50 protein-coding genes and 1 tRNA gene are annotated in these 57,671 nt (G+C 73.0%); 34 read left to right on the top strand and 17 right to left on the bottom strand.

Annotated features, from left to right (window positions below; translation table 11 throughout):
- Positions 1-131 precede the first annotated feature (131 nt).
- Complete coding sequence (locus tag AB0G14_RS18585) at positions 132-794, bottom strand: response regulator transcription factor (RefSeq protein WP_357698873.1); 663 nt, start codon at positions 792-794, stop codon at positions 132-134.
- Entirely contained in the window at positions 791-2,038 is a 1,248-nt protein-coding gene (locus AB0G14_RS18580; protein WP_357698871.1) for a histidine kinase, read from the bottom strand. Before AB0G14_RS18580 ends, AB0G14_RS18585 begins: the two co-directional genes overlap by 4 nt.
- Positions 2,039-2,282: 244 nt before the next feature.
- Between AB0G14_RS18580 and AB0G14_RS18575 the strand changes: the two genes are divergently transcribed.
- Together AB0G14_RS18575 and AB0G14_RS18570 are read left to right on the top strand one after the other, a co-directional pair.
- On the top strand, positions 2,283-2,786 hold the full coding sequence (locus AB0G14_RS18575; protein WP_357698869.1) for a DUF1772 domain-containing protein: 504 nt from the start codon (positions 2,283-2,285) through the stop codon (positions 2,784-2,786).
- A 370-nt stretch (positions 2,787-3,156) separates the two neighbouring features.
- Positions 3,157-3,675, top strand: coding sequence for a hypothetical protein (locus AB0G14_RS18570; protein ID WP_357698866.1), 519 nt, complete (start codon positions 3,157-3,159; stop codon positions 3,673-3,675).
- 407 nt (positions 3,676-4,082) lie between these two features.
- Here AB0G14_RS18570 and AB0G14_RS18565 read toward each other — a convergent pair.
- The 4 genes from AB0G14_RS18565 to AB0G14_RS18550 all read right to left on the bottom strand — a co-directional run bounded on the left by AB0G14_RS18565 (position 4,083) and on the right by AB0G14_RS18550 (position 6,725).
- Positions 4,083-4,157: transfer RNA gene (locus AB0G14_RS18565), tRNA-Arg, on the bottom strand.
- A gap of 155 nt (positions 4,158-4,312) precedes the next feature.
- A complete protein-coding gene (locus tag AB0G14_RS18560; RefSeq protein WP_357698925.1) occupies positions 4,313-5,005 on the bottom strand; it encodes a winged helix-turn-helix domain-containing protein in 693 nt (230 codons plus the stop codon).
- A 209-nt stretch (positions 5,006-5,214) separates the two neighbouring features.
- Positions 5,215-5,880 (bottom strand): DUF305 domain-containing protein, encoded by a 666-nt coding sequence (locus AB0G14_RS18555; RefSeq protein ID WP_357698864.1) that lies wholly within the window; start codon positions 5,878-5,880, stop codon positions 5,215-5,217.
- A gap of 8 nt (positions 5,881-5,888) precedes the next feature.
- Positions 5,889-6,725 (bottom strand): DUF3105 domain-containing protein, encoded by an 837-nt coding sequence (locus AB0G14_RS18550; RefSeq protein ID WP_357698861.1) that lies wholly within the window; start codon positions 6,723-6,725, stop codon positions 5,889-5,891.
- A gap of 100 nt (positions 6,726-6,825) precedes the next feature.
- Between AB0G14_RS18550 and argS the strand changes: the two genes are divergently transcribed.
- The 6 genes from argS (at position 6,826) to AB0G14_RS18520 (ending at position 17,132) form a co-directional block, all read left to right on the top strand.
- On the top strand, positions 6,826-8,490 hold the full coding sequence (gene argS / locus AB0G14_RS18545) for an arginine--tRNA ligase (protein ID WP_357698859.1): 1,665 nt from the start codon (positions 6,826-6,828) through the stop codon (positions 8,488-8,490).
- A 1-nt stretch (position 8,491) separates the two neighbouring features.
- Complete coding sequence (gene lysA / locus AB0G14_RS18540) at positions 8,492-9,877, top strand: diaminopimelate decarboxylase (protein WP_357698856.1); 1,386 nt, start codon at positions 8,492-8,494, stop codon at positions 9,875-9,877.
- An 8-nt stretch (positions 9,878-9,885) separates the two neighbouring features.
- The gene (locus AB0G14_RS18535; protein ID WP_357698923.1) at positions 9,886-11,199 is read left to right on the top strand and encodes a homoserine dehydrogenase; all 1,314 of its coding nucleotides are present in this window, start codon (positions 9,886-9,888) and stop codon (positions 11,197-11,199) included.
- A gap of 121 nt (positions 11,200-11,320) precedes the next feature.
- Positions 11,321-12,370, top strand: coding sequence for a threonine synthase (gene thrC / locus AB0G14_RS18530; RefSeq protein WP_357698853.1), 1,050 nt, complete (start codon positions 11,321-11,323; stop codon positions 12,368-12,370).
- 125 nt (positions 12,371-12,495) lie between these two features.
- Positions 12,496-15,771: an efflux RND transporter permease subunit gene (locus AB0G14_RS18525; protein ID WP_357698851.1), complete on the top strand. Its 3,276-nt coding sequence runs from the start codon at positions 12,496-12,498 to the stop codon at positions 15,769-15,771.
- A gap of 116 nt (positions 15,772-15,887) precedes the next feature.
- Complete coding sequence (locus AB0G14_RS18520) at positions 15,888-17,132, top strand: MFS transporter (protein WP_350703628.1); 1,245 nt, start codon at positions 15,888-15,890, stop codon at positions 17,130-17,132.
- A 12-nt stretch (positions 17,133-17,144) separates the two neighbouring features.
- On the opposite strand, the gene AB0G14_RS18515 is transcribed toward AB0G14_RS18520, so the two are convergent.
- Positions 17,145-17,696: a hypothetical protein gene (locus AB0G14_RS18515; RefSeq protein WP_357698848.1), complete on the bottom strand. Its 552-nt coding sequence runs from the start codon at positions 17,694-17,696 to the stop codon at positions 17,145-17,147.
- 139 nt (positions 17,697-17,835) lie between these two features.
- On the opposite strand from AB0G14_RS18515, the gene thrB reads away from it, so the two are divergent.
- From thrB to AB0G14_RS18500, 3 genes are all read left to right on the top strand, one after another.
- Entirely contained in the window at positions 17,836-18,780 is a 945-nt protein-coding gene (thrB, locus tag AB0G14_RS18510; protein ID WP_357698846.1) for a homoserine kinase, read from the top strand.
- Positions 18,781-19,073: 293 nt separating this feature from the next.
- Complete coding sequence (rho, locus tag AB0G14_RS18505) at positions 19,074-21,101, top strand: transcription termination factor Rho (protein WP_357698843.1); 2,028 nt, start codon at positions 19,074-19,076, stop codon at positions 21,099-21,101.
- A 383-nt stretch (positions 21,102-21,484) separates the two neighbouring features.
- On the top strand, positions 21,485-24,928 hold the full coding sequence (locus AB0G14_RS18500; RefSeq protein ID WP_357698840.1) for a phosphodiester glycosidase family protein: 3,444 nt from the start codon (positions 21,485-21,487) through the stop codon (positions 24,926-24,928).
- A 93-nt stretch (positions 24,929-25,021) separates the two neighbouring features.
- Here the strand turns inward: AB0G14_RS18500 and AB0G14_RS18495 are convergent, their stop codons facing one another.
- The gene (locus AB0G14_RS18495) at positions 25,022-25,918 is read right to left on the bottom strand and encodes an AAA family ATPase (RefSeq protein ID WP_357698838.1); all 897 of its coding nucleotides are present in this window, start codon (positions 25,916-25,918) and stop codon (positions 25,022-25,024) included.
- 299 nt (positions 25,919-26,217) lie between these two features.
- Here AB0G14_RS18495 and rpmE point away from each other — a divergent pair, with 299 nt between their 5' ends.
- Positions 26,218-26,442, top strand: coding sequence for a 50S ribosomal protein L31 (rpmE, locus tag AB0G14_RS18490; RefSeq protein ID WP_350686436.1), 225 nt, complete (start codon positions 26,218-26,220; stop codon positions 26,440-26,442).
- Between the two features lie 114 nt (positions 26,443-26,556).
- Positions 26,557-27,645: a peptide chain release factor 1 gene (gene prfA / locus AB0G14_RS18485; RefSeq protein ID WP_357698835.1), complete on the top strand. Its 1,089-nt coding sequence runs from the start codon at positions 26,557-26,559 to the stop codon at positions 27,643-27,645.
- A 29-nt stretch (positions 27,646-27,674) separates the two neighbouring features.
- On the opposite strand, the gene AB0G14_RS18480 is transcribed toward prfA, so the two are convergent.
- On the bottom strand, positions 27,675-29,225 hold the full coding sequence (locus tag AB0G14_RS18480; protein ID WP_357698832.1) for a GGDEF domain-containing protein: 1,551 nt from the start codon (positions 29,223-29,225) through the stop codon (positions 27,675-27,677).
- Positions 29,226-29,298: 73 nt separating this feature from the next.
- Here AB0G14_RS18480 and prmC point away from each other — a divergent pair, with 73 nt between their 5' ends.
- The 4 genes from prmC to AB0G14_RS18460 all read left to right on the top strand — a co-directional run bounded on the left by prmC (position 29,299) and on the right by AB0G14_RS18460 (position 33,798).
- A complete protein-coding gene (gene prmC / locus AB0G14_RS18475; RefSeq protein ID WP_357698829.1) occupies positions 29,299-30,246 on the top strand; it encodes a peptide chain release factor N(5)-glutamine methyltransferase in 948 nt (315 codons plus the stop codon).
- Positions 30,246-30,890: an L-threonylcarbamoyladenylate synthase gene (locus tag AB0G14_RS18470; RefSeq protein ID WP_350704136.1), complete on the top strand. Its 645-nt coding sequence runs from the start codon at positions 30,246-30,248 to the stop codon at positions 30,888-30,890. The genes prmC and AB0G14_RS18470 overlap by 1 nt, the downstream gene beginning before the upstream one ends.
- Positions 30,891-31,502 (top strand): phosphotyrosine protein phosphatase, encoded by a 612-nt coding sequence (locus AB0G14_RS18465; protein WP_357698827.1) that lies wholly within the window; start codon positions 30,891-30,893, stop codon positions 31,500-31,502.
- Between the two features lie 184 nt (positions 31,503-31,686).
- Entirely contained in the window at positions 31,687-33,798 is a 2,112-nt protein-coding gene (locus AB0G14_RS18460) for a transglycosylase domain-containing protein (RefSeq protein WP_357698825.1), read from the top strand.
- 137 nt (positions 33,799-33,935) lie between these two features.
- Here AB0G14_RS18460 and AB0G14_RS18455 read toward each other — a convergent pair whose 3' ends face one another.
- A complete protein-coding gene (locus AB0G14_RS18455) occupies positions 33,936-35,399 on the bottom strand; it encodes an SDR family oxidoreductase (protein ID WP_357698823.1) in 1,464 nt (487 codons plus the stop codon).
- 35 nt (positions 35,400-35,434) lie between these two features.
- On the opposite strand from AB0G14_RS18455, the gene glyA reads away from it, so the two are divergent.
- The 13 genes from glyA (at position 35,435) to AB0G14_RS18390 (ending at position 46,413) form a co-directional block, all read left to right on the top strand.
- On the top strand, positions 35,435-36,724 hold the full coding sequence (gene glyA / locus AB0G14_RS18450; protein WP_350703606.1) for a serine hydroxymethyltransferase: 1,290 nt from the start codon (positions 35,435-35,437) through the stop codon (positions 36,722-36,724).
- Complete coding sequence (locus AB0G14_RS18445) at positions 36,717-37,151, top strand: hypothetical protein (protein WP_357698821.1); 435 nt, start codon at positions 36,717-36,719, stop codon at positions 37,149-37,151. The genes glyA and AB0G14_RS18445 overlap by 8 nt, the downstream gene beginning before the upstream one ends.
- 200 nt (positions 37,152-37,351) lie before the next feature.
- Entirely contained in the window at positions 37,352-37,588 is a 237-nt protein-coding gene (locus AB0G14_RS18440) for an AtpZ/AtpI family protein (RefSeq protein ID WP_350703604.1), read from the top strand.
- An 11-nt stretch (positions 37,589-37,599) separates the two neighbouring features.
- Positions 37,600-38,397, top strand: a complete 798-nt coding sequence (atpB, locus tag AB0G14_RS18435) for a F0F1 ATP synthase subunit A (RefSeq protein ID WP_350703602.1) — start codon at positions 37,600-37,602, stop codon at positions 38,395-38,397.
- Between the two features lie 67 nt (positions 38,398-38,464).
- Positions 38,465-38,701 carry an ATP synthase F0 subunit C gene (locus AB0G14_RS18430; protein ID WP_357698819.1) on the top strand — a complete coding sequence of 79 codons (237 nt, stop codon included), beginning with the start codon at positions 38,465-38,467 and terminating at the stop codon, positions 38,699-38,701.
- 30 nt (positions 38,702-38,731) lie between these two features.
- Positions 38,732-39,271 carry a F0F1 ATP synthase subunit B gene (locus AB0G14_RS18425; RefSeq protein WP_350684039.1) on the top strand — a complete coding sequence of 180 codons (540 nt, stop codon included), beginning with the start codon at positions 38,732-38,734 and terminating at the stop codon, positions 39,269-39,271.
- Positions 39,271-40,092: a F0F1 ATP synthase subunit delta gene (locus tag AB0G14_RS18420; RefSeq protein ID WP_357698817.1), complete on the top strand. Its 822-nt coding sequence runs from the start codon at positions 39,271-39,273 to the stop codon at positions 40,090-40,092. The genes AB0G14_RS18425 and AB0G14_RS18420 overlap by 1 nt, the downstream gene beginning before the upstream one ends.
- A 92-nt stretch (positions 40,093-40,184) precedes the next feature.
- Complete coding sequence (gene atpA, locus AB0G14_RS18415) at positions 40,185-41,840, top strand: F0F1 ATP synthase subunit alpha (RefSeq protein WP_357698815.1); 1,656 nt, start codon at positions 40,185-40,187, stop codon at positions 41,838-41,840.
- Between the two features lie 10 nt (positions 41,841-41,850).
- Positions 41,851-42,780 (top strand): F0F1 ATP synthase subunit gamma, encoded by a 930-nt coding sequence (locus AB0G14_RS18410; RefSeq protein WP_357698813.1) that lies wholly within the window; start codon positions 41,851-41,853, stop codon positions 42,778-42,780.
- On the top strand, positions 42,780-44,216 hold the full coding sequence (gene atpD, locus AB0G14_RS18405; RefSeq protein WP_357698810.1) for a F0F1 ATP synthase subunit beta: 1,437 nt from the start codon (positions 42,780-42,782) through the stop codon (positions 44,214-44,216). Before AB0G14_RS18410 ends, atpD begins: the two co-directional genes overlap by 1 nt.
- Positions 44,217-44,431: 215 nt before the next feature.
- A complete protein-coding gene (locus AB0G14_RS18400; RefSeq protein WP_357698807.1) occupies positions 44,432-45,571 on the top strand; it encodes an LCP family protein in 1,140 nt (379 codons plus the stop codon).
- Positions 45,572-45,660: 89 nt separating this feature from the next.
- Complete coding sequence (locus tag AB0G14_RS18395) at positions 45,661-45,945, top strand: F0F1 ATP synthase subunit epsilon (protein ID WP_350684044.1); 285 nt, start codon at positions 45,661-45,663, stop codon at positions 45,943-45,945.
- Positions 45,946-45,957: 12 nt separating this feature from the next.
- On the top strand, positions 45,958-46,413 hold the full coding sequence (locus tag AB0G14_RS18390; RefSeq protein ID WP_357698804.1) for a DUF2550 domain-containing protein: 456 nt from the start codon (positions 45,958-45,960) through the stop codon (positions 46,411-46,413).
- Positions 46,414-46,551: 138 nt separating this feature from the next.
- Here AB0G14_RS18390 and AB0G14_RS18385 read toward each other — a convergent pair whose 3' ends face one another.
- A complete protein-coding gene (locus tag AB0G14_RS18385) occupies positions 46,552-46,947 on the bottom strand; it encodes a VOC family protein (RefSeq protein WP_357698801.1) in 396 nt (131 codons plus the stop codon).
- A gap of 32 nt (positions 46,948-46,979) precedes the next feature.
- Positions 46,980-47,552, bottom strand: coding sequence for a cob(I)yrinic acid a,c-diamide adenosyltransferase (locus AB0G14_RS18380; protein ID WP_357698798.1), 573 nt, complete (start codon positions 47,550-47,552; stop codon positions 46,980-46,982).
- On the opposite strand from AB0G14_RS18380, the gene murA reads away from it, so the two are divergent.
- Positions 47,551-48,987, top strand: coding sequence for a UDP-N-acetylglucosamine 1-carboxyvinyltransferase (gene murA / locus AB0G14_RS18375; protein ID WP_357698796.1), 1,437 nt, complete (start codon positions 47,551-47,553; stop codon positions 48,985-48,987). The genes AB0G14_RS18380 and murA overlap by 2 nt on opposite strands.
- Positions 48,988-49,093: 106 nt before the next feature.
- Entirely contained in the window at positions 49,094-49,942 is an 849-nt protein-coding gene (locus AB0G14_RS18370) for a 3-hydroxyacyl-CoA dehydrogenase family protein (protein WP_357698793.1), read from the top strand.
- A 105-nt stretch (positions 49,943-50,047) separates the two neighbouring features.
- Here AB0G14_RS18370 and AB0G14_RS18365 read toward each other — a convergent pair whose 3' ends face one another.
- Entirely contained in the window at positions 50,048-51,244 is a 1,197-nt protein-coding gene (locus AB0G14_RS18365) for an MFS transporter (protein WP_357698791.1), read from the bottom strand.
- Positions 51,245-51,302: 58 nt separating this feature from the next.
- Between AB0G14_RS18365 and AB0G14_RS18360 the strand changes: the two genes are divergently transcribed.
- Complete coding sequence (locus tag AB0G14_RS18360) at positions 51,303-52,256, top strand: helix-turn-helix domain-containing protein (protein ID WP_357698788.1); 954 nt, start codon at positions 51,303-51,305, stop codon at positions 52,254-52,256.
- 42 nt (positions 52,257-52,298) lie between these two features.
- Here the strand turns inward: AB0G14_RS18360 and AB0G14_RS18355 are convergent, their stop codons facing one another.
- Both AB0G14_RS18355 and AB0G14_RS18350 read right to left on the bottom strand, forming a co-directional pair.
- A complete protein-coding gene (locus AB0G14_RS18355) occupies positions 52,299-53,144 on the bottom strand; it encodes an ABC transporter permease (protein WP_357698786.1) in 846 nt (281 codons plus the stop codon).
- Positions 53,141-53,989, bottom strand: coding sequence for an ABC transporter ATP-binding protein (locus tag AB0G14_RS18350; protein ID WP_357698784.1), 849 nt, complete (start codon positions 53,987-53,989; stop codon positions 53,141-53,143). The genes AB0G14_RS18355 and AB0G14_RS18350 overlap by 4 nt, the downstream gene beginning before the upstream one ends.
- 151 nt (positions 53,990-54,140) lie before the next feature.
- Here AB0G14_RS18350 and AB0G14_RS18345 point away from each other — a divergent pair, with 151 nt between their 5' ends.
- Positions 54,141-56,147: a protein meaA gene (locus AB0G14_RS18345; RefSeq protein ID WP_357698782.1), complete on the top strand. Its 2,007-nt coding sequence runs from the start codon at positions 54,141-54,143 to the stop codon at positions 56,145-56,147.
- 12 nt (positions 56,148-56,159) lie between these two features.
- Here AB0G14_RS18345 and AB0G14_RS18340 read toward each other — a convergent pair whose 3' ends face one another.
- Both AB0G14_RS18340 and AB0G14_RS18335 read right to left on the bottom strand, forming a co-directional pair.
- Positions 56,160-56,459, bottom strand: a complete 300-nt coding sequence (locus tag AB0G14_RS18340; RefSeq protein WP_357698780.1) for a DUF1540 domain-containing protein — start codon at positions 56,457-56,459, stop codon at positions 56,160-56,162.
- Between the two features lie 61 nt (positions 56,460-56,520).
- Complete coding sequence (locus AB0G14_RS18335) at positions 56,521-57,456, bottom strand: polysaccharide deacetylase family protein (protein WP_357698777.1); 936 nt, start codon at positions 57,454-57,456, stop codon at positions 56,521-56,523.
- Positions 57,457-57,671: the final 215 nt, after the last annotated feature.

Raw genomic sequence — 57,671 nt, 5'->3', positions numbered from 1 at the left:
TACGCGCCGCACCGCCGCTGACCGGCGGTCGGCCCGCCGGAGGTCCGTCGTCGGCCGGAGCCCGGCGGTCGGCCGGAGGTTCGCCGTCGGCCGGAGCCCGGCGGCCGGCCGGAGGTGTCGTCCGCGTGGCGCTACCGCTCGCCGGGTCGGACGAGCCCGCTCTCGTAGGCGATCACGACGAGCTGGGACCGGTCGCGGGCGTGCAGCTTGGCGAGCAGGCGACTGACGTAGGTGCGGGCGGTGTCCGGGCTGAGGTGCAGGGCGGCGCCGATCTCCGCATTGGACCGCCCGGCGCCGACCTGGGCGAGGACGTCGCGTTCCCGCTCGGTGAGCCCGACGAGCCGGGTGCCGTCGGGCACGGGGGAGCGGGCGGCGGCGGCGAGGACCCGGCGGGTGACGGCGGGCGACAGCAGCGCGTCCCCGCCCGCCACGGTGCGCACGGCGGCGCGCAGGGCGTCGGGCGCGGTGTCCTTGAGCAGGAACCCGGCCGCCCCGGCGCGGATGGCGTCGAAGAGGTACTCGTCGTCGTCGAAGGTGGTCAGCATGACCACCTGTACGTCGGCGAGGCCGGGGTCGGCCAGGATGCGCCGGGTGGCCTCGATGCCGTCGGTGCCCGGCATGCGGACGTCCATGAGGACGACGTCCGGCCGGTGGGCCCGGACGGCGGCCAGGCCGGTGGCGCCGTCGGCGGCCTCGGCGACGACGGCGATGTCCGGGTCGCGTTCGAGCAGCGCCCGGAGCCCGGCGCGGATGAGGTGCTGGTCGTCGACGAGGACGACGCGGAGGGGCGTCACGGCCGGGGCCCGGACAACGGCAGTCGGACGGACACCCGGAAGCCGCCCGTCCCGGCGGTGCCGGTGTGGACGGTCCCGCCGAGCAGGGCGACCCGCTCGGACATCCCGCGCAGCCCCTGGCTTCCGCCGCCCTGCTGGCTCAGGCCGTCCGGTGCCTGGCCCCCGCCGCACAGCCCTTGGCTGCCACCGCTCCGCACCGGGCCCCCGCCGCCCGGTGCCTGGCTCCCGCCGTCCTCCCCGGGCGGCGCGGCGGCGCCCCGGCCGTCGTCGACGACCTCCAGCGCCAGGTGGGAGCCGGTCGCCCGGACGGTGACGTCGACCCTCGTGGCTCGCGCGTGTCGCAGCGCGTTGGTCAACGCCTCCTGCACGACCCGGTAGGCGGTCGTGCCCACGACCGCCGGCAGCGCGCCGACGTCGCCGTCGACGCGCAGGTCGACGGCGAGGCCGCTGCGACGGACGCCCTCCGCCAGGGCGGCGAGCTGGTCGACCCCCGGCGGTGGCCGGCGGACGCCGGTGTCGCCGCGCAGGGTGCCCAGCGTCGCGCGCAGTTCGGCCATGGCGCTGCCGCCCGCCGACCGGATCGCCGCCAGCGCCGCGTCCACCCGCTCCGGTGCCCGGTCGGCGAGCGCCTCCTGCGCCACCGCCGACTGGAGTGTGACCACGGACATCGTGTGCCCGAGGGTGTCGTGCACCTCCCTGGCGATGCGCAGGCGCTCGGCCTCGACCTGCCGGGCGGCCTCCCGCCGCCGCTCCTCGGCGGCCGCGACCACCTGCCGGGCCAGCTCGGCCCGCAGCGAGCGCCGGTGACGGACGGCGTCCCCCAGCGCGACGACGGCCAGCATCAGCGCCGCCTCGGACCCGAGGCCGAAGCCCAGGACGATGCCGGCGTCGTCGCCCTCGGCCAGGCGCGACGCCACCGACGCCGCCAGCAACGCCCCGCCGACCACCGCCGCCCACAGCGCCCGGCCCCGCTCCGCCGCCGTGTACAGGACGGCGGCGGCCGGCGCGGCCAGGCCGATCGGCGGCAGGTCCAGCGTGTAGTACGCCGTGATGCCGAGCGCGGTCGCCAGCAGCGCCGGCACGGGCCAGGCCCGGGCGGCGAGCAGCAGAGCCCCGAAGCCGACCGCGAATCCGTACGCCGTCGGGGCACTCGGGGCGTCGCCGGTGGCCACGGCCGCCGCGACCAGGCAGAAGGTGGCCAGGCCGAGCAGGGCGTCGGTGCGGGTGGGGCGGGATACCGGCACGCCACGAGCGTAGGACCAACCCGGGCGCCGGCGCTGTCGCCCAGGCGCGTCCGCCGGCGGCTGTCGGCTACGTCCGGAAGCGACCTCGACCGCGCGGGCGGGCGACCGGGCGGCGTCGGCACACGTCCGGAAGCGACCCGGGTTCGCGCTTCTGGGCGGCAGACCGGCGACGGCGGCCGGCCTAGCGTCGACGACGACCAGGCGTACGGCGTCGGAACGGCGCGACGGATCGGCAGGAGGACTCATGACCCGCAACAGGCTGACCTGGGCGGTGCTCGTCGCTCTCGTGTGGACGGCGATGATGTCGTTCGGCGGCGTCGCCGCCGAGACCGTGATGCTCTACCCGAACATCTTCGCCGACCCGCCGGCGTCGCTGGACCGGGCCCGCGAGTTCCTGGTGGCGGGCGGCCCGAGTGACTACTTCCCGCCACTCGGCGCCACCGTCGTCCTCACGTCCCTCGCCGCGACGGTGCTCACCTGGCGTGACCGCCGGCTGCGCTGGTGGATCGTCGGCGCGGCAGCGGTGTTCGTCGCCTGCGAGTTCCTGTTCTCCGTGTTCTTCTTCTGGCCGCGCAACGAGATCATGTTCGTCGACCCGGTCGGCACGCACTCCCCGGAGTACCTGCGCCAGGTCGCCGCGGAGTTCGTCGCCGGGCACCGGGTGCGTCTGTTGGGCGGTGCGGTGACCGCCGTGCTGGCGTTCACCGCGCTGCTGCGCTGGGCCCGGTCCACCGCGCCACGGACCTGACGGAGACGGACAGCGGGCGGACGCGGACGCGTCCGCCCCGTGCGTGTTCGGTGTGTCTTCGGGCAGGATTCGAACCGGCGCCCCGCCTCGGGGAGACGCGCTGCCCTGTGGCGACGATGGTCCGATGGGTAGTCTCTCGCTCATGGTCGCGCTGCCCCACGCCTCGCGTTCATGGCGACGCCGCGCCGCAGCCGCCTTCGCCGTCGCGTCATGCGTCGCGGTCGCCCTTCGATGAGCCGCCGTGCGGACGGTTGAGGCGGCCCGGGGCGTCGCCGCGTGGACGCGCCGCGCTTTGTGGACCCCGTTGACCTTGCCCGCTGTGCTGCGGCCGATCGGTTCAACGGGGACGGATGCAACTTGAGAGGGTTTAGTGATTAAGGCTGGTTCGAAGGTCCTGGCTCTGATTGTTGGTGCGCTCGTCATTCCGTTGAGCCTGATCGGATGCACGAAGAGCGAAGGATCCGGTGGGCGGACGGAGATTGTCGAAATCGAGAACACCGCGCAGGTCTTCGGCGGGAAGGGCGAGGCGGTGACCGTCAAGAGGCACTACATGATCCTGAACCCACCGGAAGATCTCCTGGAGTTGAAAGAACTGGTCGAGGGCTACAGCAAGGCTCACCCGATCGAAGGAGAGGTCGAGGCGACAGCAGGTCGGAACAGGGTGTTCGACGTGTCCTTCTACAGGGAGAGTGAGGATCTGCCGAGAGGCTGGCAGCCCGATGAAGGCTACCTGAACACAGATCGGCTGGAACATCACAAGAACGACCTGGTTGCATCCGTCTCCTGGTCGGATGCCGACCCGAAAAAGAATTACGATGTCTATGACAAGAGCAAAGAGGGCAAGATCGTGAAGCGGATGCGTTTCATCGAGGATCAGCCTGTCGAGTGACACGGGAATCTGCGGCAGGCGTGCGGCCGGTCACGCCGAAGCGGACCGGCCGGCGGGTCAGCGGCATCGCCAACGTCGCGCGAGGCGCAGAACGAGTGGCCCGGCGTCGGGATGGCGCGCGGCGGGGCGCCTCCGGTGCGAGTCGCCCCGACCCGCACCTTGTCCAGCGCCCCGCGCGTGCGTCTCGCACGGCGTTGCTGAGGATCCACGCCAAGTGTCTCGACGGCGGTGACGCAGCTTTCAGGCAGTGCATCGGGAGAGCCGCTCGGCTGATGGCTGGGCGGCGCGCCGAGACTTCGGCACCGATTCGGCACAGGTGCCCGCCGCTGGTCGCTGACGGCCGGGCACACTACTAAGGCCGCTGACCCGGTTGCCCTGGTCGGCGGCCTTTTCGTGGTGCTCATCGATGGTGCCCCCGGCAGGATTCGAACCTGCGCCCCCGCCTCCGGAGGGCGGTGCTCTATCCCCTGAGCTACGGGGGCTCAGCGACTTGAGAAGACTAGCAAACGCCTCCCCGGAACGCCGAATCGGTATCGGATGATCGAGCCCGTGTCGCCAAGCCCAGGCTGCGGGCGGGCCCGGGACCCCTGGTCGGCCCGGTCAGGCTGGTCGGCCCGGTCGAGCCGGCCGCGCCCGCTCAGGCGGCGACGGCGCGGCCGCAACTGGGCAGCGGGTGCAGCACGATGCGGCGGGGCAGCCGGCGGGGCCACTCGTTGCGGGGCCAGGAGCCGTCGACGATCAGGTGCACCGTCCGCTGCTCCTCGCCGCTGAGCCGCAGCACGAAGTCGCGGGGGAGCGGCGGGTCGACCGACGGCGTGGTGATCATGAAGCGCACCCGGCCGCGGGACGAGACGGCGGAGATGACGTCCGCCGCCGGCATGGTGCCGCGCAGGCGTACCCGGCCGATCCAGTAGACCTCGGCGAGGTGTTCCTGCGCGGCCCGGGTGATGGCCGGGTACTCGCTGCGCACCCAGCGCTCCACCGCGCCCACGCAGAGCCCGCAGGCCCGCTCCCGGGGCTCCCGCGGGCCCAACCCCCAGGCCCGCAGGTACGCCCCGACCGCGCCGGCGTCCATCGGCAGCTCGAAGCGGCGCTGGATGAGGGTGTGCAGGCTCTGCCGCGTCCACAGCTCCTCGTCCAGGCCCAGCGCGTCGGGGTAGACGCCCCGCAGGACGTCGATCAGTTCGAGTTCCTGTTCGCGGCTGAGCGTTCCCGGCTCGCCCTGCCGCTGTCCGCGACGGACGGCTGCCACCGCCCCGTCACCGCCGATGGTGTGGCGTCGGCACCAGCTGGTGACCGAACGCCGTGCGTCTCTCAGTGCAACCCCCACGTCCTGCGCAACGAGCCCGAATCGCAACTGGTCACGATATGTGTGGAGAAAACTCCCTTAGTGAGGCAATCGGTCAGATCGAACACTACTTCGCTTATACTGGCAAACCGGGCGCATGCCCCGGCGGGAACGGCGAGAGGTCCGGGTCGGCCGGGGTGAACCGGCGCGACGCGGACCTCTCGACGGATGAGCGGTGCGGCGGGGGCGGGTCAGCCGCCCAGGCGCTTCAGCGCGTTCTGCAGGTTGGTCAGGTCCTTGCGCTGGGTGTTCTTCATCGTCTGGGCCGTCCGGACCACGTCGGGCTCGTCGCTGGCGTCGAGCACGCCGTCGATCATGTGGATGCCGCCCAGGTGGTGCTTGATCATCATTTGCAGGAACAGGACGTCCAGTTCCCGGCCGTCGGCCGCGCGCAGCTTGGCCATCTCCTCGGGGGTGGCCATGCCCGGCATCAGCCCGTTCTTGACCAGGCCGGCGCCGTCGGACATCCAGGACATCGGCGGCTCGCTGCCCGCCGGGTCGAGCCCCCACGAGCGCAGCCACGCCTGCATGATGCCGAGCTCGCCCTGCTGGGCGGTGGCGATGTCGCCGCCGATGCTGCGGACCTCCGGGTCCGTGCCCCGGTCGAAGGCGATCAGGCCCATCTCCACCGCCTGCGCGTGGTGGGTCGTCATGTCCCGGGCGAAGCCCGCCTCCGCCGAGGTCTCGCCCGGCCGGGTCAGCCGGGGCGTCAGCAGGCCGCCGGCGTACCCGAGGAGTAGCCCGACCACGACGGCGAGAGCCAGCGCGGCGGTGCCCCAGCGGCGCGCGGACGGCCGCCGCTCCTCCGGAGCGGGGCTGGCCGGCTCGGCGGTATCGATCATGGTCGGGGTGCTCATCGCTCTCCTCAGCCCATCTGGTTGCCGTCGCGCGGCGTGGTGCCGGTGGCGGTGATGCCCTGGCTGCACAGCGCGGTCGGGCCCTCGACCGAGGCGTTGACCCGCAGCGCCTTGATGAAGTCGTCGATCCGGCTGTCGCCGGCGTTGTCGACCTTGAGCTGGTAACCCCAGGCCTGCAGGGAGATCGGCTTGTCCAGCCCCTCGAACGGGCTGAGCATCATCTTCTCCTTGCCCTGCACCTTCTCGGTCAGCTTCGCCACCTGGTCGGCGGGCAGGCCGGGACGGTAGGTGATCCAGATCGTGCCGTGCTCCAGGCTGTGCACCGCGTGCTCGTTGGCGACCGGGGCGTCGTAGACGTCACCCATGCAGTTCTGCCAGGCCGCGTTGTGCGGGCCGGCCACCGGCGGCAGGATCGAGTAGGTGATCGGGCCGGTCTGGTGGTTGCCGCCCGTGACGAGGTCCTTGTCCTTCTCGCGGAAGTTGACGATGCCCGCGATGTCGGCCGCCCGGTCCTCCCAGGGCTTGGAGCCCTGGAACGACGCCCAGGCGCCGTAGCCGATGATCGACACGGCGAGCACGCCCACGGCGACGAAGAGCGCGATGGGGCCCCAGGAGCGGCCCTGACTCACCTTCACCGGGGTGACCGGCTTGCGGCCCTTGCCCCCGGCGCCCGGGCGGGGACCCGTCGGCTTGCCGGACCCGGCCTTGTTGCCGGACCCGGTCTTGGCGCTGCCGGACCCGGCCTTGTCGGCGCCCGCGGCCGGCCGGCCCGCCGCCGGCTTCTTGCCGGTGCTGACCACGGTCGGACGGCGCTCGGGGCCGCCACCAGGTGTGCTGATGCTCATCGTGCCTCGTCAGGTCGGTCGGTCAGGGGATCCGGCGGGCCGGTTTCACACTCTGGGTCGCCGCCGCGGGTGCCGAGTCTACCCCCGATAACATGGATCGGTGACTCCCGCAGAACTCGCCGAGGTCGTCCTCTCCGCAGCCCACGCCGTCTTCACCGAGCGGGGCCTGGACCGCTCCGCCCTGCCGGACTCCACGGCGGTGGAGCGACCTCGCAACCCCGAGCACGGCGACTACGCCTCGACGCTGGCGCTCCAGCTCAGCAAGAAGGTGGGCGTCCCGCCGCGCGAGCTGGCCACCGGCCTCGCCGAGCAGCTCGGGCGGGCCCCGGGGGTCAAGTCGGTGGAGATCGCCGGCCCGGGCTTCCTCAACATCCGGCTCGACGCGGCCGCCGCCGGCCAGCTCGCCCGGACGATCGTCGAGGCCGGCGAGGAGTACGGCCGCAGCGAGCGGCTCGCCGGCCAGCGGATCAACCTGGAGTTCGTCTCGGCGAACCCGACCGGCCCGGTGCACATCGGCGGCGTCCGCTGGGCGGCCGTCGGCGACGCGCTCAGCCGGCTGCTGCGCGCCACCGGCGCCGACGTCGGCACGGAATACTATTTCAACGACGCCGGCTCCCAGATCGACCGGTTCGCCCGTTCCCTGCTCGCCGCCGCAAAGGGCGAGCCGGCCCCCGAGGACGGCTACGCCGGGGCGTACATCACCGAGATCGCCGACGCGGTCCGGGGCACCCGTCCGGACGTGCTGGAGCTGGACGACGCCGCCGCCCAGGAGGTCTTCCGGGTCGAGGGCGTCGCGCTGATGTTCGAGGAGATCAAGTCGTCGCTGCGCGGCTTCGGGGTGGAGTTCGACACCTACTTCAACGAGAAGGACCTGCACGACCGGGGCGAGCTGGACCTCGCCCTCGAGCGGCTGCGCGCGCAGGGCCGGGTGTTCGAGTCCGAGGGCGCGACCTGGCTGCGCACCACCGACTTCGGCGACGACAAGGACCGGGTGCTGCGCAAGTCCAACGGTGAGTGGACGTACTTCGCCGCCGACTGCGCCTACTACCTGGACAAGCGCGAGCGCGGCTTCGAGCGGGTCGTGATCATGCTGGGCGCCGACCACCACGGCTACATCGGCCGGATGAAGGCGATGGCCGCGTGCTTCGGCGACGACCCGGAGCGCAACCTGGAGATCCTGATCGGCCAGCTGGTCAACCTGGTCCGCGACGGCGCCCCGGTCCGGATGAGCAAGCGGGCCGGCACCGTGGTCACCCTGGAGGACCTGGTGGACGCGATCGGCGTGGACGCCTCCCGCTACGCGCTGGCCCGCTACTCCAGCGACTCCCCGATCGACATCGACGTCGAGCTGTGGACCCGGGCCACCCGCGACAACCCGGTCTACTACGTCCAGTACGTGGCGGCCCGGACGGCCAGCGTGGGCCGCAACGCGGCCGAGGTGGGGCTGACCCGGGGCGACGCCGAGGCCTTCCGCCCCGAGCTGCTCGGGCACGAGAAGGAGAACGAGCTGCTCAAGGCGCTCGCCGAGTTCCCCGCCGTGGTCGCCACGGCGGCCGAGCTGCGGGGGCCGCACCGGGTGGCGCGCTACCTGGAGGAGCTGGCCGGGGCCTACCACCGGTTCTACGACGAGTGCCGGATCCTGCCGCGCGGCGACGAGGAGGCCACCGACCTGCACCGCGCCCGGCTCTGGCTGAACGACGCCACCCGCACCGTGATCGCCAACGGGCTGCGCCTGCTGGGCGTCTCCGCCCCCGAGAGGATGTGACATGCGCGCACATGAGGCCGGTGCCCTGCACGGGGACATCGGCAGCCGGGGACCGGCGTGGCTGCGTACGCCGGCCGACGTCAACGCGCTGGTGCCGGCGCTCTGGCCGCGCAACGTGACGCGCGGCGGCGACGGGGTGCTCACCGTGGCCGGGATCGGCGTCGGCGACCTCGCGGCCGAGTTCGGCACGGCGGTGTACGTGCTCGACGAGGACGACCTGCGCTCGCGTTGCCGCGACTTCCGCACAGCCTTCGACGGCGTCGACGTCTACTACGCGGGTAAGGCGTTCCTCTGCCGCGCCGTGGTCCGGATGATCGCCGAGGAGGGCCTGCACCTCGACGTGTGCACCGGTGGTGAGCTGGCCACCGCGCTGTCGGCCGGGATGCCGCCCGAGCGGATCGGCTTCCACGGCAACAACAAGTCGGTCGGCGAGCTGACCCGGGCGCTGGACGCCGGGGTCGGGCGGATCATCCTCGACTCGTTCCACGAGATCGACCGGCTCACCGCGCTGGCCCGGGAGCGGGGCGTCCGGCCGAAGGTGATGATCCGCGTCACCGTCGGCGTCGAGGCGCACACCCACGAGTTCATCGCCACCGCGCACGAGGACCAGAAGTTCGGCTTCTCCCTCGCGGGCGGGGCGGCGGCCGAGGCGGCATTCCGCGTGCTCGACGAGGGCGTGCTGGAGCTGCGTGGCCTGCACTCGCACATCGGCTCGCAGATCTTCGACGCCAGCGGCTTCGAGGTCTCCGCCCGCCGGGTGCTCGGCCTCCAGGCGCAGATCCGCGACGCACGCGGGGTGGAACTGCCCGAGCTGGACCTCGGCGGCGGCTTCGGCATCGCGTACACGACGCAGGACGACCCGGCCGCGCCGCAGGACCTGGCGAAGCGGATGCGCCGGATCGTCGAGTCCGAGTGCGCCGCCGAGCGGCTGGCGGTGCCGCACCTGTCGATCGAGCCGGGCCGGGCGATCGTCGGGCCGGCCGTGTTCACCCTCTACGAGGTCGGCACGGTCAAGGACGTGGACGGGATCCGGACGTACGTGAGCGTGGACGGGGGGATGAGCGACAACATCCGCACCGCGCTCTACGACGCGTCCTACTCCGCCACGCTGGCCTCCCGGGCGTCGGCCGCCGAGCCGATGCTCGCCCGCGTGGTGGGAAAGCATTGTGAGTCCGGGGACATCGTGGTGAAGGATGAATTCCTGCCCGCCGACGTGCAGCCCGGAGATCTTGTCGCGGTGCCCGGCACCGGCGCCTACTGCCGGAGCATGGCCAGCAACTACAACCACGTGCCCCGGCCCCCCGTGGTCGCGGTGCGGGCCGGCCAGGCGCGTCTGATCGTCCGGCGGGAAACCGAAGAGGACCTGCTCGCATTGGATGTGGGATGACGTCACCTGTGCGCCTGGCGCTGCTCGGCTGCGGCACGGTCGGTAGCGAGGTGGTCCGGCTGCTGCACGAGCAGTCGGCCGACCTCGCCGCCCGGATCGGCGCCCCGCTGGAGATCGCCGGCATCGCCGTACGCCGTCTCGGCCGCGACCGGGGCGACCTCCCGGTCGACCCGGCGCTGTTCACCACCGACCCGCTCGGGCTGATCAAGCGCGACGACGTCGACGTGGTGGTCGAGGTGGTCGGCGGCATCGAACCGGCGCGGAGCTGGCTCGTCGAGGCGCTGCGGGCCGGCAAGAGCGTGGTCACCGCCAACAAGGCGCTGCTCGCGGAGGACGGCGCGGCCCTGCACGACGCGGCGGCCGAGGGCGGCGGCGACCTCTACTACGAGGCGTCCGTCGCCGGGGCGATCCCGCTGCTGCGCCCGCTGCGGGAGTCGCTGCACGGGGACCGGATCAACCGGGTCACCGGCATCGTCAACGGCACCACCAACTTCATCCTCTCCGCCATGGACGCCACCGGCGCCGGCTTCGCGGAGGCGCTGGAGGAGGCCACCGAGCTGGGGTACGCCGAGGCCGACCCGACCGCCGACGTGGAGGGCTTCGACGCCGCGGCCAAGGCGGCCATCCTCGCCTCGCTGGCGTTCCACACCCGGGTGGGCGCGGCCGACGTGCACCGGGAGGGCATCACCGAGGTCACCGCCGCCGACGTGGCCAGCGCCAAGGCGATGGGCTGCACCATCAAGCTGCTCTGCATCGCCGCCCGGGGCGTCGACGCCGCCGGCCGGGAGACGGTCAGCGTGCGGGTGCACCCGGCGATGATCCCGCTGACCCATCCGCTGGCCGGCGTCGGCGACGCGTTCAACGCGGTCTTCGTCGAGGCCGAGGCGGCCGGGCAGCTGATGTTCTACGGGCGGGGCGCCGGTGGGGCGCCGACCGCCAGCGCGGTCCTCGGCGACGTGGTGGCGGTCTCCCGCAACCGGCTCGCCGGGGTGCGCTCGGCCAGCGAGTCCGCGTACGCCGACCTGCCGGTGCGGCCGATGGGGGAGGCGCTCACCCGCTACCACATCAGCCTGGACGTGGCGGACCGGCCGGGCGTGCTGGAGGCGGTGGCCGGCGTCTTCGCCCGGCACGACGTCTCGATCGCCACCGTGCGGCAGGGCCCGGCGGGCGGCGACGCGGCCGGCCGGGGCGAGGACGCGGACCTGGTCATCGTCACCCATGTGGCCCCGGACGCGGCGCTCGCCGCCACCGTCGGCGAGCTGCGCGGGCTGGAGATCGTCCGGTCGGTGGCGAGCGTGCTGCGGGTCGAGGGCGGGGCGTGACGTGACGGCGTTCGCGTCTCGCCAGGTGGTTAACGACGGGTGCGCCGCGGGCGGGCCGGGCAGGCTGGTCCACGCTGACGGTGCCCCCGACCCAGCGGGGCGATAGAGCGAGGAGAGCGACATGTGGCGGGGTCTGATCGACGCGTACCGGGACCGGCTGCCGGTCACCGACGCCACGCCCGTCGTGACCCTGCACGAGGGGAACACCCCGCTGCTGCCCGCGCCGGTGCTCTCCGCCCGGCTCGGCTGCGACGTCCACCTGAAGGTGGAGGGGGCCAACCCCACCGGCTCGTTCAAGGACCGGGGCATGACGCTCGCGGTCTCCAAGGCGGTCGAGGCCGGCAACAAGGCGATCATCTGCGCCTCCACCGGCAACACCAGCGCGTCCGCGGCGGCGTACGCGGCCCGCGCCGGCCTCACCTGCGCGGTGCTCGTGCCGCAGGGCAAGATCGCGCTGGGCAAGCTGGCCCAGGCGCTGGTGCACGGCGCGAAGCTGCTCCAGGTGCAGGGCAACTTCGACGACTGCCTGTCGCTGGCGGCGAAGCTCGCCCAGGACTACCCGGTGGCCCTGGTCAACTCGGTGAACATCGACCGGCTGCACGGCCAGAAGACGGCCGCGTTCGAGATCGTCGAGGCGCTCGGCGACGCGCCCGACATCCACTGCCTGCCGGTGGGCAACGCCGGCAACATCTCCGCCTACTGGATGGGCTACTCGGAGGAGCTGCGGGACGGCAACGCCACCCGCGCCCCGAAGATGTACGGCTTCCAGGCGGCCGGCGCGGCGCCGATCGTCACCGGCCAGGTGGTCCGCGAGCCGTCCACGATCGCCACCGCCATCCGGATCGGCAACCCGGCGAGCTGGACCAGGGCGCTGGACGCCCGGGACTCCTCCGGCGGCCTGATCGCCGCCGTCAGCGACCGGGAGATCCTGGCCGCGTACCGGCTGCTGGCCCGCGAGGTCGGGGTCTTCGTCGAGCTGGGCAGCGCGGCCAGCGTGGCCGGCCTGCTCCAGCAGGCCGCCGCCGGCAGGACCCCGGCCGGCTCGACGGTCGTCTGCACGGTCACCGGGCACGGCCTGAAGGACCCGGAGTGGGCCATCTCCACCGCTCCCGCTCCGATCACCATCGCCAACGACCCGCTGGCCGCCGCCCGCTCGCTCGACCTGGCCTGAACCACGCCTGGTCCGCCCGTCCTGTGGGCGGGACCGGGAGCGGGGGCGGCCGGTGCGCGTCGCAGCGGGTGCGGGAGACTTCTCCCGCCCCGCAACCGTCCTCTCTCCAGGAGTGAGCCACGCCGATGTCGGTGCTCGCCAGATTCAGCCTCGCCAATCGAGGGCTGATCGCCCTCATCGCGGTGGTGACCACGGCGTTCGGAGCGTTCGCCGTGCCGTCGCTGAAGCAGCAACTCCTGCCGTCGCTGGAGTTCCCGGCCGCGTTCATCGTGGCGGCGTACCCGGGCGCCGGCCCGGAGGTCGTCGAGTCGCAGGTCACCGAGCCGATCGAGAACAGCCTCCAGGGCATCCCCGGCCTGGACAGGGTCACCTCGACCTCGCGCGAGGGTTCGACGACCGTCCAGGTGCAGTACGAGTTCGGCACCGACCTGGACGACGTGGTCAACAAGATGGAGACCGCGCTCAACCGGATCGACACGCAGCTGCCGGAGGGGGTCGACCCGCAGGTCATCGCCGGCAGCACGGACGACCTGCCCGCCGTGGTGCTCGCCGCGTCCGGCGGCGCCGACCAGCGCGCCCTCGCGGAGAAGCTGCGTGGCGCGGTCGTGCCGGAGCTGGAGGCGATCGAGGGGGTCCGGTCGGTCGACGTGACCGGCGCCCGGGACGACGTCGTGGTGGTCACCCCGAATCTGGCGAAGCTGGCCGCGACGAAGCTCCAGCCGGCCGCGATCGGCGCCGCGCTGAAGACCAACGGCGTGACGGTGCCGGCCGGCGCGGTGGCCGACGGCACCCGGGCGCTGCCGGTGCAGGTGGGGACCCCGCTCGCCACGCTGGACGACCTGCGCGGCATCGTCGTCGCGCCGTCGGCGGGGAAGGCCGCCCCGGTCCGCCTCGGCGACGTGGCCACCGTCGAACAGCAGCTCGCCCCGGCCACCGCGCTCACCCGGACCAACGGCAGGGACAGCCTCGGCATCGCCGTCACCGCGGCCCCCGACGGCAACGCGGTGGAGATCTCCCACGAGATCCGGGACCGGCTGGCCGAGCTGCGGGAGGCCTCCGGCGCCGAGCTGACCGTGGTCTTCGACCAGGCGCCGTTCGTCGAGAAGTCCATCGAGAGCCTGACCACCGAGGGCCTGCTGGGCCTGGTCATGGCCGTCATCGTCATCCTGGTCTTCCTGCTGTCGATCCGCTCCACCGTGGTCACCGCGGTCTCCATCCCGCTCTCGGTGGTGGTCGCCCTGATCGCGCTCTGGATCGGCGACTACTCGCTGAACCTGCTCACCCTCGGCGCGCTCACCATCGCGGTCGGCCGGGTGGTCGACGACTCGATCGTCGTGCTGGAGAACATCAAGCGGCACCTGGAGTACGGCGAGCCGAAGCGCGAGGCGATCCTCGCCGCCGTCCGCGAGGTGGCCGGCGCGGTGACCGCGTCCACCCTCACCACGGTGGCCGTCTTCGCGCCGATCGCGTTGGTGGGCGGCTTCGTCGGGCAGCTGTTCGCGCCGTTCGCGATCACCGTCACCGTGGCCCTGCTCGCCTCGCTGCTGGTCTCGCTGACCGTCATCCCGGTGCTCGCGTACTGGTTCCTCAAGCCCTCCGGCGGCACGGTGGACGACGCCGCGGTGCGCCGGGCGGCGGAGGAGAAGGAGCTGCGCAGCCCCTTGCAGCGGGCGTACCTGCCGGTGATCGGGTTCGCCACCCGCAGGCGGGCCACCCGCTGGATCACCCTGGGGCTCGGCGTGCTCGTGCTGTTCGGCACGTTCGGCCTGTCCCGTCAGCTGGAGACCAACTTCATCGACGACTCCGGCCAGGACACGCTGAGCATGACGCAGGAGCTGCCGGCGGGCACCGGGCTGGCCGGCACCGACGCGGCGGCCCGCCAGATCGAGGCGGTGCTGGAGCGGACCGACGGCATCGAGACGTACCAGGTGACGGCGGGCGGCGGGGACAACCCGTTCGCGGGCGGCGGCAACAACGTCGCCACCTGGTCGTTGGCCCTCGGCGGCGAGACCGACGCCACGGAGATGCGGGAGGTCCTGCGCCGGGAGATCGACGCGCTCGGCGCGGCCGTCGGCGAGGTCAGCTTCGGGGCCGGACAGGGCGGTGCCGCCGCCAACCAGTTGGAGGTGGTCGTCCAGGCCACCGACCCGGAGGCGCTGAACCGGGCAGCCGAGGAGGTCCGGGCGGCGATGGCCGGGGTGGCGGGCGTGGCGGACGTCTCCACCAGCCTCGCCACCCGGGTGCCGCGCGTCGACGTCACCGTCGACCGGGTCGCCGCCGGCCGGGCCGGGCTCACCGAGGCCGCCGTCGGCCAGCTGGTGGCGCAGGCGTTCCGGGGCGCGCCGCTGGGCCAGGTGACCCTGGACGGCGGGCCGCGGGACGTGGTGCTGCGGTTCGCGGGCAAGGTGCCGGTCTCCGTCGAGGAGCTGCGCGCGCTGCCGGTGGGGCCGGTGAGGCTGGACGACATCGCCGACGTCACCGTGGCCGAGGGGCCGCAGCAGGTGACCCGGATCGAGGGTGAGCGCAGCGTCTCGGTGACCGGTACGGCCACCGGCTCCAACCTCGGCGCCACCACCCAGGAGCTGCAGAAGAAGCTGGACGCCATCGATGTTCCGGGGGCGACCTTCGCCATCGGCGGCGTCAGCGCCGACCAGGAGGAGGCGTTCGCCGACCTGGGCCTGGCCGTGCTCGCGGCCATCGCGATCGTCTTCCTGATCATGGTGGCGACGTTCCGCAGCCTGACCCAGGCGCTGATCCTGCTGATTTCCATCCCGTTCGCGGCGACCGGCGCGATCGGCCTGCTGCTGGCCACCGGCACCCCGCTGGGCGTGCCGGCGCTGATCGGCGTGCTCATGCTGGTCGGCATCGTGGTGACCAACGCGATCGTGCTGCTCGACCTGATCAACCAGTACCGGGCGCAGGGCATGGGGGTCCGGGAGGCGGTGGTCGAGGGCGGCCGGCGCCGGCTGCGGCCGATCCTGATGACCGCGGTCGCCACCATCTTCGCGCTGCTGCCGATGGCGTTCGGCCTCACCGGGGAGGGCGGCTTCATCTCCAAGCCGCTGGCGATCGTGGTGATCGGCGGTCTGCTCAGCTCGACGCTGCTCACCCTGATCCTGGTGCCGACGCTCTACACGATGGCGGAGCACGCCAAGGAGAGCATCCGCTCCTGGCGGGCGAGCCGGTCCGGCGGCGCGACTCCGGCGGCCCCCGCCGCCGGCGTCCGGGACGCCGGGACGGAGCGGGCCGGCGGGCCGGTCCCGGTGCCCGCGGCGCCGTCGGCCGGCGCGGAGGGGGCCGCCCGGCCGGCGCCGTCGGCCGCGCTGGTGGACGGCACGGACCAGTTCGAGGTTCTGCGGCTGCCGAAGAGCCGCAGGTCGCCGCTGCCACCGGCCGAGTAGCGCCCGTACGCCCGTGGACGCCTCCCGGCCGGTCCCGCCCGCCGGGGGCGTCCGCGTTCGGTCAGGTACCCGCCGGACGCCGTGGCGCGCCGGCCACCGCCCGGTAGGGTCCGGACGTGCCGTCCACCTTCTCGGTCCTCGCCCGCAACCGGAACTTCCGCAACCTCGTCCTGGCCGAGCTGGTGGTCTTCGGCGCCGACTGGTTCGTCATGGTGCCGCTGCTGGTGCTCCTGCCGGACCTGACCGGCAGCGGCGTGTGGGGGGCCCTGGTGCTCGCCGTGGACACCGGCATCGTGGCGTTGCTGCTGCCCTACACGGGCACGGTCGCCGACCGGTTCGACCGGCGCAAGATCATGATCGCGGCCAACGTCGCGGCCCTGTTCGGCGTGCTCCTGCTGCTCGGGGTGCGCAGCGCCGGCACGGCCTGGCTGGCGATGGTCGGGATCGGCGTGGTGGCGGTGGCCAAGGCGTTCTACTCCCCGGCGGCGCAGGCCGCCCTGCCCAACGTCCTCGATCCCGACGAGCTGGCCGCGGGCAACGCCGTCGCCGGGTCAGCCTGGGGCACGATGACCATCGTCGGCGCCTCGCTCGGTGGCGTGCTCAGCGCCGCCGTCGGACCGTACGCCTGCTTCTGGGTGGGGGTGGTCGGCCTGGCGGCCGCGGCGGGCCTGGCCACGCTGATCCGCCGGCCGTTGCAGGCCCCGCGCGACGCCGGGCGACCGGCGCAGCAGACCTGGGCGGCGATCCGCGAGGCGCTGGGGTACATCGGGCACCGGCCGAGGGTGCTGGGGCTGGTCACCGTGAAGAGCGCGGTCGGCCTGGGCAACGGGGTGCTGACGGTCTTCCCGCTGCTCGCCGCGGTGTACGGCGTGGGGCCGGTCGGCACCGGGCTGCTCTTCGCGGTCCGCGGGGCGGGTGCGCTGGTCGGGCCGATCCTGATGCGTCGGGTGCTGAACAACCGGGCCTGGCTGCTGTCCGGGCTGGCGCTGTCCATGTCCCTCTACGGCCTGGCCTACCTCGGCATCTCGGTCGTCGACTGGTTCCCGCTGGTGCTGGCCCTGGTCTTCGTCGCCCACTTCGCCGGCGGCAGCAACTGGGTGATGTCGAACTTCGCCCTTCAGGGCGAGGTGCCCGACCGGTTGCGGGGCCGGGTCTTCGCCACCGACATGATGCTGGCGACCCTGGCCATCTCGGTCAGCCAGCTCGTGGTGGCGGCCGTAGTGGACACGGTGGACGAGCGGGTGGTGCTGGCCGGCTGCGGCCTGGTCACGCTGGTCTACGCGGTCGGTTGGCGGATCGCCACCCGCCGGCTCTCGCTCACCGACCCCGTCGCGGAGCCGGACCCGACCCCGGCCCGCTGACCCGCCCGCCGGTCAGCGCTGTCCTGCCCCGCCCGTGGGCGCGTCCGGCCGGGTCAGGCCGTCCCACTGTGTCGGCGCGTGACCGGGGACCGCCGTGGGCCACCCCGGCGCGGGCTGCCCGGCTGCGGTCGGCGCGGGCCCGGGGGTCGGCGCGGGCCCGGGGGTCGGCGCGGGCCCGGCGGGCGGCCATCCGCCCGCGGGGGCGGCCGCCGGGCCGGTCGCCCGCCGCCCGGTGAGCACCGCCGCGATCACCAGGCCCAGCCCGAGGGGGTACGCCAGGGCCATCACCGCGCTGTACGCCGTGTTCACCAGCTGGAACTCGCGCCACCCGAAGTCCTCGCCGTCGGAAGACCCGAAGCTGCCGTCGATCAGGCGGGGAGCCAGCAGGACCCAGGCGAGGGTGAGCACCGAGCTGACGAGCAGCACGCCGAGGCCGAACAGGGCCAGCAGCCGGGGCCGTCGGGGCAGCCGACGCCCCGCCGTCACGGTCAGCACGAGGCCGACCAGCAACACCAGCACCGTGGGCGCCTGCGTGGCCAGCGCCGTCGCCAGATGTCCGAGCACGCTGCCTCCCGTCGTCGTCGGTCGGGTCAGGCTAGCGGAACGGCGCCGGGCCGGATCACCCGCGCGGTGCCGGCGGCGGCCCCGTCCCACCCGGCGGGCGGACGGCCGCGACGTCGGTGCGGAGCCCTAGCATGAGCCGGTGCCGACGACATTCGCCTCCGGTCCGGTCCGGGTCCGGGTTCCCGCCACCAGCGCCAACCTGGGGCCGGGCTTCGACGCCCTGGGGCTCGCCCTGGCCCTCTACGACGACGTGGCCGCCGAGGTGACGGCGGGGGGCGTCACGGTGGCCGTGACGGGGCAGGGCGCCGGGGAGCTGCCGACCGACGACCGGCACCTCGTGGTGCGCGCCATGCGGGCGACCTTCGAGGCACTGGGCGGCCAGCCGGCGGGCCTGGCGGTGGAGTGTGTCAACCGCATCCCGCAGGCCCGGGGGCTGGGCTCCTCGTCGGCCGCGATCGTCGCCGGCGTGCTGCTCGCCCGGGCGCTGGTGACCGAAGGGGAGGCCCGGCTGGACGACGCCGCCGCGCTGCGGCTCGCCGCCGGGATCGAGGGCCATCCGGACAATGTGGCGCCCTGCCTGCTCGGCGGCTTCACGCTGGCCTGGACGGAGCCGTCCGGGGCCCGGGCGGTGTCGCTGCCGGTCGCCGCCGGCGTACGGCCGACGGTCTTCGTGCCTCAGGAGCGCGGCCTGACGGCGACGGCGCGGGCCGCGCTGCCGGCCACCGTGCCGCACGGGGACGCGGCGCTGAACGCCGGACGTGCCGCGCTGCTGGTGCACGCGATGACCGCCGAGCCGGCGCTGCTGCTGCCGGCCACCGTCGACCGGCTGCACCAGGACTACCGCGCGGAGGGGATGCCGGGCAGCGCCGCCCTGGTCAGGGCGTTGCGTGAGGTCGGTGTGGCGGCTGTGATCAGTGGGGCCGGGCCGACCGTCCTGGCCCTGGACGGGTTGCCGGAAGGCTATGATCCGGGAACAGACTGGCAGGTCTGGCGGTTGGACCCGGACGGGCACGGAGCACGGGTTGCCCGGGGTAGACTCGGACACGCGGAGCGGGACCCTGTTGCCGCAGGTCGGAAGAGTTGATTACGCTCTAGACTTAGCACAGCCGCGAAGCATGCGATCTTCCTGCGGGTCGGCGCACCCCGAAGCTTTCGGCGGTCAGCCCGTCACCCCTGCTTAGGCCCACGCCGCACCGCAGTCTTCACAGGTCGCCGCAGACGGCGAGACCTGCTCACCGACGTCGGTGAGCAGGGAAACCGACCGGCTGCTGTGTCACAGACTCCCGCGACGCGTCCATGCGAGGCGGGTGCACCGAGGCCGCCCGGCCACCTTGTTTCGACCCCGGGCAGTCCCGGCCTATCGAGGGAAGGAATCCATTGAGCGACACCACCGACGTGACGTCGGATGTTTCCAACGTCGCTGGCGATGCCACCACCGCCGCCGCCCCCGCCCGTCGTCGGCGCAGCGGCACCGGCCTGTCGGCGATGCTGCTGCCGGAGCTGCAGAGCCTGGCTGCGTCGCTCGGCATCTCGGGCACGGCTCGGATGCGCAAGGGCGAGCTGATCAGCGCGATCTCCGAGCGGCAGGGCGGTGCCACCGCCGGGACCCCTCGACCGCGGGCCGAGGTCGCGGCCGCTGCCGCTCCCGCCCGTGAAGAGGTCCACGCCGAGGTCCGCGAGACCACCGAGCGGCCCGAGGCCGAGCGGCGGGCCGCGGAGCCGGCCCCGGCGGAGCCGGCGCCGGTCGAGACCGAGGGCCGTCCCCGGACCCGGCGCAGCCGGGCCGCCGTCGCCGAGGCGCGGGCCGCCGAGGCCCGTCCCGCGGAGACCCGCACGGAGGAGGCCGAGGCCGGCGAGCGTGCCGACCGGAGCGAGGGCCGTGGCCGCGAGCGTGCCGAGCGCGTTGAGCGTGCGGAGCGCGGCGAGCGGGCCGACCGTGCCGAGCGCGGCGACCGTGCCGAGCGGGCCGACCGTGCGGAGCGCGGCGACCGTGCCGAGCGTGGCGACCGTGCGGAGCGTGGCGACCGTGCCGAGCGCGGCGAGCGGGCCGAGCGTGGCGACCGCAACGAGCGGGCCGAGCGGGCCGAACGGGGCGACCGCAACGAGCGGGGCGACCGGGGTCAGCGCGCCGAGCGCGACGCCGACGGTGACGACGACGGCGAGGGTGGCGGCCGGCGCGGCCGGCGCAGCCGGTTCCGGGACCGTCGCCGCGGCCGTGGCGAGCGGGCCGAGGGCGGCGGCGACGGCGGGCGTGAGCCGCAGGTCGGCGAGGACGACGTGCTCGTCCCGGTGGCCGGCATCATCGACGTGCTCGACAACTACGCCTTCGTGCGGACCACCGGCTACCTGGCCGGCCCGAACGACGTCTACGTCTCGATGTCCCAGATCAAGAAGTACGGTCTGCGGCGCGGTGACGCCATCACCGGTGCGGTGCGCGCCTCGCGCGACGGCGAGCAGCGGCGGGACAAGTACAACCCGCTGGTGCGGCTGGACACCATCAACGGGATGGAGCCGGACGAGGCGAAGCGCCGGCCGGAGTTCTACAAGCTCACCCCGCTCTACCCGCAGGAGCGGCTGCGGCTGGAGACCGAGCCGCACATCCTCACCACCCGGGTGATCGACCTGGTCATGCCGCTCGGCAAGGGCCAGCGTGCGCTGATCGTGTCGCCGCCGAAGGCGGGCAAGACGATGGTGCTGCAGGCCATCGCGAACGCGATCACGCACAACAACCCGGAGTGCCACCTGATGGTGGTGCTGGTGGACGAGCGCCCCGAAGAGGTCACCGACATGCAGCGGTCGGTGAAGGGCGAGGTCATCGCGGCGACGTTCGACCGTCCGCCGCAGGACCACACCACGGTGGCGGAGCTGGCGATCGAGCGGGCGAAGCGCCTGGTCGAGCTGGGCCACGACGTGGTCGTGCTGCTCGACTCGGTGACCCGGCTCGGTCGGTCGTACAACCTGGCGGCGCCGGCCAGCGGCCGGATCATGTCGGGTGGTATCGACTCCACCGCGCTCTACCCGCCGAAGCGCTTCCTGGGTGCGGCCCGCAACATCGAGAACGGCGGCTCGCTGACCATCCTCGCCACCGCGCTGGTGGAGACCGGGTCCATGGCGGACACGGTCATCTTCGAGGAGTTCAAGGGCACCGGCAACGCGGAGCTGAAGCTGGACCGGAAGATCGCCGACAAGCGCACCTTCCCGGCCATCGACATCCACCCGTCCGGCACGCGTAAGGAGGAGATCCTGCTCGCGCCGGAGGAACTGGCCATCATCCACAAGCTCCGCAAGGTGCTGCACTCGCTGGACTCGCAGGCGGCGCTGGACCTGCTGCTCGACAAGCTCAAGCAGACCCGCACCAACATCGAGTTCCTGATGCAGATCGCCAAGTCGACGCCGGGGGAGTGACCTCACCCGGGTGAGACCGACGAGAAGGGCACGGCCACCGCGGCCGTGCCCTTCTCGCGTTCCCGGGCACCCCCTGCCGTTCGCCCGCCCGCCGTCTGTCTGCCCACGACAGTCGCATTCGGTCACCACGCCCGTCGCGTGCTCTGTCTGGCGGTGTCGAGCCTGGGCCTGGCGGCAGCGCGCGCCGTCGAGCTGCCCTCGCAGACGGGGCGGGGAGCGGCTCAGGTTGGTCGCACGGACGGGGCAGCTCGACAGCGCGTTCCACCACCCCACCGACGCCGGCTGCGCGGTTGCTTCGGACCGGGCGACGAGGGGTGGAGTTTTCCTTCGGTTTGGTTGACAGGTATTGAAACTTCTATTCACAGTCCGGTTGACTGTGGCCCATGCGTACCCGCAGACGATCTGCCCGTCTTGCCGGCGTCCTGCTGTTGACGCCGCTGCTCACCATGGCCGGCACCGTGCCGGCGACCGCCGGTGCGCCAGATCCGGCCACCGACCCCTCCGCCACCGCGGCTGAGGACGCGCCCCGCGCATCCTCGTACCCCGCCGACTCCGTCACGCTCTCCGGCGGCATCGAGCCAGCCGGCGGCCTGGAGACCGCCAAGACCACCCGCCCGGTCGCCCCGGGCCTCCAACTCACCTCCTTCGACCGGTACGACGCCGACGGCTGGCTGCGCGCCGACGCGCTCACGGCCGACCTCACCGGCGGCGTCACCGTCGACTACGTGAACTCCGGCGCGGTCAGCCGGGCCGAGCCGCTGCGCCGCGCCGTGGACGCCTCCCGCGCGGTCGCCGCGGTCAACGGCGACTTCTTCGACATCAACAACTCGGGCGCCGCCCAAGGCGTCGGCATCCGCGACGGTGAACTGGTCCAGTCCGCGGTCGGCGGGCATCGCAACGCCGTCGCGATCACCACCGAGGGGCTCGGCCGGGTGATCGAGGTCAACTTCGACGGCACCGCGACGCTGCCCACCGGCCCGGTGACGCTGACCCAGTTCAACAACATGATCCAGGCGAACGGGATCGGCGTGTTCACCGCGCTCTGGGGGTCGTACACCCGGGAACGCGCGGTCCCCGGCGCCGCCCGCGTCACGGAGGTCACGGTGGTCGACGGCCGCGTCGCCACCGTCGGCACGACGGCCGGCAGCGGGCCGATCCCGGCCGGCACCACCGTGCTGCTCGGCCGCGACACCGGCGCGGACGTCCTCGCCGGGCTGCGTCCCGGCGACCCGGTGACGGTCGCCTGGCAGCCCAAGCCCGCCGACGGCAGCACCCTCCACGCGGCGGTCGGCGGCGGCAACGTGCTGGTCCGGGACGGCGTGGTGCAGAACATCGCCGACGCGTCGCTGGCCCCGCGCACGTCGGTCGGCTTTTCCGCCGACGGCCGGCGCATGATCCTGCTGACCGTGGACGGCCGCCAGGTCGACAGCCGTGGCGTCACCCAGACCGAGATGGGCCGGATGATGGCCGAGCTCGGCGCCCACCACGCGCTCAACCTCGACGGCGGCGGCTCGTCCACGCTGCTCGCCCGGGAGCCGGGCGCGGCGGCCGTGCAGGTGGAGAACAGCCCCTCCGACGGCACGGAGCGCGCGGTGCCCAACGGCCTGGCCCTCTACGCGCCCCAGGGCAGCGGCCGGCTCACCGGGTACTGGCTGGAGACCGCCAGCGACCCGACCAGCGCACCCGGCGTCGCGCCGGTGCGCGGCGGTCGCCCCGACCGGGTCTTCCCCGGCCTCACCCGCCGGCTCACCGCCGCCGGCCACGACGAGACGTACGGCCCGGCGGCCGGCGCGCCGAAGTGGCGGGCCAACCCGGCGGCGCACGGCACCGTCGACCGCGAGGGCACCTTCCGGGCCGGCCTGCCCGGCCGTACCACCGTCACCGCCTGGCGGGACGAGGCCAGCGGCACCCTCGACCTCACCGTCCTCGGCCCGCTGGCCCGGATCGACTCCACCGTGGACCGGGTCGGCCTGGACGGGGCGGAGGGCAGCGCGCTGTTCGGCGTGGTCGGTTACGACGCCGAGGGCAACACCGCCCCGATCGAGCCCGCCGACCTGAAGCTCGACTACGACCGGGACCTTCTCAAGATCACCCCGACCGCCGACGGCAACCTCGCCGTCACCGCGCTGCGGGACACCGGCTCGGCGCTGGTCACCGTGCGTGTGGGCGGCAGCAGCACCGTGCTGCCCGTCACCGTCGGGCTCACCGACGTCCCGGTGGCCACGTTCGACGACGCGGCGGCCTGGAAGTTCAGCCAGGCCCGGGCCAGCGGTGCCGTCGCCCCGGCGCCGGGGCGCACCGGCACCGGCCTGAAGATGACGTACGACTTCAGTCAGTCCACCGGCACCCGGGCCGCGTACGCCGACCCGCCGGCCTGGATCGACGTGGCCGGCCAGCCGCAGGCGTTCGGCATGTGGATCCACGGCAACGGCACCGGGGAATGGCCCAGCCTGCACCTGCACGACGCGCAGAACACCCAGCACGTCCTGCGCGGGCCACTGATCACCTGGAAGGGCTGGAAGTACGTCGAGTTCGCCGTGCCCGCCGGGGTGCAGTACCCGGTGCGGATCCGCCGGTTCTACGTGGCCGAGACCAACGCCGCCGCCCAGTACCGCAGTGAGGTGGTCATCGACGACCTGGTGGCGAAGGTGCCGCCGACGGTCGACGCCCCGGCCGAGGCGCCGCGCACCGACCGGGTGGTGCTCCGCGACGGCACGGTCGACGTCGCGCCCTGGCGCTTCGCGGTCATGTCCGACGCGCAGTTCGTCGCGGCGGACCCGGACAGCGACCTGGTCGCCCAGGCCCGCCGTACGCTCCGCGAGGTCAAGGCCGCGAAGCCGGACTTCCTCGTGATCAACGGCGACTTCGTGGACACCGCGTACCCGGCCGACTTCGCGCTGGCGAAGCGGGTGCTGGACGAGGAACTCGGCGGGGAACTGCCGTACTACTACGTGCCCGGCAACCACGAGATCATGGGCGCACCGATCGCCAACTTCCGGGCCGCGTTCGGCGACCCCCAGCGGGTCTTCGACCACAAGGGCACCCGGTTCGTCACGCTGAACTCGTCGACCGGCTCGCTGCGCGGCGGCGGCTTCGACCAGGTGCGGATGCTGCGCGAGGCGCTCGACTCGGCGGCCGGCGACCCCGCCGTCGGCTCGGTGGCGGTGCTGCACCACCACCCGCCGCGCGACCCGAGCCCGGCCAAGGCCAGCCAGCTCGGCGACCGGAAGGAGGCCGCGCTGCTGGAGCAGTGGCTGGCCGACTTCCAGCACCGCACCGGCAAGGGGGCGGTCTTCGTCGGCGGGCACGTCGGCACGTTCCACGCCGACCGGGTCGACGGGGTGCCGTACCTGATCAACGGCAACTCGGGCAAGAACCCGTCCACCCCGGCCGACCAGGGCGGATTCACCGGGTGGACCGAGTTCGGGGTGGACCCGGTGAGCCCCGCCGAGGCCGACCGGGCCCGGCGGAACCCGCTCGTGGAGGGCCCGCGCTGGGTCGCCGCCGAGTTCCACGCGCACGTCGACGGGCTCGCGTTGGCCGCCCCGGCCAGCGTCGCCGTCGACGCCCCGGCGACGGTCACCGCCACGGTGACCCAGCCGGGCGGGCGTACGGTGCCGGTGGCGGCGCCGGTGAGCGCGGACTGGTCCGCCTCGCCGAACCTGCACGTCGGCTCGGCCGCCGGGCTGAAGCCCTGGCACGTGGCCCGCTTCGACCCGGCCACCGGCACGCTCACCGCCCTGCGCCCCGGCGCGCAGGTCAAGCTGGCCGTGGACGTCAACGGCGTCCACGCCGAGGCGACCGTCACCCTGACCGCCGCCGCCTGAGGTGTAAGGAAGGGCACCTTCCTATCGCCTGGTGCATAGGAAGGTGCCCTTCCTAACGCCGATCTGAGGCCCGCACCGATCCCGGTGCGGGCCTCAGAAGTCGCCCTCGGCGACCTGGAAGACGGTGAGGCCAAGGGCGCGCCACATCCGTACGACCTGCTGGCGGTCGTCGAAGACGCCGACCACCCGGTAGCGGTCCCTGACCTCGTGCTCGTAGATCTCCTGCTTGACCACCGAGTCCTTGCGGTTGTCGCCGACGGCGCGCAGGTGCAGGTCGAGGTAGGGGACCCGGACGTGCCGGGCCAGCCACGCCTCGGTGGCGGGCCGGGCGGTGGCGTCGCGGCCCGAGCAGAAGACCACCCCGTACCCGGCCGCGTGCATCGCCCGGACCGCCGCGATCACCGCCGGGTTCGGCTCGTCCTCGTCGACCCGGGTCATGTCGTACGGGCTGCGCGAGACGTTCAGCGCGACCGTCCCGTCGATGTCGACCAGCACGATCTCCGGTGGCTCGGTCGACGGGGCGTGCACCGTGGCCGGCCGCCCCGTCCGGGCCTGCGGCACCGGCAGCGGCAGCGCGCGCCCCTCCAGGTAGCGCTCGTGCAGCCGGCGGATCCACGCCTCGCCGACCCGGTCGGCCTCCGGGCGGGCGGCGTCGCGGCGCAGGCACTCCGCCAGCGGCACGTCGGTGAAGTCGTGCACCTCGAACTCTGCGCCGTGCCGGGCGGCCAGGTCGGCCCAGTCCCGCAGGGTCCGCGATCGCAGGTTGGTGTCGTCGACGCAGACGTCCGCCCGGGCCCGCAGCAGCGCCTCGACCTGCGCCCGCTGCACGACGGTCACCTGCCACTCCGCCCACTGGGTGAACAGCCGCTCGCCGTGCAGCATCCGGCGCAGGTCGTCCCGGTTGACCCGGACCACGGACGGTTGCAGCGTCCGGGCGAACGTGGTCTTGCCGGAGGCGGGGAGTCCCCGGGTGGCGATCAGGCGGGCCATGGCTCCTCCGTGTCGTACGTCTCGGTGGCCGGCGGCGCGTCGCCGCCGTACCCCGGGCGGGGCACGACCGGCGGGCGGCCGTGCCGGGGTGAATGCCCGGCCAGGCGGCGGGAATGCGGGAGACGAGGCGCGCGTTGTCGATGCCGGACCAGCCGTGCGGCCCGATTGCCGGGCCGGCGTCGGCCCATGGCACACTGGTCAATCGGCCACCGGTTCCGGTTCACGCCCGAGCCCGTCGCGCACGAGGCGACGGACACCGACGGCGACCCGGCGACCATCCACGAAAGGACCGAGGCGACATGAAGCCCAACATCCACCCGGAGTACGTGACCACCGAGGTCACCTGCTCCTGCGGCAACACCTTCAGCACCCGCAGCACCGCCAAGGGCGGCTCGATCCACGTCGAGACCTGCAGCGCCTGCCACCCGTTCTACACGGGCAAGCAGCGCGTCCTGGACACCGCCGGACGGGTCGCGAAGTTCCAGCAGAAGTACGCCAAGGTTCAGGCCAAGAAGGCCAAGTAACTCCTCGTTCGGCGCCCGCGCCCGGTTTCGTGCCGGTCGCGGGCGTCGTCCGTATCCGCCTGGTTCCGCCTCCCGTCCCGCCGTCGTCGTCGTCGTCGAAGGAGCTTCCCCCGCATGAGCAGCGAGCGCCTGGCCGCCCTCCTCGACGAGTACGCCGAGCTGGAGAAGCGGCTGGCGGACCCGGCCATCCACGCCGACCAGGGCACCGCCCGCCGGGTCGGCCGTCGGTACGCCGAGCTGGTCCCGCTGCACAAGGCAGCCGGGGAGCTGGAGCAGGCCCGCGCCGACCTCGCCGCCGCCCGGGAGTTGGCCGCCGAGGACCCGTCCTTCGCCGCCGAGGCGGAATCGATCGCGGCGACCCTGCCGGCGCTCGAGGAGCGGCTGGCCGAGCTGCTGATCCCGCGCGACCCGCACGACGCCAAGGACGTGATCGTCGAGATCAAGGCCGGCGAGGGCGGCGAGGAGTCCGCGCTCTTCGCCGGCGACCTGCTGCGGATGTACACCCGGTACGCCGAGCGGCGCGGCTGGCTCACCGAGGTGATCGACGCCCAGGACTCGGACCTCGGCGGGGTGAAGGACGTCTCGCTGGCGATCAAGACCAAGGGCGTGCCCGAGGGCGGCAACGGAGTCTGGTCCCGGCTCAAGTGGGAGGGCGGCGTGCACCGGGTGCAGCGCGTCCCGGTCACCGAGTCGCAGGGCCGGATCCACACCAGCGCCGCCGGCGTGCTGGTGCTGCCCGAGGCCGAGGACGTCGACGTCACCATCGACCCGAACGACCTGCGGATCGACGTGTTCCGTTCGTCGGGTCCGGGCGGCCAGTCGGTGAACACCACCGACTCGGCGGTGCGGATCACCCACGTCCCGACCGGCATCGTGGTCTCCTGCCAGAACGAGAAGTCCCAGTTGCAGAACCGGGAGCAGGCGATGCGGATCCTGCGCGCCCGGCTGCTGGCGGCGGCCCAGGAGCAGGCCGACGCGGCCGCCTCGGACGCCCGTAAGGCGCAGGTGCGCACCGTGGACCGCTCGGAGCGGATCCGCACCTACAACTTCCCGCAGAACCGGATCACCGACCACCGGATCGGCTACACCGCGTACAACCTGGACCTGTCCCTCGCCGGGGACCTGGACGGCGTCCTCGACGCCCTGGCGGAGGCCGACCGCGCCGCCCGCCTGGCCGGCGACACGGAGCTGACCCGCCGCTGACCCGCCGGGCGGCCGAAGAGAAGGCGGGGTCAGGAGGCGCGGGGGCGGGTCTTCGCGCGGAGCATCTCGCGGTCGGCCGCCTCGAAGGCGGCGCTGAGGGCGTCGCGCAGGCCGGGGCCGGTGGCGCCCACCTCCGCGAAGCCGACGCTGACCCCGACCGGCGTGCCGGGCACCAGCGACTCCCAGTCCTCCGCCCGCACCGCGGCGTCGATCCGGCGGCCCACCTCGGCCGCCTCGGCCATCCCGGCGTGGGGGAGCACCACCACGAACTCGTCGCCCCCGTAGCGGGCCACGAAGTCGCCCCGGCGCATCACCCGGTTGATCACCCCGGCGACGCGCTGGAGCACCAGGTCGCCGGAGTGGTGCCCGTGCCGGGTGTTGACCGCCTTGAAGCCGTCCAGGTCGCAGACGCCGATCACCACCCGGTCGCCGCCGGCGACCACCGTGGCGATGTAGCGCTCCAGCCGGCGCCGGTTGGGCAGCCCGGTCAGCGGGTCGGTCAGCGCCTCGCCCTCGAAGCGGGCCGCCTCGCGGCGCATCTCCTCGTGGTCGATGCGGGCGGCGATGCCGTCGATGTAGACGTCCCGGAGCCGGTCGTTGCGCTGGGCGGCCAGCCGGAACGCCAGCCGGTCGGCCCGGTGGGCCGCCGCGTGGTCGCCGGAGCGGGCCAGGGCGATGCTGCGCAGCCGCGCCGGCTCGGCCGCGCCCAGCGTCTCGCTGGAGACCTGGACGGTGTCCAGCCGGGTGACCGCCTCGATCGGCCGGCCCTCGGCGACGGCGAGGCAGACCTGGCCGAGCTGGCGCATGTCCCGCGCCCGGGCGCTGTCCCCGCCGTGGCCGAGCAACCGCGCCGGGGCGGCGTCCGTGCCGACCTCCAGCCGGTCGCCCAGGGCCCCCCGCCGGGCGGCGGCGTAGCCGTACGCGGCCAGGCTGCTCGGGCGCAGCCTCTCGGCCCGGCCGCTGCGCAGGAACCGGTCCAGGTCGGCGGCGACGTCCCGCAGCACCCGCAGGCAGCCGTCGCTGTCGCCGTTGTGGTCCAGCGCCACCGCGTTGCGCAGCCGGATGCCGGGGGCGGCGAACGTCTCCTCCGGGATCCCGGCGGCCGTCCCGAGCTGCCGGGCCCGCTCGATGGCGCCGAGGGCGTAGCCGTGGAAGCTGAGGTAGGAGTAGGCCATCGCGAGGTCGTGCCAGCCCCACGCGGTGTCCCGGTCGGGATCCGGCACCGCGCCCAGCGCCCGGGCCGCCTTCACCAGGTGCGTGACGCAGCGGTCCAGCGCGCCCTGGTGGTGCGCGGCGAGCGCGGCCAGCGCGTTGAGGTGCCCGTGCAGGTAGGGCTCGGCGAGGTCGCGGACCGCGGTGGAGGCCTCCTCGACCGCCCGCGTGTACTCGGCCGTCCGGCCCAGGTTGATCACCGCCGAGAGGCGCTGCACCAGGGCGTCGGCCCGCGCGTACGGGTCGGTGGTGGTGCCGATGACGCGGTCGAGGATCGCGTACGCCTCGGCGGAACGGCTGGACTCCTGCAACGCCCGCGACCGCGTGAGGGCGTCAACCTGGTCGGTGACCCGGTCGAGCCAACCCACCCGCGACCTCCTGTCGGTGTGCGCCCGGACGCATCCGCTCGTGATGTCCGGCGCGACGCCTCATGATTATCTCGTGACGACCGCGCCGCAACAGCCGTCCGAAGGGACGAGACGACAACGCCCTTCCGTGGCGGTGTCCCGGGCGGCCCGGGCGCTGGCCGAGGCCGGCGTCGAGGCGGCCCGCGCCGAGGCGGAGCAGTTGGCCGCGTACGTGCTGGGGGTGCCCCGGGGGCGGCTCGCGCTGGCCGACGACCTCACCGCCGACCAGCTCGACCGGTTCGACGGGCTGGTCGCCCGGCGGGCCGACCGGGAGCCGTTGCAGCACCTCACGGGCGTCGCCGGCTTCCGGCACCTGGAGCTGGCCGTCGGGCCGGGTGTCTTCGTGCCGCGGCCCGAGACCGAGCTGCTGGCCGGCTGGGGGATCGCGCGGGCCGGGCGCCTGGCCGCCCCGGTGGTGGTGGACCTGTGCAGCGGCTCCGGTGCGATCGCCCTGGCGGTCGCCCAGGAAGTGCCGACCGCCCGGGTGGTGGCGGTGGAACGCTCGGCCGACGCGCTGCCCTGGCTGCGGCGGAACGCGGCGACCCGGGCGGCGGCGGGGGACCGGCCGATCGAGGTGGTGACGGCGGACGTCACCGCCCCGGACCTGCTGGCCGACCTCGTCGGCCGGGTCGACGTGCTGCTCTGCAACCCGCCGTACGTGCCCTCCGACGTGCCGGTGCCGCCGGAGGTGGGCCGGCACGATCCGGCCAGCGCGGTCTTCGGCGGGGCGGACGGCCTGGCGGTGATCCGCCCGGTGGTCGCCCGGGCGGCGGCCCTGCTGCGCCCCGGCGGGGCGCTCGGCGTCGAGCACGACGACACGCACGGCACGGCGGTGCCCGACCTGCTGGCGGCGGACGGCCGGTTCGAGGCGGTGGCCGACCACCCGGACCTGGTCGGCCGGCCCCGCTTCGCCACCGCGTCCCGTCGGGCGGACGGCCCGCACGCCGCCGCCCACACGGCGTGGCAGACTGACTCCTCGTGATGCTCTACGACTGCCGGTCGCCCGCCGACCGGGACCGCGGCATCGCTGCGGCCATCGAGGCGGTCAAGAACGGCGAACTCGTCGTCCTGCCGACGGACACGGTCTACGGGATCGGCGCGGACGCGTTCACCCCGTACGCGGTCAAGGCCCTGCTGGACGCCAAGGGCGGCCGGCACGTGCCGCCGCCGGTGCTGATCGGCTCCCGGCACACCCTCGACGGCCTGGTCTACTCGCTGCCCCAGGCCGCGCGGGACCTGGTGGAGGCGTTCTGGCCCGGCGCGCTGACCATCGTCGTCGAGCACTCACCGAGCCTGCGCTGGGACCTCGGCGACACGTCCGGGACGGTGGCGGTGCGGATGCCGCTGCACCCGGTGGCGCTGGAGGTGCTGCGCGAGACCGGCCCGATGGCGGTCGCGTCGGCCAACAAGACCGGCCAGCCGGCCGCGCTCACCGCCGAGCAGGCCCGCGACCAGCTCGCCTACTCGGTGCGGGCGTACCTGGAGGCCGGGCCCTGCCCGGACCCGGTGCCGAGCACCATCGTCGACCTCACCGGCGAGGTGCCGCAGGTCCTCCGCCAGGGCGCCGTCCCGCTGGAGAAGCTGCGCGACGTGGTGCCGGACATCCTCGTCGGCCAGGGGGTCTGAGTGCCGCCGTTCACCGTGTTGCACGTCTGCATGGGCAACATCTGCCGGTCCCCGATGGCCGAGCGGCTGCTGGCCCTCGCCGTCCGGGAGCGGCTGGCCCGGCGGGAGGCCGACCCGGGCCGCGCCGACGAGCTGTTGCACAGCCACAGCGCGGGCACCGGCGGCTGGCACGCCGGTGAGGAGATGAACCCGCCGGCCGCCCGCCAGGTCACCACCCGGGGCGGCAGCACCGACGGCTTCGCCGCCCGCAAGCTCCGCTCGGACCACATCGACGCCGCCGACCTCGTGCTCACCGCCACCGCGGACCAGCAGGAGTACGTGGTGGCGCTGCGCCCCGACGCCGCGGCGCGCACCTTCGTGCTGGGCGAGTTCGGCCGGCTGCTCGCTGCGGTGGACGCGGCCGGGCTGCCCCCGGCCGAGGCCACCCCGGAGGGGGTGTACGCGCGCGGCGTGGCGCTGGTGGCGGCCGCCCACGCCGCCCGGGAGGGCACCACCGCCCTGCCCACCGACGATCTCGACGACCCGTGGGGGCGCGGCGACCAGTGCTTCAGCCGGGTGGCCGACGAGATCGAGGAGACCGTCCACCCCCTCGCCGCCGCGCTCCTGCCGTAGCCGCCCGCCTCGCCCCGGGCAGGCTCCCGCCGTGGCCGCCCACCCGCGCCGCCGGGCTCGTGCCGTAATCCGCCGGAGTTACCCTCGCGCGTGAGTTTCCTGCGGGTTTGGGGGAAAGGGGCGGTGGAGGGGGCCTTTCAGGTCATTCTGGGTGGGTCCTGACCGGCTCCTGCGGGGAGAGCTGATGACCCGGGCACACCTCGAAAGACTGTTCACTGTGCTGCTCGCCGGCGTGCTCGCCGGCGTGGCGCTCGCGGCGGCCGCCCTGCCGACCGCGCTGGTGTTCGGCATCGGGTTCTCGGCGCTCGCCGCGCCGTACTCGGAGCTGCCCAACACGCTGCGCACGCCGCCGACGGCCCAGCGGTCGAACCTCTACGCCAACGACGGCACCACCCTGATCACCTCCTTCTACCAGGAGGACCGGGTGGACGTGCCGCTGGCCGAGGTGGCGCCGGTGATGCGGCAGGCGATCGTCGCCGCCGAGGACGTCCGGTTCCACGAGCACAGCGGGGTCGACCTGCGCGGCGCGGTGCGGGCCTTCACGGTCAACCAGGGCAGCGGGGAGACCCGGCAGGGCGCGTCCACGCTGACCATGCAGTACGTCCGTAACGTGCTCAGCAACGACCCCCGGCTCAGCGAGCGGCAGCGCGCCGCCGCCACCGAACTCACCACCGCCCGCAAGATCCAGGAGATGCGGTACGCGCTGGCCCTGGAGCGGGAGCTGACCAAGGACGAGATCCTCGCCCGCTACCTCAACATCGCCTACTTCGGGGCCGGGGCGTACGGGGTGGCCGCCGCGAGCAAGCGCTACTTCTCCAAGGCGCCGGCGGATCTCACCCTGGCCGAGGCCGCGCTGCTGGCCGGGCTGGTCCGCTCCCCGCACACCGACGACCCGATCAACGGCGACGCGGACGCGGCGCTCGCCCGCCGGGCGTACGTGCTGGACCGGATGGTCGAGTCGGGTCAGGTCCCGGCCGCGGCGGCGGACCAGGCCCGGGCCGAGCAGCTGCACCTGCGCCCCAGCCAGACCCCGAACGACTGCACGGCCGTGCCGGAGGAGCACGCCGACTGGGGCTTCTTCTGCGACTGGTTCACCCGTTGGTGGAACGCCCAGCCGGCGTTCGGCGGGACGGTCGACGAGCGGCAGCTCACGCTGCGCCGGGGCGGCTTCTCCATCGTCTCCTCGCTCGACCCGGCCGTGCAGCGCGCCGCCACCGAGCAGGTCCGCCGGATCTACTCCCTGGACGACCGCCGGGCGGTGCCGACGGCGGTGGTCCAGCCCGGCACGGGCCGGGTGCTCGCCATGGCGGTGAACCGGAACTACAGCGTGGCCGGCAACCCGGCCGGGCAGAAGAACCACCCGAACACGGTCAACCAGTTGGTCGCCGGGGGCGGGGCGATCGACGGCTACCAGGCCGGCTCGACGTTCAAGATCTTCACCATGCTGGCCGCGCTGGAGTCCGGGCTGCCGCTGGACACGGAGTTCGACGCGCCGGAGCGGATCGTGACCGACTTCCGGGCGAGCGGGGCGGCGAGCTGCGACGGGTACTGGTGCCCCCAGAACGCCAACAGCGACATGGACGGCGAACACACCATGTGGACGGCGTTCGGCAACTCGGTCAACACCTACTTCGCCTGGCTGGCGGAGCGGGTCGGCGCGGACCGGGTGGTGGAGATGGCCGAGCGGCTCGGGATCGTGTTCCGGGCCGAGGACGACGCGCGGCTGGCCCGCCACGGGGCGCGCGAGTGGGGGCCGTTCACCCTCGGCGTCTCCGCCACCACCCCGCTCGACCTCGCCGGCGCGTACGCGGCGGTGGCGGCCGAGGGGACGTGGTGCGCGCCGCTGCCCGTCGTCTCGGTGACCGACGCGGCGGGCCGGCCGGTGGCCGCCGCGCGGCCGGACTGCCGGCAGGTGGTCGACACGGACGTGGCCCGGGCGGCGGCCGACGCCGCCCGCTGCCCGGTCGGCGACCAGTCGATGTACCGGGAGTGCGACCGCGGCACCGCCGAGGGGCTGCGCCGGCAGCTCGGCCGCCCGGTGGCCGGCAAGACCGGCAGCTCGGACGGGTACGCGACCGAGACCGTGGTCGCCTTCACCCCGCAACTGGTGGTCGCCTCGATCGCCACCAACCCCGACGACCCGCGCGACGCGGTCGGCCAGCGGGTGCAGGGGCAACTGGTCGAGGCGGTGGGCGAGACGCTCTCCTTCGCCCTGCGCGACCAGCCGGTCCGGGACTTCGTGCCGCCCAGCGAGGCGACCGCCTTCCGCTACACCGGCGCCCGCACAGGCAACTAACCCACCCCACCCCCCTCCCCGCCCGCCCCTTCCCCCACGCGATCTTGCACTTTCGGCCCTGACAAGTGCGGACAAGAGCCGCGAATCCCGGGCCACAACTGCAAGATCGCGTGATGGGGAGGGTCAGGGGGAGGGGGTCAGGGGGTTTGCTCGGCGCCCCGGGCGATGTTGCGGGCCATCCCGCCGAAGACCACCGCGTGGAAGGGCGCCACCGCCGCCCAGTACGCGTGCCCGGCCAGGCCGCGGGGCAGGAACACCGCCCGCTGGTGGTAGCGGCTGCGATCGCCGTCGAGCGGGGCCACCCGCATCTCCAGCCAGGCCCGGCCGGGCAGCCGCATCTCGGCGCGCAGCCGCAGCAGCTCGCCCGGGACGATCTCCTCCACCCGCCAGAAGTCCAGCGCCTCGCCGACCCGCAGGCGGTGCGGGTCGCGCCGGCCCCGGCGCAGCCCCACGCCGCCCACCAGCCGGTCCAGCCAGCCCCGCGCGGACCAGGCCAGCGGGAACGAATACCAGCCGTGCTCCCCGCCGACGCCCTCGACGACCCGCCACAGGGCCTCCGGCGGCGCGTGCACGACCCGCTCCCGTACGTCGGTGTAGGCGGTGCCGCCGGACCACTCCGGGTCGCTGGGCAGCGGCTCGGCGGGCGCGTCCGGGCCGCTCGCCGTCGACCAGCGGGTCTCCACCTCGCCGTCGCGCACCTTGGCCAGGGCCAGCGCGACCGCCTGGTCGAAGCCGGTCAGCCCCTCCGGCGGGTCCGGGACGTGGGTGGCGATGTCGTGCTCGCGGGCGACGGCCTCGTGGACCAGGCTCTCCACCAGCGGCCGGGCGATCGCGTTCGGCACCGGGGTGACCAGCCCGACCCAGTACGAGGAGAGCGACGGGGTCAGCGGTCGCACCGGCACGATGATCCGGCGGCGCAGCCCGGCCACCCGCGCGTAGCGCTGCATCATGTCCTGGAAGGTGAGGACGTCCGGCCCGCCGACGTCGAAGGCGCGGTTCACCTCCGGCGGCAGGCTCGCGCAGCCGACCAGGTAGCGCAGCACGTCCCGGACGGCGATCGGCTGGATCCGGTTGCGGACCCAACGCGGGGTGACCATGCCCGGCAGCCGTTCGGTCAGGTGGCGCAGCATCTCGAACGAGGCCGAGCCGGACCCGATGATCACTGCCGCCCGCAGCACCGCCGTCGGCACCCCGCTGCCCAGCAGGATGCGTCCCACCTCGGCCCGGGACCGCAGGTGCGCCGACGGAACCTCGCGGTGCGCCGCCGGCTCCGGCCCGCCGAGGTAGACGATCCGGCGTACGCCCGCGGCGCGGGCCGCGGCGGCGAAGTTGGCCGCCGCCTCCCGGTCGGCGGCCTCGAAGCCGGCCTGCCCGAGCGAGTGCACCAGGTAGTACGCGACGTCCACGCCCTCGAACGCGGCCGCCAGGGTCTCCGGCCTGCGCAGGTCGCCCTCGGCGATCTCGGCGCGCGCCGCCCAGGGCACGTCCCGCAGCCGGCCGGCCCTGCGGGCGAGGCAGCGCACCGTGTGCCCCTCGGCCAGCAACCGGGGCGCGAGCCGCCCGCCGATGTAACCCGTGGCTCCGGTGACCAGGCATCTCACGGCTTCCAGTGTGCGGCCCAATAGACTCTGGCGCTGTGGCTACTGAGACGGGCACCTTCTGGGGGCCGGACTTCGACCAGCTCCGCGCGACGGACCCGGAGATCGCCGGGGTGGTGCTGGGTGAGCTGGACCGGCTCCGGGGCGGTCTCCAGCTGATCGCCAGCGAGAACCTCACCTCGCCGGCGGTGCTGGCGGCGCTCGGCTCGACGCTGACCAACAAGTACGCCGAGGGCTACCCGGGCCGGCGCTACTACGGCGGCTGCGCCGAGGTCGACCGGGCCGAGGAGATCGGCATCGCCCGGGCGAAGGAGCTGTTCGGCGCCGAGCACGCCAACCTCCAGCCGCACTCCGGGGCGAGCGCCAACCTGGCCGCGTACGCCGCGCTGGTGCAGCCGGGCGACACGGTGCTCGCGATGGACCTGCCGCACGGTGGCCACCTCACCCACGGCAGCCGGGTGAACTTCTCCGGCAAGTGGTTCCACACCGTCGGCTACACCGTCCGCCGGGACACCGAGCTGATCGACTACGACGAGGTGCGCGACCTGGCCCTCGCCCACCGCCCCAAGATGATCATTTGCGGCGCGACGGCCTATCCCCGGCTGATCGACTTCGCGCGGTTCCGCGAGATCGCCGACGAGGTCGGGGCGTACCTGATGGTGGACGCGGCGCACTTCGTCGGGCTGGTCGCGGGGAAGGCCGTCCCGTCGCCGGTACCGCACGCCGACGTCGTCTGCTTCACCACGCACAAGGTGCTGCGCGGGCCGCGCGGCGGCATGATCCTCTGCCGGGAGCCGCTGGCCCAGCGCATCGACAAGGCGGTCTTCCCGTTCACCCAGGGCGGGCCGCTGATGCACGCCGTCGCCGCCAAGGCCGTCGCGCTGCGCGAGGCCGCCCAGCCCGAGTTCCAGGCGTACGCGGCGCAGGTGGTGAGCAACGCGCAGGCGCTCGCCGCCGGGCTGGCCGCCGAGGGCATGCGCCCGGTCTCCGGGGGCACCGACACCCACCTCGCCCTGATCGACCTGCGCGAGGCCGGGGTGACCGGCGCGGACGCCGAGGCCCGCTGCGACGCGGCCGGCATCACGCTGAACAAGAACGCCGTCCCGTACGACCCGCAGAAGCCGATGGTGGCCTCCGGCATCCGCGTCGGCACCCCGAGCGTGACCACCCAGGGGATGCGGGAGGGGGAGATGCACCGGATCGCCGGGCTGATCGCCCGCGCGGTGCGCACCGATCCCGCCGCCCCCGGGGGCGCCGACGAGCTGACCCGGATCGCGTCCGAGGTGACCGCGCTGGTCGCCGACTTCCCGGCGTACCCCCGTGGCTGAGCCCGGGGTGCGCGAGCCGGCGGCGACCGCGGCGGCCGACCGGCGCTGGCGGCTGCGGCACCTGCCGGTCCTGCTGGCCGCCAGCGGCCTGCTGATCGCGGTGGCCGCGCTGGCCGGGGCGCTGGCCGGCGGCGCGGACGCGGCGCTGGGCGCGGCGGCCGGGGTGGGTGTCACGGCGGCCAGCTACACCCTGACCACGGTGGTGCTGGCCTGGGCCGACTCGGTGAACCCGCAGCTCGTGCTCCCGTTCGGCCTCGGCCTGTACGCGGCCAAGATGACCCTGCTGGGCGTCGTGATGGTGGCCGTGGCGTCGACCGGCTGGCCCGGGCTGATCCCGCTCTGCCTGGGCATCGCCGCCGGCGTGGTGGTCTGGACCGGCGTGCACATCTGGTGGCTCACCACCGTGCACGCCCGCCGTCCCCGCTGAGCCCGCCGCAGGTGGCGGGCACGGTGGTGGCCGACAGCCCGGACGGCGCGGAAATGTGTCCGCCACCGGTCATTTGCACGCTGGCGGAAGGGGAGTAGCGTGCCCACAGACGACGCTGCCCGCCACCGGCCCACACAACGACGGTTGTGCGGGGGGCGAGGCACAGCCTCGTATTCCCGGCTGATATCGTTCGCCCCGTCATGGCTGGTGACCAACCCCCCCGACCCAGCGGCGGCCCGGACGACGTTCCGACCGGAGCCGGCCAGGGTTGGACCGCGCTCACATACCTGATCGCGGGCATGCTCGTGTGGGGCTTCATCGGCTGGCTGGTCGACCAGTGGCTCGACACCGGCGGCATCGCCACCGGGATCGGCGTCGTGCTCGGCATGGCCGGGGGGATCATCCTGGTCGTCCGTCGACTCGGCACGCCTACTTAGGAAGGGACGCGGTGTTCGGACAGGCGAACGTCCTGGCAGCGGGCCAGGCGGCATTCCCACCCAGCGTGGAGGACTTCTACCTGCCCAGCATCCTGCCCTGGGGTGCGCACGACTCCTACTGGTTCACCAAGATCACGGCGATGGTCTGGATCGCCGTCGGCGTCCTGATCATCTTCTTCCTGGCCAGCTACCGTAAGCCGCAGCTGGTGCCGACCAAGAAGCAGTGGCTCGCCGAGTCGATCTACGGCTTCGTGCGCAACAACATCGCGGTCGACATGATCGGGCACGCGGGGGTGCGGTTCGCGCCGTACTTCACCACGCTGTTCTGCTTCATCCTGCTGACCAACCTCTTCGCGATCGTGCCGCTGTTCCAGATCTCGCCGAACTCGCACATCGCCTTCCCGGCCTTCCTCGCCGTGATCAGCTACGTGCTCTTCATCTACGCCGGCATCAAGCACCACGGCGCCGGGAAGTTCATCAAGAACTCGCTCATCCCGCCGGCACCCTGGTACATCCTGCCGCTGCTGATCCCGATCGAGTTCTTCTCGACCTTCCTCGTCCGGCCGTTCTCGCTGGCCGTGCGTCTCTTCGCGAACATGTTCGCCGGCCACATGCTCCTGCTGGTCTTCACGCTCGGCGGCTTCGCGATGCTCAACGCCAACGCCTGGCTCGCGCCGGTCTCGGTGCTGTCCTGGGCGATGACCGTCGCGCTCACCTTCCTCGAGTTCCTGGTGATCGTCCTGCAGGCCTACGTCTTCACCGTGCTGACCGCCAGCTACGTGCAGGGCGCGCTCGCCGACGAGCACTGATCCACCTCGCACCAACAGTTGTCGTCCCGCGTGACCGTCACGCGTGATAACCAGGAGGAACCCACTAATGGACATCTACGCCGCGGTAGAGGGCAGCACCGCCGCCATCGGCTACGGTCTCGCGGCCATCGGCCCGGGCATCGGTGTCGGCCTGGTCTTCGCCGCCTACATCCAGTCGACCGCCCGCCAGCCGGAGTCGTCCCGGATGACCCTGCCGTACGTCTGGATCGGCTTCGCCGTCATCGAGGCGCTCGCGCTGCTGGGCATCGCCTTCGGCTTCATCTGGCAGGGCCCGATTCAGTAATTCCGCCCCCCTCGGACCGGGAGGTCTTCCATGTTCCTGCTCGCCGCTGAGGGTGGTGAGTCGACCCACAACCCGATCGTGCCGATCTGGCAGGAGATCGTGGTGGGCGGCATCGCCTTCGCCCTGCTCTGCGTCGTGCTGATGAAGTTCGTCTTCCCCCGCATGGAGCAGACGTTCCAGGCTCGGGTGGACGCGATCGAGGGCGGCATCAAGCGCGCCGAGGCCGCCCAGGCCGAGGCCAACCAGCTCCTCGAGCAGTACCGCGCGCAGCTCGCCGAGGCGCGCACCGACGCCGCCAAGATCCGGGACGACGCCCGGGCCGACGCCGAGGGCATCCGGCAGGACATCCTCGCCAAGGCACGGGAGGAGTCCGACCGGATCATCGCGGCCGGCAAGGAGCAGCTCGCCGCCGAGCGGGCCACCATCGTGCGCGAGCTGCGCACCGAGGTCGGCACGATCGCGGTGGACCTGGCCAGCAAGATCGTCGGTGAGTCGCTCGCCGACGAGGCGCGTCGCAAGGGCACCGTCGACCGGTTCCTGAGCGGTCTCGAGAGCGCGGGGGCCCGCTGATGCAGGCCGCCAGCCGGGAGTCGTACAAGGTCGCGGCCGAGCGCCTCGACGCGTACGTCCGCGGCGCGGAGCCGTCGGCGGTGGCCACCACCGCCGACGACATCCTCTCCGTCGCCGACCTGCTGCGGCGCGAGCCGCGGCTGCGCCGGGCGCTCTCCGACCCGGCCCGCTCGGGCGCGGACCGCACCGCCCTGCTCGGCGAGCTGCTGCGCGGCAAGATCGGCGCCGAGGCGCTCGACCTGGTCGCCTCGCTGGTCGCCGGCCGCTGGTCGGCGCCGTCGGAGCTGCTCGACGGCGCCGAGCGGCTGGGCGTGGAGGCGCTGCTGGCCAGCGCCGACTCGGCCGGCGACCTCGGCGAGGTCGAGGACGAGCTGTTCCGCTTCGGTCAGGTGGTCTCCGGTCAGTCGGCGCTCTCCAACGCGCTGGCGGACCCGATCGCCCCGGTCGGGCAGCGGGCCGCCCTGGCCCGCGAGCTGCTCGCCGGCAAGGCCCGCCCGGTCACCCTCCGCCTCGTCGAGGCGGCGCTGGGCGGCTTCGGGGGTCGCTCCTTCGCCGGGGCGCTCACCCGACTGGTCGAGCTCGCCGCCGACCGGCGGGACCGGCAGGTGGCGTACGTGACCGTCGCGGCCCCGTTGAGTGACGAGGACGAGCGCCGGCTGGGCGCGAGCCTCTCCGCGATATACGGTCGAGAGGTTTCCGTCAAGCAGACGGTGGACCCCGGAGTTCTCGGTGGCGTGAGCGTGCGGGTCGGCTCCGACCTGTACGACGGCACCGTCCTGCGCCGCCTCAACGAGAGCCGCAACGCGCTCGCGAAGCGCTGAGGTGGCACCGCCGCCCAGCGCCTGTGAATAGACGCCATTCGGACCGGTCGGTACTAGGTATCCCGGGCCCCTGATACTTAAGGAAGCAGAGGATGGCCGAGCTGACCATCTCGACGGAGGAGATCCGCGGCGCCCTGGAGCGCTACGTCTCCTCCTACTCGTCCGAACTCTCCCGCGAGGAGGTCGGCACCGTCGCCGACACCGGCGACGGCATCGCCCACGTCGAGGGCCTCCCCTCGACCATGACCAACGAGCTCCTGGAGTTCGAGGACGGCACCCTGGGTGTGGCGCTGAACCTCGACGTCCGGGAGATCGGTGTCGTCGTTCTCGGTGACTCCGCCAAGCTCGAAGAGGGGCAGCGCGTCAAGCGCACCGGCCGGGTGCTCTCCGTGCCGGTCGGCGACGCCTTCCTCGGCCGCGTGGTCAACGCGCTCGGCCAGCCGATCGACGGCCTCGGCGACATCGCCAACGAGGGCTTCCGCGAGCTGGAGCTCCAGGCCCCGAACGTGATGGCCCGGCAGTCGGTCGACGAGCCGCTGCAGACCGGTCTCAAGGCCGTCGACGCCATGACCCCGATCGGCCGCGGTCAGCGTCAGCTGATCATCGGCGACCGGAAGACCGGCAAGACCACCGTCGCGCTGGACACCATCCTCAACCAGCGGGACAACTGGCGTTCCGGCGACCCGAAGAAGCAGGTCCGCTGCATCTACGTCGCCATCGGCCAGAAGGCCTCCACGGTCGCCTCGATCAAGGGCGTCCTGGAGGAGGCGGGCGCGATGGAGTACACCACCATCGTCGCCTCCCCGGCCTCCGACCCGGCCGGCTTCAAGTACCTCGCCCCGTACACCGGCTCGTCCATCGGGCAGCACTGGATGTACGGCGGCAAGCACGTCCTGATCGTCTTCGACGACCTGAGCAAGCAGGCCGAGGCGTACCGCGCCGTGTCGCTGCTGCTGCGCCGCCCGCCGGGCCGCGAGGCGTACCCGGGTGACGTCTTCTACCTGCACTCCCGGCTGCTGGAGCGCTGCGCGAAGCTCTCCGACGAGCTGGGCGGGGGCTCGATGACCGGCCTGCCGATCATCGAGACGAAGGCCAACGACATCTCGGCCTTCATCCCGACCAACGTCATCTCCATCACCGACGGCCAGATCTTCCTCGAGACCGACCTGTTCAACCAGGGCGTCCGGCCGGCCATCAACGTCGGCACCTCGGTCTCCCGGGTCGGTGGCGCCGCGCAGGTGAAGCCGATGCGTAAGGTCGCCGGTTCGCTGCGGCTCAACCTGGCCCAGTACCGCGAGCTGGAGGCGTTCGCCGCCTTCGCCTCCGACCTGGACAAGGCATCCCGCGCTCAGCTGGAGCGCGGTTCCCGCCTGGTCGAGCTGCTCAAGCAGTCGAACTACTCGCCGTACCCGGTGCAGGAGCAGGTCGTCTCGGTCTGGGCCGGCACCGAGGGCAAGCTGGACGACATCCCCGTGGGTGAGGTCCGCCGCTTCGAGTCGGAGTTCCTCCAGTACCTGCGCCACAAGCACGAGGGTGTGCTGGCCGGGATCGCCGACAACAAGTGGGACGACGAGATCGTCGGCTCGCTCGACCGCGCCATCACCGAGTTCAAGCAGCTCTTCCTCGGCAAGGCCGACGAGCGTCGGATCAACGAGGCCCCGGCCGCGCCGCTCGAGGGCGAGGAGAACCGCGAGACGGTGACCCGCTTCCGTGACGGCACGACCGACCGCCCGGTCGAGAACCAGTAAGGGCTGATTCATGGCGGCCCAGGTACGCGTTCTTCGTCAACGGATCCGCTCGGCGAAGGGGATGAAGAAGATCACCAAGGCGATGGAGCTCGTGGCGACGAGCCGGATCGCCAAGGCCCAGGCCCGGGTGGAGGCGTCCCTGCCGTACGCCCAGGCCATCACCGGTGTGCTCACGGCGCTGGCGTCCAACGCGCGGATCGACCACCCGCTGCTCACCCCGCGTCCGCGGGTGCGGCGGGCGGGCGTCCTGCTGGTCACCTCCGACCGTGGCCTGGCCGGCGGTTACAGCTCCAACGCGATCAAGACGGCGGAGTCGCTGATCGCCCGGCTCCGCGCCGACGGCAAGGAGCCGGTGCTCTACGTCATCGGGCGCAAGGGCGTCGGCTTCTTCCGCTTCCGTGACCGGCCGATCGAGGAGAACTGGACCGGGTTCTCGGAGCAGCCGACGTTCGCCGACGCCCGCGCCGTGGGCGAGACGCTGATCAAGGCGTTCACGGCCGGCGCGGACGACGTCGACGGCGGCGCCGGGGCGGACGGGGTGCTCGGGATCGACGAGTTGCACATCGTCTACACCGAGTTCCACTCCCTGATGACCCAGACCCCGGTCGCGAAGATCATCGGGCCGATGCAGGTGGAGGACCGTCCCCGGTCCGAGGGCCTGCTGCCGGTGTACGAGTTCGAGCCGGAGGCGGAGGCGCTGCTCGACGCGCTGTTGCCGAAGTACATCAACACGCGGATCTACGCGGCGTTGCTGGAGTCGGCGGCCAGCGAGTCGGCGGCCCGGCGGCGGGCGATGAAGAGCGCCACCGACAACGCCGAAGAGATGATCGAGAAGTACACGCGTGAGATGAACTCGGCCCGCCAGGCCGGGATCACCCAGGAGATCAGCGAGATCGTCGGCGGCGCGAACGCGCTGGCCGCGTCGGGAAGTGAAGTGTGATGACTGCCCCAGTAGAGACCAAGACGGCCACGGGTCGCGTGGTCCGGGTCATCGGCCCGGTCGTCGACGCCGAGTTCCCGCGCGACGCCATGCCGGCCCTGTTCAACGCCCTGCACGTGGACGTGACGCTCTCCGGCGGCGAGAAGACGCTGACCCTGGAGGTCGCCCAGCACCTGGGTGACAACATGGTCCGCGCCATCTCGATGCAGCCGACCGACGGCCTGGTCCGCGGCACCGAGGTGCGCGACACCGGCTCGCCGATCACCGTGCCGGTGGGCGACACGGTCAAGGGCCACGTGTTCAACGCGATCGGCGAGTGCCTCAACCTCACCGAGGGCGAGACGCTCCAGCCGGACGACCACTGGGGCATCCACCGCAAGGCCCCGGCCTTCGCGGACCTGGAGCCGAAGACCGAGATGCTGGAGACCGGCATCAAGGTCATCGACCTGCTCGCCCCGTACGTCAAGGGCGGCAAGATCGGTCTGTTCGGCGGCGCCGGCGTGGGCAAGACGGTGCTCATCCAGGAGATGATCACCCGTGTCGCCCGGAACTTCGGTGGAACCTCGGTCTTCGCCGGCGTGGGTGAGCGCACCCGTGAGGGCAACGACCTCATCGCCGAGATGACCGAGTCCGGCGTCATCGACAAGACCGCGCTGGTCTACGGCCAGATGGACGAGCCGCCGGGCACCCGGCTGCGGGTGGCGCTCTCCGCGCTCACCATGGCGGAGTACTTCCGGGACGTGAAGAAGCAGGAGGTGCTGCTCTTCATCGACAACATCTTCCGCTTCACCCAGGCGGGTTCGGAGGTCTCCACCCTGCTCGGCCGCATGCCGAGCGCCGTGGGTTACCAGCCGACCCTGGCCGACGAGATGGGCGAGCTCCAGGAGCGGATCACCTCCGTCCGGGGCCAGGCCATCACCTCGATGCAGGCGATCTACGTGCCGGCGGACGACTACACCGACCCCGCCCCGGCCACCACGTTCGCCCACCTCGACGCGACCACCAACCTGGAGCGGTCGATCTCCGACAAGGGCATCTACCCGGCCGTGGACCCGCTGGCGTCCTCGTCCCGGATCCTCGCCCCGGAGTTCGTCGGCGCCGAGCACTTCGCGGTGGCGACCGAGGTGAAGCGGATCCTGCAGAAGTACAAGGACCTGCAGGACATCATCGCCATCCTCGGTATCGAGGAGCTCTCCGAGGAAGACAAGATCACCGTGCAGCGCGCGCGGCGGATCGAGCGCTTCCTGTCGCAGAACACCTACGCCGCCGAGCAGTTCACCGGCGTGCCGGGCTCGACGGTCCCGATCAAGGAGACCATCGAGGCGTTCAAGAAGATCAGCGAGGGCGAGTACGACCACTTCCCCGAGCAGGCCTTCTTCATGTGCGGCGGTCTGGAGGACCTGGAGCGCAAGGCAGCGGAGCTGATGAAGGGCTGACCTGTCGGTCCTGAAAAAGGCCGCCCCGGCAATGCCGGGGCGGCCTTTCGTTCATCTTCGGGCCTTATGATCGCCGCTGCCCGGTTCCGCGCGGTCGGCGATCAAGCCGAACGCGAGGTACCGTCGATCCGCGCGCTCGCCGGAAGCGAGCGTCGATCTGTGCAACCAATCGGCTGCGTGCGCCCGTCTCCTGATCGTGGGCGTGACGAACGGAGATGATCGTGGGTAAGGCCGGCAAGCGCGGCGGCAAGTCCGTGTGGTCGGGGGTGCCGCGGTGGGCCCGGGCCTGCACCGTGTTCGGCGCCGTCCTCATGCTGCTCAGCGGCGTGGTCCTGGTCGGCGCCGAGGCGCTGATGGCCCGCTACGAGGGCGCGGTGGGCAAGGCCGACCTCTTCGGCGACCAGGCCGCCGGGGCGAAGGAGCGCAAGAGCGACATCAAGGGCCCGCTCAACATCCTGCTGGTCGGCATCGACCCGCGCAACCCGGAGATGCCGCCGCTGGCCGACTCGATCATGGTGCTGCACGTGCCCGCCGAGATGGACCGCGCCTACCTCTTCTCGATGCCGCGCGACCTCCTCGTGGAGATCCCCAAGTTCAGCCGGGCGGAGTTCAACGGCGGCACCGACAAGCTCAACGCGGCGATGTCGTACGGCAGCCGGGTGCCCGGCGGCAACCCGGACGCCGCCCGGGGCTTCGAGCTGCTGGCGACGACGGTGCAGAACGTCACCGGCATCAAGCGCTTCGACGCCGGCGCGATCATCAACTTCAACGGCTTCCAGAAGATCGTCGACGCGATGGGCGGCGTCGACATGTACATCGAGCGCGACGTGCGCTCCGAGCACCGCGAGCCGGACGGCAAGCACCGCAAGGGCAACCCGCACGGCGACGGCTACGTCGGCCCCCAGGCGGAATATAAGAAGGGCAACCAGCACCTCAGCGGCTGGCAGGCGCTCGACTACGTCCGGCAGCGCTACCCGAAGAACGGCGTCCCGGACGGCGACTACGGCCGGCAGCGCCACCAGCAGCAGTTCGTCAAGGCCATGGCCGGCCAGGCGCTGAGCGCCGACGTGGTGACGAACCCGATCAAGCTGGACCGGGTGCTGCGGGCGGCCGGGCAGTCGCTGATCTTCAGCGGCCGGGGCAACAGCGTGATCGACTTCGGCATCGCACTGAAGAACATCCGCCCGGAGACGATCCAGATGGTCAAGCTGCCCGGCGGCTCGGTCACCGAGAACGGGAAGTACCGGGGCGAGCGGTTCCAGCCGGCCGTGGAGGACTTCTTCACCGCCCTCAAGAAAGAGCAGCTGGACGCGTTCTTGTTGGAGCACCCCGACTTCCAGAACAAGGCCAAATAGCCGTGGCGCAGGTCTCGCCACCCGCGTTGGGGGCGCGTCCGCGGCAAGACTAGACTTTCGACAATCCGCCGCCGCAGCAAGGAGACAGCGTGGCACAGCAGCTTCACGTCGAGCTCGTAGCCGTCGAGGAGAAGGTCTGGTCCGGTGACGCCGAGATGGTCGTCGCCCGGACGACCGAGGGTGAGCTGGGTGTGCTGCCGGGGCACGCGCCCCTGCTCGGCCAGCTCGCCGAGCCCGGCCAGGTGCGCATCAAGCTCGCCGGTGGCGAGCAGGTCTCCTACGAGGTCGCCGGTGGCTTCCTCTCGGTGACCGCCGACGGCGTCACCGTCCTCGCCGAGAGCGCCACCCCGGTTTCCGCCGCACAGAGCCGCTGAGCCGCACCGCCGATGGGGATCGTCGAAGGGATCGGAATCGGCGTAGCCGTCATCCTCGGCGCGCTCCTGATCCTCTTCGCCCGGCGGGCCGTCGTCACGCGTAGCGGAGGCATCATCCGGCTCGGCGTCCGGACCTCCACGATGCTCGACGGCCGCGGCTGGTCCCCCGGCTTCGGCCGGTTCGTCGGCGACGAACTCCGCTGGTACCGGGTCTTCAGCTTCGCCATCCGTCCCACGCGGGTGCTCTCCCGCAAAGGGCTGGCCGTGGAGCGCCGGCGGCTGCCGGAGGGGCAGGAACGCCTCTCCATGCCCGCCGACTGGGTCATCCTCCGCTGTAGCAGCAACCACGCTCCGGTCGAGATCGCCATGGCGCGATCCACCGTCACCGGGTTCCTCTCCTGGCTCGAGGCCGCCCCTCCGGGGGCGGTCTCGCCGCGTCTGGCCTCCCAGGACTGGCCCGCCGCCTGACCACGCCTCGCCGTCGGGGTTTCCGCCGGGGCCCACTCGCTCCGGGCGGTCAGGCTTGATCCCTCCGCGAGCGGGCCCCGGCGGAAACCCTTTCCGTGTTGCGGTCCGTCGGACGGGCGGCGTTTCGAGCTTGCACCGTCACCGGTTCGGGGAGGCGACCAGTTCCACTTCGTAGCCCTGGTCGTCGGCGAGGTAGGCGGCGTACGTCCCGGGGCCGCCGGCGCGGGGGTGGCGGTCGGGGAAGAGCAGCGTCCAGCCGTGTGCCGGCGCCGCCGCGACCAGCCGGTCCACCGCGGCGGGCGGGCCGGCGTGGAAGGCCAGGTGGTTGAGGCCCGGGGCGAGCCGGTCGTGCCGCCGCCCGCGCAACGCCGGTGACTGCTCCACCACCAGGTACGTCGGGCCGAGCCGCCAGGAGCGGCCGGCCGGCCACTCCTGGAACGGCGTCCAGCCCAGCTCGCCGAGCAGCCAACCCCAGCCGCGGACGGCGGCGGCCAGGTCGGGCACCCAGACCTCGACGTGGTGCAGCGCGCCCACCGGGGCGTCCGGCGGGAGGGGATGCTGCGCGGTCAGCGCCTACCGCCCGGCACCCATAGCACATCTCCGCCCGGATTGGCGGTTCTTGCCAGGATGAACAGCAGGTCAGAGAGCCGGTTGAGATACTTTGCCGGGAGCGAGCTGGTCCGCTCAGGGTCGTGCGCGACCAGGGCCCACGCCGCCCGCTCGGCGCGTCGGGCGACCGTCCGCGCCACGTGCAGCAGCGCCGCACCCGCGGTGCCGCCGGGGAGGATGAAGGAGTCGAGCTTGCTCAGGCGTGCGTTGTACTCGTCGCACCAACCCTCGATGCGCTCGACGTACTCCTCGGTGACCCGCAGCGGCGGGTACTTCGGATCCGGCTCCACCGGGGTGGCCAGGTCGGCGCCCACGTCGAACATGTCGTTCTGGATCGACGCCAGGACGCCCCGCAGCTCGTCGTCGAGCTGCCCCAGCGCGAGCGCCACGCCGATCGCGGCGTTGCACTCGTCGACGTCCGCGTACGCGGTGATGCGCGGATCGGTCTTCGGCACTTGTTCGTTGTTGCTCAGCCTGGTCATGCCGGCGTCGCCGGCCTTGGTGTAGATGCGCGTGAGGTGGACGGCCATGACGCACAGCCTACGGATACCGGACCTGACGATCCCGGTGCGCCCGGGCGCACTCCGGCCGGGCGGGGTGGGCCCCGGGGACGCCGGTGACCCGGCGGTCAACGACGTCGACGTCATCCGGGTGCGCGGCGACGCCCGCCTGGCCGGCACGGTGCACGTCGTCGGCGCGAAGAACTCGGCGCTGAAGCTGATGGCCGCCGCGCTGCTCGCCCCGGGACGCAGCGTGATCACCAACGTCCCGCGGATCACCGACATCGCGATCATGGGTGAGGTGCTTCGCCGGCTCGGCTGCGGCATCCGCTTCGACGCCGACGACCCGGTCGACCCGATGGTCGCGCACGGCGGGGTGGCCCGGTCCCGGTCGGTCGTCATCGACGTGCCCGAACAGCCCGGCACCGAGGCCGACTACGACCTCGTCCGCCGGTTGCGCGCCTCCATCTGCGTGCTCGGCCCGCTGTTGGCCCGCCTGGGGTACGTGCGGGTGGCCCACCCCGGCGGGGACGCCATCGGCTCGCGGGGGCTGGACATGCACATCTCCGGGCTGACCCGGATGGGCGCGGAGATCTCGGGCGAGCACGGCTTCGTGATCGCCTCGGCGCCGCACGGGTTGCACGGCGCGGAGATCATGCTCGACTTCCCCAGCGTCGGGGCGACGGAGAACCTGGTCATGGCGGCGGTGCTGGCCCGCGGGGCCAGCGTCATCGACAACGCGGCCCGCGAGCCGGAGATCGTCGACATCTGCACCATGCTCAACCAGATGGGCGCGCGGATCTCCGGCGCCGGCACGTCGACGCTGCACATCGAGGGGGTGCCCGGGCTGCAGCCGGTGCGGCACGCCACGGTGGGGGACCGGATCGTGGCCGGCACCTGGGCCTTCGGCGCGGCGATGACCCGGGGGGACGTCACCGTGACCGGGGTGGAGCCGGGGTTCCTGGAGGTCGCGCTCGACAAGCTGGTCTCCGCCGGTGGCCTGGTGGAGACCAGGGGCGACGCGTTCCGAGTCCGGATGGACGACCGGCCGAAGGCGGTGGACGTGGTCACCCTGCCGTACCCGGGCTTCGCCACCGACCTGCTGCCGATGGCGATCGGCCTGGCGGCGGTCAGCGACGGCGCGTCCCTGATCACCGAGAACATCTTCGACGGCCGGTTCATGTTCGCCAACGAGATGATGCGGCTGGGCGCGGACATCAAGACCGACGGGCACCACGCGGTGGTACGCGGCCGCGAGCGGCTCTCCGGCGCCCCCGTACGCGCCACCGACATCCGGGCCGGCGCGGGGCTGATCATCGCCGGGCTCTGCGCCGAGGGGGTCACCGAGGTCTCCCACGTGCACCACGTGGACCGGGGCTACCCGGACTTCGCGGCGGACCTGCGGGCCCTCGGCGTCGAGGTGGAGCCGGGCACCGCGCCGGAGGAGCCGGACCTCACCATCTGAAGGCCCTCGCCGCTGCCGTCCGCCGCCCGGGCGACACGCCTTAGCATCCGTTCAGGCGTGCCGACTAGGGTGCTGGCAGACACTCATTCAGGCGAGGGAGAAGCAGATGGCGGGTCGACTCGCGGTCGTCGGGGCCGGGCTGATGGGCTCGGGCATCGCCCAGGTGGCGGCGCAGGCGGGCTGGCAGGTGACGCTGCGGGACCTGGACGACGCGGCCACCAAGCGGGGCGTGGACGGCATCCGGAAGTCGCTGGAGAGGTTCGCCGAGAAGGGGAAGATCGAGACGTCCGACGTCGAGGCAACCCTCGGCCGGATCACCCCGACCACCGACCTGGAGGCGGCGGCCGACGCGGACATCGTCGTCGAGGCGGTCTTCGAGAAGATCGAGATCAAGCATGAGGTGTTCCGGGCGCTGGACAAGATCTGCCGACCCGACGCGATCCTGGCCACCAACACCTCGGCCATCCCGGTGACCCAGATCGCCACGGCGACCGAGCGGCCGGAGGCGGTCGTCGGCACCCACTTCTTCTCACCGGTGCCGATGATGAAGCTCTGCGAGCTGGTGCGCGGCTACAAGACCAGCGACGAGACCCTGGCGACGGCGAAGGCGTTCGCCGAGGGGATCGGCAAGACCGTCGTGGTGGTCAACCGGGACATCGCCGGCTTCGTCACCACCCGGCTGATCAGCGCGCTCGCCATGGAGGCGGTCAAGCTGGTCGAGTCCGGCGTGGTCTCCGCCGAGGACCTGGACACCGCCTGCAAGCTCGGCTTCGGCCACGCCATGGGCCCGCTGGCGACGATCGACCTGACCGGCGTGGACGTGCTGCTCAACGCCACGAAGAACATCTACACCGACACCGCGGACGAGAAGTTCTTCCCGCCGGAGCTGCTCCAGCGCATGGCCACCGCCGGCGACCTCGGCCGCAAGTCCGGCAAGGGCTTCTACACGTACTGAGCCAACATCGACGGAGGCGCCGGCGCCGCCGGCGCCTCCGTCCTGCACTGGGCCGTCGCCGCCGGACCGCACCTGATACCGCCGATGCCCTCGCCGGGAGCCCGCTCACGCCGGCGGCGTCGGTATCGCCGTGACCGGTTCGGGTGCGGTCCGTCGCAGCCCCGAGGTGAGCGCGACGGTGGCGGTCAGCGCCGCCCCGGCCAGCAGCGCGACGGCCCAGTACGCCGGGACCAGGTCCGCGACCGCGCCGGCGAGCGCGGCGCACACCGCCTGCCCGGCCAGCATGCCGTTGTGGTGCAGGCCGAGCACCTGGCCACGGGCTTCGGGTGGCGAGTGGGCGATCAGCCGTTCCTGCAACGGCAGCCCGGCGGCGAAGCCGACCGAGGCGATCAGTGCGACGACCATGGCCAGTGGCAGCGGCGGCGACAGCAGGAAGACCAGATAGGGAACCGAGAGCAGCAACCGCAGTGTGGGAATCCACCGCTCCCGGCGGGCCGCGGTCAGGAACCGCCCCACCACCACGTCCCCGATCAGCATGCCGAGGGCGGCAGCGGCGAACAGGAAGCCGGCGCGATCACCGGCGTACGGGACGAAGAGCGCCTCGCACCCGACGATCAGACCGCCGGGTACCCACAGGTTCAGGAAGAGCGACCGGCGGCCCGGGTCTGCCCAGAGTTCCTTGTTCACCCGCAAGGTGCGTGCGATCGTCGTCCGCTCGGTGACCCGGACCGGGCGTTCGGACAGCCCGAACCAGCCCACCGCGGCGGCCACCGCCCGGAGCACCGCGGCGAGCAGGAACACCTGGTACGGGCTCAGCAGGACGAGCAGGGCGCCGGCCAGTCCGAACCCGGCGATCTGCATCACGCCGACGCTCGTGTTCATCGTGGCCCGGGCCAGTACGAAGGCGTTGGCCGGCAGGATGTCGGTGAGCAGCGCCCACCTGGCCCCACCGGTGATCGAGCCGACGTACGCGCTGGCGAAAATGATCGTGAACCGGGCCCACAGTGGCAGCCCGGGCGCGGCCTGCACCGCCGCTCCGACGGTGACCAGAACCGCGGCGAGGGTCAGCGCCCGGCGGGGCGGCAGGCTGTCCGCGGCCGACAGCAACGTCAGGCTGCCGAGGACGCCGGCCAGCGGTGCGCCGAACATGCTCAGGGCGGTGAGCAGCGCCGAGCCGGTCGACGCGTAGGTCAACGCGCCCAGCGCCAGCGCTGACGTGGTGTGCGCTGCGATCCCCGCGCAATTGGCGAGGAACAGGTTGCGGAACTCACGGGCCGCGAACAGGTCTGCGTACGTTCTCACGGGCACGATCGTGTGGGGCGCCGGGTGGATCTCGTAGAGTTACGTCTGGAGGCGAAACGTGGGAGTCTGGCAGGTGCCGTCGGACCTGCTCGCGCGCAGCCGCTTCACGGTCTCGCCGATGGTCGACACGGTCGCCGCGCTGCGCGCGCTGTACGACCCGCGTACTCCCTGGCAGCGTGCCTGGCGAGGGAGTCACATCGAGGCGTTCCGGCGGATGCTGGCCGTCCGGCCCGTGGTCCGGGCGCTGCTGCCCGCATCGTTCGACCCACGGTGGACCGCGGACTTTCTCACCATCGCGCCCGCCTCGCCGGAACCGACGTTCCCGGCGGAGCTGACGGCCGTCGCGCGGTTGTCCGACGAGCAGATCCGAGCCGACCTGCGGGCCACCCGCCCGGCGCCGCTCGCCGCCGAGTTGCTGGCGGACGGTCTCACCGGCCAGGTGGTGGAACTCCTCGACTGGGTCTGGACGCACACCGTCGAGCCGGAGTGGCCGGAGCGGGAACGCCGGCTACGGGCGGACATCGTCGCCCGCACCGCCGCCCTGAGCACGGGCGGCTGGGCGGGGGTGGTCGCCGATCTCAACCGCAACATGCGGTGGCTGGGCGACGGCCGTCTCCAGGTCAACGACTATCCGGAGCCGCCGCTGTCGCTGGACGAGGCCGAGCAGCTGGTCTTCGTGCCGGCACACTGCCGTCGCGGCTGGGTGGTGTGGGACATGCCCACCCGGTTCGGGATGGTCTATCCGGCGCGCGGGATCCTGGTGGATCCCGACTCACCGGCGCCCGACGGCCTCGCCCGGCTGATCGGCGCGAACCGGGCCAACATCCTGGCCCGGCTGGACGGGCCGCTGAGCACCTCGCAGCTGGTGGTCGTGACCGGGCTGTCCCTCGGGACGGTGAGTGACCACCTGCGGGTGCTGCTCGACGCGGGTGCCGTCAGCAAACGGCGGTCCGGGCGCGAGGTGCTTTACTGGCGTACGCCGCTCGGTGCCGCGCTCGTCCGCGGTGGGTGAGCGGGGTCGCCCGACCGGCGGTGCCGGAACCGCTCCGGCGGATCAGCCGTCGCGCTTGGTGGTCCAGCGGAAGGTGGTCAGGCAGAGCACCAGCCCGATGACGCACCAGGCGGCCAGCACCAGGGCCACGCGGGTCAGCTCGAAGGAGCCCGCCGGCTCACGGGCGCCGAACGCCTCCGGCAGGAAGACCGAGCGCAGGCCCTGGCACATCCACTTCAGCGGGAAGATCGCCGCCACCTGCTGCATCCAGCTCGGCAGCTCGGTGAAGACGAAGAACACGCCGGAGATGAACTGGAGCACCAGCGCGACCGGGGTGACCACGGCCGAGCCGCTGCGGGCGGTGCGGGCCAGCGACGAGATGGCGATGCCGCACAGCGTGCAGGCGGTGACGCCGAGCACCGACACCCAGCCGAAGGTGAGCCACTTCGCGGCGGTGCCGGGCAGCTCCAGGTCGAACAGCGCCACCGAGACGGCGAGCAGCAGCACGGTCTCCGCGATGCCGATGGCGACGACCACCAGGACCTTGCCGGCGAACCAGACCCACTTCGGCATCGGCGTGCCCCGGTAGCGCTTGAGCACCCCCCGGTCCCGCTCGATCGGGATCCAGATGCCGAGGTTCTGGAAGCTGACGGTCATCAGGCCGGTGGCGATCATGCCGGTGATGAAGTACTGGGTGTAGCTGACCCCGGGCGCGATCTGGTCGTCGAAGATCGCCGCGAAGATCACGATCATGATGACCGGGAAGCCCATCGTGAAGACGACGGACTCCCGGCTGCGCAGGAACTGGGTGATCTCCAGCCGGCCCTGCCGCAGGCCGAGGGCGACCGGACCGGGCCGTCGGGCCGGGGCCGTGGTGGCCGGTGGGGCGGGCTTCGTCGTGGTGGTCATCGGTGTCCGATCATCCGCAGGTAGACGTCCTCCAGGGTCGGCCGGGTCACCGTCAGGCCGGGGACCTCGCCGCCGAAGCGCGCGGCCAGCTCGGCCACCAGCGCCGTCGGCGTCGCGCTCTCCGCCGTCTCCAGCGCCCCCTCCGGCGTACGCCAGGAGACCGTCGCGAGGGCCGCCTGCCGGTTGCCCAGCCGGTCGGGTGCGGCGACCTCGACCAGCCGTCCGCCGGCGATCACGCCGACCCGGTCGGCCAACGTCTCGGCCTCGTCGAGGTAGTGGGTGGTCAGCACGATGGTGGTGCCGGCGGCGGCCAGGTCCCGGATCAGCTCCCAGAACTCCCGGCGCGCCTCCGGGTCGAAGCCGGTGGTCGGCTCGTCCAGGAAGAGCAGCTCGGGTCGGCCGACGATGCCGAGCGCCACGTCGAGCCGGCGCTTCTGCCCGCCGGAGAGGGTGTGCGTACGCGCCTTCGCCTTGCCGGCCAGCCCCACCCGCTCGATGACCTTGTCCGGGTCGTCCGCCCCGGCGTAGAAGCCGGCGAAGTGGCGCACCACCTCCGCGACGGTCAGCTCGTCGAACTCGCCCGTGCCCTGGAGCACGATGCCCACCCGGGAGCGCCAGTCGGCGGCCGGCGCGGCCGGGTCGCTGCCGAGCACCGAGACCTCGCCGGCGTCGCGCCGACGGTAGCCCTCCAGGATCTCCACGGTGGTGGTCTTGCCGGCGCCGTTGGGGCCGAGCAGGGCGAACACCTCGCCGCGGCGGACGTCCAGGTCCAGGCCCGCCACGGCGACGTTGTCGCCGTACGCCTTGCGCAGCCCCCGGACGGAGATCGCGAGCTCGTCATCCATGCCGTCAAGTGTGCGTCCTGGCCGTGGCCGTGACCCGGCCGGGGTGTGGCGGTCCGGCCCATGCCGGGAGCTTCGCACCCGGGCGTCCGCTCCATGGAGCTGTGTGGTTTTCCACAGCGCCGGTGACTGAACGGTAACTTAGACTCCCGCCATGGACGAGAAGGCTCTCCCGGGTCGGCTGCCCGAACGCGACCGCCCGTGGGTGATGCGCACGTACGCCGGGCACAGCTCGGCCGCCGCCACGAACGCGCTCTTCCGCCGCAACCTGGCGAAGGGGCAGACCGGCCTGTCGGTCGCCTTCGATCTGCCGACGCAGACCGGCTACGACCCCGACCACGAACTCGCCGCCGGTGAGGTCGGTCGGGTGGGCGTCCCGGTGGCGCACCTCGGCGACATGCGGGCCCTCTTCGAGGGCATCCCGCTGGCCGAGATGAACACGTCCATGACCATCAACGCGCCCGCGATGTGGCTGCTCGCCCTCTACGGCACGGTCGGCGCGGAGCAGGGGGCCGAGCTGGCCCGCTGCGCCGGCACCACGCAGAACGACATCATCAAGGAGTACCTCTCCCGGGGCACCTACATCTTCCCGCCGGCGGCCTCGCTGCGGCTCACGGCCGACGTCATCGCGTACACGCTGCGGGAGATGCCCCGGTGGAACCCGGTGAACATCTGCTCGTACCACCTCCAGGAGGCCGGCGCGACGCCGGTGCAGGAGGTCGGTTTCGCGCTCTCCACCGCCGTCGCGGTGCTCGACGCGGTCCGCGACTCGGGCCAGGTGCCCGCCGAGCGGATGGGCGACGTGGTGCAGCGGGTCTCCTTCTTCGTCAACGCCGGCGTGCGCTTCGTCGAGGAGATCGCCAAGATGCGAGCCTTCGGCGCGCTCTGGGACGAGATCACCCGCGAGCGCTACGGGGTGGCGAACCCGAAGCAGCGCCGGTTCCGCTACGGCGTGCAGGTCAACTCGCTGGGCCTGACCGAGGCGCAGCCGGAGAACAACATCCAGCGCATCGTGCTGGAGATGCTGGGGGTGACCCTGTCCCGGGACGCCCGGGCCCGCGCCGTCCAGCTGCCCGCCTGGAACGAGGCCCTCGGCCTGCCCCGGCCGTGGGACCAGCAGTGGTCGCTACGCATGCAGCAGGTGCTCGCGTACGAGTCGGACCTGCTGGAGTACCCGGACCTCTTCGAGGGCTCGCACGTGATGACCGCGCTGGTCGACGAGATCGTCGCCGGGGCCCGGGTCGAGCTGGAGAAGGTGCTGGAGATGGGCGGCGTGGTGGCCGCCGTGGAGACCGGCTACCTCAAGAGCGCGCTGGTCGCCTCGCTGGCCGAGCGGCGGCGCCGGATGGAGGCGGGCACCGACGTGGTGGTCGGGGTCAACCGGTTCGCCGAGACCGAGCCGTCGCCGCTGACCGCGGCCGGCGCCGAGGCCGTCGAACAGGTCGACCCGGCGGTGGAGGCGGCCGCCGTGGCCTCCGTACGCGAATGGCGGGCCGGACGGGACGCGGCGGCCGTGGACGCGGCGCTGGCCCGACTGCGCGCGGACGCCGCGACCACCACGAACCTGATGCCGGCGACGCTCGAGTGCGTGCGGGCCGGCGTGACCACCGGCGAGTGGGCCGGCGCGCTGCGGCAGGTCTTCGGCGAGTACCGCGCCCCCACCGGCCTGGCCGGCGCCGCCGGGGCCGGCGGGGACGCCACCCTGGCCGCCGTCCGCGAGCGGGTCGCCGCCACGGCCCGCGAGTTGGGCAGCGGCCGGCTGCGGCTGCTGGTCGGCAAGCCCGGCCTGGACGGGCACTCCAACGGCGCGGAGCAGATCGCGGTACGCGCCCGCGACGCCGGCTTCGAGGTGGTCTACCAGGGCATCCGGCTGACCGCCGGGCAGATCGTCGCCGCCGCCGTCGAGGAGGACGTGGACCTGGTCGGCCTGTCGGTGCTCTCCGGCTCGCACCTGGCCGCGGTGCCGGCGGTGCTGGACGGGCTGCGCGCGGCCGGCCGGCCGGACCTGCCCGTGGTGGTCGGCGGGATCATCCCGGCCGGCGACGCCGCGCAGCTCCGGGCCGCCGGGGTGGCCCGGGTCTTCACGCCGAAGGACTTCGCCCTCACCGGCATCATCGACGACCTGGTCACCGTCGTTCGCGAGGCCAACGGCCTGAGCTGAGAGGAAGGGCGGTCAGCGGGTGATGTAGGTCATGCAGTCGGCCATGTCGTTGTCCGGGCCGACCTTGATCGCCGGAGCGTGGCACTCCAACTGGTCGTTGTGCCGGCAGTCGGCCCGCTGGCAGGCGCCGACCTGCGCGATGAGGCCGTCCACGCCGGCCTGGACGGCGGGCATCTCGATGAACGTGTGGCAGTGCGCGTGGTCCATGCTGCCGATCGTGATGGCGAAGGCGTGGCAGTCGCCGGTGTGGTTGTACGCGCAGGCCGTCACCACACACTCCTGGACCCGGGGCATCTCCATCGCTGCGGTCATGCCGACCTCCTCTAGAGTCTTGCCCCGACTTTAGGCTTTTGGTGGGGTTGGCGAGGCGGATTCAACCTTGCCCGAGCACCTCCGACAGCGGAGCCGGCTCCAGGCCGCGCTCGGCCAGCCCCGCCAGGATGTGCGGCAGCGCCTCGTCCGTCATCGGCGCGTTCGCCTCCGTCACGTGCAGGACGATCACCGACCCGGGACGCACCCCGTCCAGCGCCGCCCGCACGACCGGCCGCCACGACTTCGCGAACGGATCGCCGCTCACCACGTCGCCGTCGACCACGGTCACCCCCAGCGGCGCCAGCGCGTCCAGCGCCTTCCGGTCGTGGCACAGCCCCGGGAAGCGGAAGTACCGGGTCTGCCGCCCGCCGTACGCAGCCACCACGTCGAACGTCCGCGCCACGTCGGCCGTCATCTCCCGCTCCGGGATGCGGGGCAGGCCGTAGCAGTCCGGCGTGAAGGCCAGGTGCCCGTACGTGTGGTTGGCCAGCTCGAAGCGCGGGTTCGCGGCGAGCCGCCGGGTCACCGCCGGGTACTGCTCGACCCACTTGCCGGTCAGGAAGAACGTGGCCGGCACCCGCTCCCGCTCCAGCAGGTCGATGATCTTCAGGTTCGCGTACGACCGCACCGCGCCGCTGCGCAACTGGTACCGCATCGCGTCCGTCATGTCCGCGTCGAAGGTGAGCGCCACCCTGTTCCCCACACGCGGCCCGTGGTCGACGACGGGCGGCCTCGTGCCGGGCGGGGTCGCGCCCGGAGTCGTCGTGCCGGACGGGGCCGTGCCTGAGGTCGTCGGGGCGGGCGGGGCCGTTCCCGGGGTCGTCGGGGCGGGCGTCGGCCCCGACGACGGGGACGGTGGCTGCGCCGCGGGGATCGGGACGATGCCGGCGGCGGTCGGGGTGCGGAGGGGGACCGGGCCGGCGAGGAGCGCCGCGGCGGCGATCACGGCGGCGATGGTGGCGGCGGCGAGCGGAACGCGGGGGGTCTTCACGGGCACCGGGAGATGATGTCAGCGCTTCGTGTTCTCCGTGTGCCGGGCGTGGGGTGGTGTGCGGTCTTGGTTGGGTGGGCTGCTGTGCGGTCGCGGTGGGGTGTTGGGTTGCGGTGCGTGGTGGTGGGTTGTTGGGTTGCGGTGCGTGGTGGTGGGGGTGTGGCCCGCCGTGCCCGGCTCCGGGCGGTCAGGCTTGATCCCTGCGCCGGGCACGGCGGGCC

It is taken from the genome of Micromonospora sp. NPDC023814, from assembly GCF_040639595.1.
In the GTDB taxonomy this organism is placed as follows: domain Bacteria; phylum Actinomycetota; class Actinomycetes; order Mycobacteriales; family Micromonosporaceae; genus Micromonospora.
The sequence above is the reverse complement of the archived record's forward strand: the minus strand, read 5'-3'. Positions and strand labels throughout refer to the sequence as shown.

What these genes read in the sequence shown, in the direction of transcription:
- AB0G14_RS18555 (WP_357698864.1), bottom strand. Translation starts at nt 5,880, where the DNA reads ATGAGCACCCCGACCATGATCGATACCGCCGAGCCGGCCAGCCCCGCT.
- AB0G14_RS18440 (WP_350703604.1), top strand. Translation starts at nt 37,352, where the DNA reads ATGGCTGGTGACCAACCCCCCCGACCCAGCGGCGGCCCGGACGACGTT.
- AB0G14_RS18345 (WP_357698782.1), top strand. Translation starts at nt 54,141, where the DNA reads ATGGACGAGAAGGCTCTCCCGGGTCGGCTGCCCGAACGCGACCGCCCG.
- AB0G14_RS18400 (WP_357698807.1), top strand. Translation starts at nt 44,432, where the DNA reads ATGATCGTGGGTAAGGCCGGCAAGCGCGGCGGCAAGTCCGTGTGGTCG.
- AB0G14_RS18470 (WP_350704136.1), top strand. Translation starts at nt 30,246, where the DNA reads ATGCTCTACGACTGCCGGTCGCCCGCCGACCGGGACCGCGGCATCGCT.
- AB0G14_RS18460 (WP_357698825.1), top strand. Translation starts at nt 31,687, where the DNA reads ATGACCCGGGCACACCTCGAAAGACTGTTCACTGTGCTGCTCGCCGGC.
- AB0G14_RS18430 (WP_357698819.1), top strand. Translation starts at nt 38,465, where the DNA reads ATGGACATCTACGCCGCGGTAGAGGGCAGCACCGCCGCCATCGGCTAC.
- thrC (WP_357698853.1), top strand. Translation starts at nt 11,321, where the DNA reads ATGTGGCGGGGTCTGATCGACGCGTACCGGGACCGGCTGCCGGTCACC.
- lysA (WP_357698856.1), top strand. Translation starts at nt 8,492, where the DNA reads ATGCGCGCACATGAGGCCGGTGCCCTGCACGGGGACATCGGCAGCCGG.
- AB0G14_RS18410 (WP_357698813.1), top strand. Translation starts at nt 41,851, where the DNA reads ATGGCGGCCCAGGTACGCGTTCTTCGTCAACGGATCCGCTCGGCGAAG.
- AB0G14_RS18425 (WP_350684039.1), top strand. Translation starts at nt 38,732, where the DNA reads ATGTTCCTGCTCGCCGCTGAGGGTGGTGAGTCGACCCACAACCCGATC.
- AB0G14_RS18340 (WP_357698780.1), bottom strand. Translation starts at nt 56,459, where the DNA reads ATGACCGCAGCGATGGAGATGCCCCGGGTCCAGGAGTGTGTGGTGACG.
- murA (WP_357698796.1), top strand. Translation starts at nt 47,551, where the DNA reads ATGACGCACAGCCTACGGATACCGGACCTGACGATCCCGGTGCGCCCG.
- AB0G14_RS18575 (WP_357698869.1), top strand. Translation starts at nt 2,283, where the DNA reads ATGACCCGCAACAGGCTGACCTGGGCGGTGCTCGTCGCTCTCGTGTGG.
- prfA (WP_357698835.1), top strand. Translation starts at nt 26,557, where the DNA reads ATGAGCAGCGAGCGCCTGGCCGCCCTCCTCGACGAGTACGCCGAGCTG.
- rpmE (WP_350686436.1), top strand. Translation starts at nt 26,218, where the DNA reads ATGAAGCCCAACATCCACCCGGAGTACGTGACCACCGAGGTCACCTGC.
- AB0G14_RS18370 (WP_357698793.1), top strand. Translation starts at nt 49,094, where the DNA reads ATGGCGGGTCGACTCGCGGTCGTCGGGGCCGGGCTGATGGGCTCGGGC.
- AB0G14_RS18495 (WP_357698838.1), bottom strand. Translation starts at nt 25,918, where the DNA reads ATGGCCCGCCTGATCGCCACCCGGGGACTCCCCGCCTCCGGCAAGACC.
- atpD (WP_357698810.1), top strand. Translation starts at nt 42,780, where the DNA reads ATGACTGCCCCAGTAGAGACCAAGACGGCCACGGGTCGCGTGGTCCGG.
- AB0G14_RS18420 (WP_357698817.1), top strand. Translation starts at nt 39,271, where the DNA reads ATGCAGGCCGCCAGCCGGGAGTCGTACAAGGTCGCGGCCGAGCGCCTC.
- AB0G14_RS18355 (WP_357698786.1), bottom strand. Translation starts at nt 53,144, where the DNA reads ATGACCACCACGACGAAGCCCGCCCCACCGGCCACCACGGCCCCGGCC.
- AB0G14_RS18390 (WP_357698804.1), top strand. Translation starts at nt 45,958, where the DNA reads ATGGGGATCGTCGAAGGGATCGGAATCGGCGTAGCCGTCATCCTCGGC.
- AB0G14_RS18380 (WP_357698798.1), bottom strand. Translation starts at nt 47,552, where the DNA reads ATGGCCGTCCACCTCACGCGCATCTACACCAAGGCCGGCGACGCCGGC.
- AB0G14_RS18500 (WP_357698840.1), top strand. Translation starts at nt 21,485, where the DNA reads ATGCGTACCCGCAGACGATCTGCCCGTCTTGCCGGCGTCCTGCTGTTG.
- atpA (WP_357698815.1), top strand. Translation starts at nt 40,185, where the DNA reads ATGGCCGAGCTGACCATCTCGACGGAGGAGATCCGCGGCGCCCTGGAG.
- AB0G14_RS18350 (WP_357698784.1), bottom strand. Translation starts at nt 53,989, where the DNA reads ATGGATGACGAGCTCGCGATCTCCGTCCGGGGGCTGCGCAAGGCGTAC.
- AB0G14_RS18525 (WP_357698851.1), top strand. Translation starts at nt 12,496, where the DNA reads ATGTCGGTGCTCGCCAGATTCAGCCTCGCCAATCGAGGGCTGATCGCC.
- AB0G14_RS18550 (WP_357698861.1), bottom strand. Translation starts at nt 6,725, where the DNA reads ATGAGCATCAGCACACCTGGTGGCGGCCCCGAGCGCCGTCCGACCGTG.